The sequence below is a fragment of the Petrimonas sulfuriphila genome (assembly GCA_038561985.1).
GTDB classification, from domain to species: Bacteria; Bacteroidota; Bacteroidia; order Bacteroidales; family Dysgonomonadaceae; genus Petrimonas; species Petrimonas sulfuriphila.
In genome coordinates this window covers 2,595,214-2,652,884 of sequence record CP073276.1, presented here as the reverse complement: position 1 = coordinate 2,652,884, position 57,671 = coordinate 2,595,214, and the positions used below count along the sequence as shown (strand labels likewise).

The 57,671-nt window shown below is 43.2% G+C and carries 59 protein-coding genes (2 of these 59 only partly in view); 27 read left to right on the top strand and 32 right to left on the bottom strand.

Annotation, left to right across the window (positions count from 1 at the left end; all coding sequences use genetic code 11):
* On the top strand, positions 1 to 257 hold the final stretch of the coding sequence (locus KCV26_11160; GenBank protein WZX35857.1) for an inorganic phosphate transporter. It extends 775 nt beyond the left edge of the window; only the last 257 of its 1,032 coding nucleotides appear in the window; the start codon falls outside the window, past its left edge; its stop codon occupies positions 255 to 257.
* 4 nt (positions 258 to 261) lie between these two features.
* Here the strand turns inward: KCV26_11160 and KCV26_11155 are convergent, their stop codons facing one another.
* The 6 genes from KCV26_11155 to KCV26_11130 form a co-directional block, all read right to left on the bottom strand.
* Positions 262 to 1,212 carry a methylenetetrahydrofolate reductase gene (locus KCV26_11155; protein WZX35856.1) on the bottom strand — a complete coding sequence of 317 codons (951 nt, stop codon included), beginning with the start codon at positions 1,210 to 1,212 and terminating at the stop codon, positions 262 to 264.
* Positions 1,213 to 1,282: 70 nt separating this feature from the next.
* Entirely contained in the window at positions 1,283 to 2,605 is a 1,323-nt protein-coding gene (gene rseP / locus KCV26_11150; GenBank protein WZX35855.1) for an RIP metalloprotease RseP, read from the bottom strand.
* Between the two features lie 47 nt (positions 2,606 to 2,652).
* The gene (locus KCV26_11145) at positions 2,653 to 3,843 is read right to left on the bottom strand and encodes a 1-deoxy-D-xylulose-5-phosphate reductoisomerase (GenBank protein ID WZX35854.1); all 1,191 of its coding nucleotides are present in this window, start codon (positions 3,841 to 3,843) and stop codon (positions 2,653 to 2,655) included.
* A gap of 70 nt (positions 3,844 to 3,913) precedes the next feature.
* Entirely contained in the window at positions 3,914 to 4,447 is a 534-nt protein-coding gene (gene rimM / locus KCV26_11140; protein WZX35853.1) for a 16S rRNA processing protein RimM, read from the bottom strand.
* 3 nt (positions 4,448 to 4,450) lie between these two features.
* Positions 4,451 to 5,044 (bottom strand): DUF4290 domain-containing protein, encoded by a 594-nt coding sequence (locus KCV26_11135; GenBank protein WZX35852.1) that lies wholly within the window; start codon positions 5,042 to 5,044, stop codon positions 4,451 to 4,453.
* 87 nt (positions 5,045 to 5,131) lie between these two features.
* Positions 5,132 to 6,094: a glucosaminidase domain-containing protein gene (locus KCV26_11130; GenBank protein ID WZX35851.1), complete on the bottom strand. Its 963-nt coding sequence runs from the start codon at positions 6,092 to 6,094 to the stop codon at positions 5,132 to 5,134.
* A gap of 16 nt (positions 6,095 to 6,110) precedes the next feature.
* Between KCV26_11130 and cdd the strand changes: the two genes are divergently transcribed.
* Entirely contained in the window at positions 6,111 to 6,590 is a 480-nt protein-coding gene (cdd, locus tag KCV26_11125; GenBank protein ID WZX35850.1) for a cytidine deaminase, read from the top strand.
* Positions 6,591 to 6,608: 18 nt separating this feature from the next.
* Here the strand turns inward: cdd and KCV26_11120 are convergent, their stop codons facing one another.
* The 4 genes from KCV26_11120 to prmA all read right to left on the bottom strand — a co-directional run bounded on the left by KCV26_11120 (position 6,609) and on the right by prmA (position 12,630).
* The gene (locus tag KCV26_11120) at positions 6,609 to 7,079 is read right to left on the bottom strand and encodes a DUF4348 domain-containing protein (GenBank protein ID WZX35849.1); all 471 of its coding nucleotides are present in this window, start codon (positions 7,077 to 7,079) and stop codon (positions 6,609 to 6,611) included.
* A 77-nt stretch (positions 7,080 to 7,156) separates the two neighbouring features.
* A complete protein-coding gene (locus KCV26_11115; protein WZX35848.1) occupies positions 7,157 to 9,823 on the bottom strand; it encodes a 4-alpha-glucanotransferase in 2,667 nt (888 codons plus the stop codon).
* Between the two features lie 202 nt (positions 9,824 to 10,025).
* On the bottom strand, positions 10,026 to 11,696 hold the full coding sequence (locus KCV26_11110; GenBank protein WZX35847.1) for a putative transporter: 1,671 nt from the start codon (positions 11,694 to 11,696) through the stop codon (positions 10,026 to 10,028).
* Between the two features lie 97 nt (positions 11,697 to 11,793).
* Complete coding sequence (gene prmA / locus KCV26_11105; GenBank protein WZX35846.1) at positions 11,794 to 12,630, bottom strand: 50S ribosomal protein L11 methyltransferase; 837 nt, start codon at positions 12,628 to 12,630, stop codon at positions 11,794 to 11,796.
* Between the two features lie 336 nt (positions 12,631 to 12,966).
* Between prmA and KCV26_11100 the strand changes: the two genes are divergently transcribed.
* The 4 genes from KCV26_11100 to KCV26_11085 all read left to right on the top strand — a co-directional run bounded on the left by KCV26_11100 (position 12,967) and on the right by KCV26_11085 (position 15,604).
* Positions 12,967 to 14,055: a tetratricopeptide repeat protein gene (locus KCV26_11100; GenBank protein WZX35845.1), complete on the top strand. Its 1,089-nt coding sequence runs from the start codon at positions 12,967 to 12,969 to the stop codon at positions 14,053 to 14,055.
* A gap of 39 nt (positions 14,056 to 14,094) precedes the next feature.
* A complete protein-coding gene (locus KCV26_11095) occupies positions 14,095 to 14,646 on the top strand; it encodes a sigma-70 family RNA polymerase sigma factor (protein WZX35844.1) in 552 nt (183 codons plus the stop codon).
* Positions 14,647 to 14,701: 55 nt separating this feature from the next.
* The gene (locus tag KCV26_11090; protein ID WZX35843.1) at positions 14,702 to 15,085 is read left to right on the top strand and encodes a hypothetical protein; all 384 of its coding nucleotides are present in this window, start codon (positions 14,702 to 14,704) and stop codon (positions 15,083 to 15,085) included.
* Positions 15,086 to 15,157: 72 nt separating this feature from the next.
* Positions 15,158 to 15,604: a hypothetical protein gene (locus KCV26_11085; protein WZX35842.1), complete on the top strand. Its 447-nt coding sequence runs from the start codon at positions 15,158 to 15,160 to the stop codon at positions 15,602 to 15,604.
* A gap of 51 nt (positions 15,605 to 15,655) precedes the next feature.
* Here KCV26_11085 and KCV26_11080 read toward each other — a convergent pair whose 3' ends face one another.
* Entirely contained in the window at positions 15,656 to 15,793 is a 138-nt protein-coding gene (locus KCV26_11080; protein WZX35841.1) for a 5-keto-4-deoxyuronate isomerase, read from the bottom strand.
* 289 nt (positions 15,794 to 16,082) lie between these two features.
* Here KCV26_11080 and KCV26_11075 point away from each other — a divergent pair, with 289 nt between their 5' ends.
* Both KCV26_11075 and KCV26_11070 read left to right on the top strand, forming a co-directional pair.
* Positions 16,083 to 17,279 carry a pyridoxal phosphate-dependent aminotransferase gene (locus tag KCV26_11075; protein ID WZX35840.1) on the top strand — a complete coding sequence of 399 codons (1,197 nt, stop codon included), beginning with the start codon at positions 16,083 to 16,085 and terminating at the stop codon, positions 17,277 to 17,279.
* A 22-nt stretch (positions 17,280 to 17,301) separates the two neighbouring features.
* On the top strand, positions 17,302 to 18,549 hold the full coding sequence (locus KCV26_11070; GenBank protein ID WZX35839.1) for an ABC transporter permease: 1,248 nt from the start codon (positions 17,302 to 17,304) through the stop codon (positions 18,547 to 18,549).
* Positions 18,550 to 19,701: 1,152 nt separating this feature from the next.
* Here the strand turns inward: KCV26_11070 and KCV26_11065 are convergent.
* The 5 genes from KCV26_11065 to KCV26_11045 form a co-directional block, all read right to left on the bottom strand.
* Positions 19,702 to 20,295, bottom strand: a complete 594-nt coding sequence (locus KCV26_11065) for a sigma-70 family RNA polymerase sigma factor (protein ID WZX35838.1) — start codon at positions 20,293 to 20,295, stop codon at positions 19,702 to 19,704.
* Positions 20,296 to 20,492: 197 nt separating this feature from the next.
* A complete protein-coding gene (locus tag KCV26_11060; protein ID WZX35837.1) occupies positions 20,493 to 22,211 on the bottom strand; it encodes an acyl-CoA dehydrogenase family protein in 1,719 nt (572 codons plus the stop codon).
* 6 nt (positions 22,212 to 22,217) lie between these two features.
* Entirely contained in the window at positions 22,218 to 23,237 is a 1,020-nt protein-coding gene (locus KCV26_11055) for an electron transfer flavoprotein subunit alpha/FixB family protein (protein ID WZX35836.1), read from the bottom strand.
* A gap of 4 nt (positions 23,238 to 23,241) precedes the next feature.
* Entirely contained in the window at positions 23,242 to 24,114 is an 873-nt protein-coding gene (locus KCV26_11050; protein WZX35835.1) for an electron transfer flavoprotein subunit beta/FixA family protein, read from the bottom strand.
* Positions 24,115 to 24,154: 40 nt separating this feature from the next.
* A complete protein-coding gene (locus KCV26_11045; GenBank protein WZX35834.1) occupies positions 24,155 to 24,343 on the bottom strand; it encodes a hypothetical protein in 189 nt (62 codons plus the stop codon).
* A 206-nt stretch (positions 24,344 to 24,549) separates the two neighbouring features.
* On the opposite strand from KCV26_11045, the gene KCV26_11040 reads away from it, so the two are divergent.
* The 11 genes from KCV26_11040 to KCV26_10990 all read left to right on the top strand — a co-directional run bounded on the left by KCV26_11040 (position 24,550) and on the right by KCV26_10990 (position 37,150).
* Positions 24,550 to 25,599, top strand: coding sequence for a hypothetical protein (locus KCV26_11040; GenBank protein ID WZX35833.1), 1,050 nt, complete (start codon positions 24,550 to 24,552; stop codon positions 25,597 to 25,599).
* 277 nt (positions 25,600 to 25,876) lie between these two features.
* The gene (gene rho / locus KCV26_11035; GenBank protein ID WZX35832.1) at positions 25,877 to 27,853 is read left to right on the top strand and encodes a transcription termination factor Rho; all 1,977 of its coding nucleotides are present in this window, start codon (positions 25,877 to 25,879) and stop codon (positions 27,851 to 27,853) included.
* Between the two features lie 169 nt (positions 27,854 to 28,022).
* Positions 28,023 to 28,604 carry a DUF3267 domain-containing protein gene (locus tag KCV26_11030; protein ID WZX35831.1) on the top strand — a complete coding sequence of 194 codons (582 nt, stop codon included), beginning with the start codon at positions 28,023 to 28,025 and terminating at the stop codon, positions 28,602 to 28,604.
* A gap of 69 nt (positions 28,605 to 28,673) precedes the next feature.
* Positions 28,674 to 29,708 carry a hypothetical protein gene (locus KCV26_11025; protein ID WZX35830.1) on the top strand — a complete coding sequence of 345 codons (1,035 nt, stop codon included), beginning with the start codon at positions 28,674 to 28,676 and terminating at the stop codon, positions 29,706 to 29,708.
* A gap of 107 nt (positions 29,709 to 29,815) precedes the next feature.
* Positions 29,816 to 30,730 (top strand): glutaminase, encoded by a 915-nt coding sequence (locus KCV26_11020; GenBank protein WZX35829.1) that lies wholly within the window; start codon positions 29,816 to 29,818, stop codon positions 30,728 to 30,730.
* A gap of 232 nt (positions 30,731 to 30,962) precedes the next feature.
* A complete protein-coding gene (locus KCV26_11015; GenBank protein WZX35828.1) occupies positions 30,963 to 31,853 on the top strand; it encodes a hypothetical protein in 891 nt (296 codons plus the stop codon).
* Between the two features lie 257 nt (positions 31,854 to 32,110).
* Positions 32,111 to 32,611, top strand: a complete 501-nt coding sequence (locus KCV26_11010) for a hypothetical protein (GenBank protein WZX35827.1) — start codon at positions 32,111 to 32,113, stop codon at positions 32,609 to 32,611.
* A gap of 112 nt (positions 32,612 to 32,723) precedes the next feature.
* Positions 32,724 to 34,130, top strand: a complete 1,407-nt coding sequence (uxaC, locus tag KCV26_11005; GenBank protein ID WZX35826.1) for a glucuronate isomerase — start codon at positions 32,724 to 32,726, stop codon at positions 34,128 to 34,130.
* 23 nt (positions 34,131 to 34,153) lie between these two features.
* Positions 34,154 to 35,401, top strand: coding sequence for a hypothetical protein (locus KCV26_11000; GenBank protein ID WZX35825.1), 1,248 nt, complete (start codon positions 34,154 to 34,156; stop codon positions 35,399 to 35,401).
* A 65-nt stretch (positions 35,402 to 35,466) separates the two neighbouring features.
* Positions 35,467 to 35,661: a hypothetical protein gene (locus KCV26_10995; GenBank protein ID WZX35824.1), complete on the top strand. Its 195-nt coding sequence runs from the start codon at positions 35,467 to 35,469 to the stop codon at positions 35,659 to 35,661.
* Positions 35,662 to 35,692: 31 nt separating this feature from the next.
* Positions 35,693 to 37,150: an MFS transporter gene (locus KCV26_10990; protein ID WZX35823.1), complete on the top strand. Its 1,458-nt coding sequence runs from the start codon at positions 35,693 to 35,695 to the stop codon at positions 37,148 to 37,150.
* A gap of 9 nt (positions 37,151 to 37,159) precedes the next feature.
* Here KCV26_10990 and KCV26_10985 read toward each other — a convergent pair whose 3' ends face one another.
* The 3 genes from KCV26_10985 to KCV26_10975 all read right to left on the bottom strand — a co-directional run bounded on the left by KCV26_10985 (position 37,160) and on the right by KCV26_10975 (position 40,916).
* Positions 37,160 to 38,539, bottom strand: a complete 1,380-nt coding sequence (locus tag KCV26_10985; GenBank protein WZX35822.1) for an MFS transporter — start codon at positions 38,537 to 38,539, stop codon at positions 37,160 to 37,162.
* Between the two features lie 4 nt (positions 38,540 to 38,543).
* Positions 38,544 to 39,062: a gamma carbonic anhydrase family protein gene (locus KCV26_10980; GenBank protein WZX35821.1), complete on the bottom strand. Its 519-nt coding sequence runs from the start codon at positions 39,060 to 39,062 to the stop codon at positions 38,544 to 38,546.
* A gap of 63 nt (positions 39,063 to 39,125) precedes the next feature.
* Positions 39,126 to 40,916 (bottom strand): aminopeptidase P family protein, encoded by a 1,791-nt coding sequence (locus KCV26_10975; GenBank protein ID WZX35820.1) that lies wholly within the window; start codon positions 40,914 to 40,916, stop codon positions 39,126 to 39,128.
* Between the two features lie 82 nt (positions 40,917 to 40,998).
* Between KCV26_10975 and folB the strand changes: the two genes are divergently transcribed.
* The 4 genes from folB to def all read left to right on the top strand — a co-directional run bounded on the left by folB (position 40,999) and on the right by def (position 43,240).
* Positions 40,999 to 41,358, top strand: coding sequence for a dihydroneopterin aldolase (folB, locus tag KCV26_10970; protein WZX35819.1), 360 nt, complete (start codon positions 40,999 to 41,001; stop codon positions 41,356 to 41,358).
* Positions 41,359 to 41,446: 88 nt separating this feature from the next.
* Positions 41,447 to 42,235, top strand: a complete 789-nt coding sequence (lptB, locus tag KCV26_10965) for an LPS export ABC transporter ATP-binding protein (GenBank protein ID WZX35818.1) — start codon at positions 41,447 to 41,449, stop codon at positions 42,233 to 42,235.
* Complete coding sequence (gene ruvX, locus KCV26_10960; GenBank protein WZX35817.1) at positions 42,232 to 42,666, top strand: Holliday junction resolvase RuvX; 435 nt, start codon at positions 42,232 to 42,234, stop codon at positions 42,664 to 42,666. The genes lptB and ruvX overlap by 4 nt, the downstream gene beginning before the upstream one ends.
* A gap of 16 nt (positions 42,667 to 42,682) precedes the next feature.
* A complete protein-coding gene (def, locus tag KCV26_10955; protein WZX35816.1) occupies positions 42,683 to 43,240 on the top strand; it encodes a peptide deformylase in 558 nt (185 codons plus the stop codon).
* A gap of 5 nt (positions 43,241 to 43,245) precedes the next feature.
* On the opposite strand, the gene pgl is transcribed toward def, so the two are convergent.
* The 4 genes from pgl to KCV26_10935 all read right to left on the bottom strand — a co-directional run bounded on the left by pgl (position 43,246) and on the right by KCV26_10935 (position 47,000).
* Positions 43,246 to 43,965, bottom strand: coding sequence for a 6-phosphogluconolactonase (gene pgl, locus KCV26_10950; GenBank protein WZX35815.1), 720 nt, complete (start codon positions 43,963 to 43,965; stop codon positions 43,246 to 43,248).
* A gap of 29 nt (positions 43,966 to 43,994) precedes the next feature.
* Positions 43,995 to 45,512, bottom strand: coding sequence for a glucose-6-phosphate dehydrogenase (locus KCV26_10945; GenBank protein WZX38385.1), 1,518 nt, complete (start codon positions 45,510 to 45,512; stop codon positions 43,995 to 43,997).
* An 82-nt stretch (positions 45,513 to 45,594) separates the two neighbouring features.
* Positions 45,595 to 46,368 (bottom strand): prolyl oligopeptidase family serine peptidase, encoded by a 774-nt coding sequence (locus KCV26_10940; GenBank protein WZX35814.1) that lies wholly within the window; start codon positions 46,366 to 46,368, stop codon positions 45,595 to 45,597.
* A 17-nt stretch (positions 46,369 to 46,385) separates the two neighbouring features.
* On the bottom strand, positions 46,386 to 47,000 hold the full coding sequence (locus tag KCV26_10935; protein WZX35813.1) for a Crp/Fnr family transcriptional regulator: 615 nt from the start codon (positions 46,998 to 47,000) through the stop codon (positions 46,386 to 46,388).
* A 193-nt stretch (positions 47,001 to 47,193) separates the two neighbouring features.
* Between KCV26_10935 and nrfH the strand changes: the two genes are divergently transcribed.
* From nrfH to ccsA, 4 genes are read left to right on the top strand one after another with little or no spacing between them, the layout of a single operon-like run.
* Entirely contained in the window at positions 47,194 to 47,799 is a 606-nt protein-coding gene (gene nrfH / locus KCV26_10930; GenBank protein WZX35812.1) for a cytochrome c nitrite reductase small subunit, read from the top strand.
* Between the two features lie 26 nt (positions 47,800 to 47,825).
* Positions 47,826 to 49,322, top strand: a complete 1,497-nt coding sequence (nrfA, locus tag KCV26_10925; protein ID WZX35811.1) for an ammonia-forming cytochrome c nitrite reductase — start codon at positions 47,826 to 47,828, stop codon at positions 49,320 to 49,322.
* Between the two features lie 22 nt (positions 49,323 to 49,344).
* Positions 49,345 to 50,619, top strand: a complete 1,275-nt coding sequence (locus KCV26_10920; GenBank protein ID WZX35810.1) for a cytochrome c biogenesis protein ResB — start codon at positions 49,345 to 49,347, stop codon at positions 50,617 to 50,619.
* A 7-nt stretch (positions 50,620 to 50,626) separates the two neighbouring features.
* Positions 50,627 to 51,421: a cytochrome c biogenesis protein CcsA gene (gene ccsA, locus KCV26_10915; GenBank protein WZX35809.1), complete on the top strand. Its 795-nt coding sequence runs from the start codon at positions 50,627 to 50,629 to the stop codon at positions 51,419 to 51,421.
* Positions 51,422 to 51,428: 7 nt separating this feature from the next.
* Here the strand turns inward: ccsA and KCV26_10910 are convergent, their stop codons facing one another.
* The 9 genes from KCV26_10910 to KCV26_10870 all read right to left on the bottom strand — a co-directional run.
* Positions 51,429 to 52,034, bottom strand: a complete 606-nt coding sequence (locus KCV26_10910) for a rhodanese-related sulfurtransferase (protein WZX38384.1) — start codon at positions 52,032 to 52,034, stop codon at positions 51,429 to 51,431.
* 18 nt (positions 52,035 to 52,052) lie between these two features.
* Positions 52,053 to 52,628 (bottom strand): hypothetical protein, encoded by a 576-nt coding sequence (locus KCV26_10905; protein WZX38383.1) that lies wholly within the window; start codon positions 52,626 to 52,628, stop codon positions 52,053 to 52,055.
* Positions 52,629 to 52,658: 30 nt separating this feature from the next.
* Complete coding sequence (locus KCV26_10900) at positions 52,659 to 52,895, bottom strand: hypothetical protein (protein ID WZX38382.1); 237 nt, start codon at positions 52,893 to 52,895, stop codon at positions 52,659 to 52,661.
* A 198-nt stretch (positions 52,896 to 53,093) separates the two neighbouring features.
* The gene (locus tag KCV26_10895; protein WZX35808.1) at positions 53,094 to 53,507 is read right to left on the bottom strand and encodes a DUF4377 domain-containing protein; all 414 of its coding nucleotides are present in this window, start codon (positions 53,505 to 53,507) and stop codon (positions 53,094 to 53,096) included.
* A 173-nt stretch (positions 53,508 to 53,680) separates the two neighbouring features.
* Entirely contained in the window at positions 53,681 to 54,319 is a 639-nt protein-coding gene (locus KCV26_10890; GenBank protein ID WZX35807.1) for a hypothetical protein, read from the bottom strand.
* A gap of 17 nt (positions 54,320 to 54,336) precedes the next feature.
* Positions 54,337 to 55,659 (bottom strand): C10 family peptidase, encoded by a 1,323-nt coding sequence (locus KCV26_10885; GenBank protein WZX35806.1) that lies wholly within the window; start codon positions 55,657 to 55,659, stop codon positions 54,337 to 54,339.
* 108 nt (positions 55,660 to 55,767) lie between these two features.
* Positions 55,768 to 56,529 (bottom strand): tRNA pseudouridine(38-40) synthase TruA, encoded by a 762-nt coding sequence (gene truA / locus KCV26_10880; protein ID WZX35805.1) that lies wholly within the window; start codon positions 56,527 to 56,529, stop codon positions 55,768 to 55,770.
* Between the two features lies 1 nt (position 56,530).
* Positions 56,531 to 57,220, bottom strand: coding sequence for a hypothetical protein (locus KCV26_10875; GenBank protein WZX38381.1), 690 nt, complete (start codon positions 57,218 to 57,220; stop codon positions 56,531 to 56,533).
* Positions 57,221 to 57,233: 13 nt separating this feature from the next.
* Positions 57,234 to 57,671: the 3' portion of a 3'-5' exonuclease gene (locus KCV26_10870; protein WZX35804.1), read on the bottom strand. The gene runs 333 nt beyond the window's last position; 438 of the gene's 771 nt are visible here — the last part of the coding sequence; its start codon lies beyond the right edge, outside the window; its stop codon occupies positions 57,234 to 57,236.

Genomic DNA, 57,671 nt, shown 5'->3' with positions numbered 1-57,671 from the left:
TAACTCCTTTTGAAGGAGTTGTTGCGGAAACTGCCGGGGCATTCACACTGTACCTCACCGAGTTCCTAAAAATTCCCGTAAGTACTACCCACACCATCACAGGTGCAATCATTGGTGTTGGTTCGGTAAAACGCCTATCAGCTGTCCGCTGGGGGGTTACCCGGAAACTACTTGTTGCATGGATATTAACTATTCCCGTCAGCGCACTGATTGCCGCCACAGTTTATTTTACGGCAGGAAAGTTTCTCTATTTCTAGTACATCAATACACCTCCCGGGCTACCCGGTAAATACTTTCTGTTGCCCCCAAAGCATAAAAGTGGATTCCGGGCACACCCCGCTGCACCAACTCCCTGCTTTGCAAAAGGCACCATTCCACTCCTACCTCTACGGCATCGGCATCGGTCTTGCATTTGCGCAGTTCATGCTCCAGGTCTTCGGGAATTTCTGTCCTGAATATCTTGGGAAGGACATTCAGCTGATTTTTTAAATGAATGGGCTTTATACCCGGAACGATGGGAATAGTAATTCCTTCGGCGCGGCAACGATCGACAAAATCAAAGTACTTTTGATTATCGAAAAACATCTGCGTCACAAGATAGTCAGCGCCATTCTGAGCTTTCATTTTAGTATAATAGATCTCCGACTCCATGTTGGGTGACTCTTCGTGTTTCTCGGGATAACATGCCATCCCATAGGTAAACGGAGTTTCGGGCGCCGGGAACGTAGAGCCGTCCAAGGCAATCCCGTTGTTAAAATTATTCACCTGCTCCTGTAATCCTGTTGCGTAAGAGTGACAATCCATTTTTCGCTGGTCGGCATCCAATTTTTTGGTGTCACCGCGCAACAACAACAGGTCAGTAACGCCCAGGAATGAAAGGTCAATCAACGCATACTCCGTTTCTTCTTTTGAAAAGCCCTGTGAGATAATGTGCGGTACCGCCCGAATACCGTATTTATTCTGAATGGCCGCGGCAATGGCAACAGAGCCCGGACGCTTTCTTACATTCACTTTCCGGATAATGCCGTTTTCGTCTTCCTTGTAAGTATTTTCGCTGTGGTGAGTAGTTATGTTGATGTACTTCGGCCCAAACTCTTTCAACCGGTCAATCGTATTAAAAACCTGTTTGATGCTGTTTCCTTTCAACGGCGGGAGCAGTTCAAAAGAAAACACCGGTTTCGAAGTCTGATGTATAAGATCTGAAATTTTCATTTTTTCGGGTTATGAGTTACGGGTTACGGGTTAAAAAGCCCGAACAACTTCTCCCATTGTACGTTATAAATTATTTAAATATCGCCCTCACAATATCCATCCCGTTGGCATACAAGACCAGCCCTATAAGCAGGAACATACCGGCAATCTGTGCATACTCCAGGAATTTATCACTTGGTTTTCTTCCAGAAATAGCTTCAACGAGTAGAAAGAGGACGTGCCCTCCATCCAACCCGGGAATGGGAAGAATGTTCATAAACGCCAAAATTACCGAAAGAAAGGCCGTCATCATCCAAAACGAATACCAGTTCCATTTTGCAGGAAAAAGATTTCCGATAGTGCCGAAACCGCCCAGTGACGATGCTCCTTCTTTAGTGAATATATGCTTGAATTGGGAGACGTATCCCTTTAATGTGCGTATGCCATACTTCACCCCTGCCGGGAATGAAGCAAAAAAGGTATAGTGATCCGTTACCAGATAAGATGCAATATTAAATCCCAACACAGCTGTTGTATCCAACTGGGCCGAAGCGGTTTGAAGCACACCCTCGCGATAGAAATCAATTGAGATCCGGAGGCCTTTATTTTTTTGGAGTTCACTTCTGAAATCCTGAAAAGTAGGTGTTAATACACTGTTCACCCCCACCAAGCTGTCGCCTTTCATAAGCCCGATCTTTTCTGCCTCGGAACCTTTCTGCACCTTCTCCACTACGGTCGGCACATCATCTTTGTATCCTGCAAAACCTTTCTTGTCGCGCATAAGCTGTTGAACAAAATCAGCCGGCATCGGTATATTTATTTCCTGGCCGCTTCTCAGGACCGTGACGGTTTGGGCATCGATGACCTGAGCAGCAAAATTATCAACGATTCCTGCCCGGTCAATGATTTCCTTTCCGTCAGCATACAAAAGGACATCACCGTCTCTAAAGCCGGCTCTTTCGGCAGTTTCACTAAACTCCATTCCCGATTTAACCTTACTCATCGGGATGTATGAATCTCCCCACCTGAAAACGATCATCGAGTAAATGAAAAACGCCAGGATAATGTTGAACAAAACACCTCCAATCATCACCAAAAGCCTCTGCCAGGTTGATTTTGCACGAAATTCCCACGGTTGAACGGGTTGAGCCATTTGTTCTTTATCCATAGACTCGTCTATCATTCCCGAAATTTTCACATAGCCACCCAATGGCAACCATCCTACACCGTATTCCGTTTCGCTGTTTCTGGGTTTATACCTGAACAGGGCAAACCACGGATCAAAGAAAAGATAGAATTTCTCTACGCGAATTTTGAAAACTCGTGCAAAAATAAAATGTCCAAATTCGTGAATAACAACGAGAATAGACAAGCTCAGTATCAGTTGTAACGCTTTAATTAAAAAAGTCTCCATTAAATTATCTCAGCTAAAATATAGTTTATATTCTTGTAAATTAAAAATCAGAACCCGAAAATTTTGCCACCTAATAGTCTTTTAGCCGTTTCAAGCGCAATCTCCCGGGCCTCGGTATCGGTCTGTATGTAATCTTCCAACGAAGGATTCTGGATAAAAACAGTTTTTGTCAGTGTTTGTTCAATAAGCTCACTCATTTGCAGAAAACCAATTTTCTCCTGCAGAAACAATTCCACCGCTATCTCGTTTGCGGCATTCATGATGCAAGGCATATTGCCTCCCTTTTCAATAGATTCGTAAGCGAGGCCCAAGTTGCGGAATCTATTTGTATCGGGCTTTTCGAAAGTCAGCGTGGAAAGTTCAAAGAAATTAACCGGCTTTACGTCCGATGTAATTCTTTCGGGATAAGAGAAAGCATATTGGATAGGCATCCGCATATCGGGCAAACTGAGTTGTGCCATGATCGATCTGTCCTTGAACTGGACCATGGAATGGATGATGGATTGCGGGTGGACTATAATCTCTATCTGGGAAGGGTTTACATCAAAAAGCCACCTGGCTTCAATCATTTCCAACCCCTTGTTCATCAGCGTGGAGGAGTCGATAGTTACTTTTGCGCCCATGTTCCAGTTAGGATGATGAAGGGCCTGTTCTCTGGTCACCTGCTGCAGCTGACTCATCGAAAAGTTCCGGAAAGGGCCACCCGACGCTGTCAGCAAGATTTTTTCTATTTCGTTGCTTCCTTCTCCATTCAGGCATTGAAAGATAGCCGAATGTTCCGAATCGACGGGTAAAATGGCTGCTCTGTTTTCCAGAGCCAGTCTTGTTATCAGTTCACCGGCGATAACCAGTGTCTCCTTGTTTGCCAGTGCGATAGTTTTTCGTGCCTTTAGGGCAGAAATTGTGGGTTTCAACCCGGAGAAACCAACCATGGCCGTCAACACGATATCGATTTCAGTATTCTGAACCACTTGTTCAATTGCCTCGGCTCCGGCCCAGACTTTTACCGGCAGGTCGGAAAGCGCCTCCTTCAACGCGGCATACTTGCTTTCATTGGCAATTACCACCACTTCGGGCTTGAATCGTCGAACCTGTTCCAACAGGCGGTCTACCTGATTATTGGCTACCAACGCATAAGCTTCAAAACGGTCCGGATGCCGTGAAATAACATCCAACGCTTGAGTACCGATAGAGCCTGTGGAGCCTAAAACAGCTATTTTTCGCTTTTGATCATTCATTAAGTGCAGCAGTTGCAAAGAGACGTGCAAAGATAAAAAAAAACGGGGACCCTTACAATCAATTTGGAATTTACAGGTTACTCCCAGTATCTATCAATCCTTCGGGTAGATTCATACAAATTATCTTCTGTTCGTCATTTACCCGGGTGATAAAATCGTCTGTGGCGGGGATAAGGTATTCTTCTTTTGCTTGCTTCACAATAAAAAGAACATTCAAGGTTGCCATATCCACGCTTTCTATGGTGCCAAGATCACGGTTATGCTGGTCGATAACCCGGTAACCTATAAAAAAGTCCCAATCCGGATTCTCTTCGTCCAAATTTTCAGGTACCTGTTTGCGAAGTAAGAAAACGTATAGGTTTGCAAACCTGGCAGCCTCTGTTTCATCGTTCACGTCCTCAAATTTTACCCGGGCGCCTGTGTCGGTTATAAACGTGATTTCCTCGATAAGAAAAGGAACAAAAATACGGTCAATATCCAGGAAATAGAATTCGGTATCGATACCGGCGTACACTGGTTTATCAAAAACAAGTGAAATTTCACCTTTTATTCCGTAAGGTTTCTGCAGTTTCCCTATCTTGAGGACCTCATCCTTGGTTATCATCTGCTATTTACGCCGCTGCGACTTAATTGTTTTCAACCTGCGTTTGGAAGCCGTACTTTTTACATCTGCAATGGAGTAACTCTCGTTGTCCAGCTGAATTTTCCCACCCGAAAGTTCAAGCAGGTCAGCAATTATTTTCTCATCATCAACCTCTTTATTCCATTGGGAATAAGATTTTTTCATCTGTGTGGTCAACTGGGCAATAAGTAAATCCTTCTTCCCCCCATCTTCCATATCGGCAGCAATGGCAATCATCTTTTCCAATAACTTCCCGTAATGCCTGAACTTCATTGTAGGGCGGCTGTAGTTTAATTTGTCGGGGGCTGTATTCAGGTCCTCTCTTGTCACCACTTCATATGGATAGTCGATATCAAGCTTAAAGTCGGACATTATGGCCAGGTGGTCCCACAAAATATGCTTAAAATCATTCACATCACGCAAATGCGGGAACATACTTCCCATAATATCGACTACGGCATAAGCACATTTCCTCCGCTCATCCTTGTCCTTAAGCATTACGCAGTGATCCACCATATTCTGTATGTTTCTCCCGTATTCAGGCATAACCAGTTTTTTCTTCTGAGTATTGTATATCATATTTTTATTTATTTTTAGATTTCATCTGTTGTTTATAATTATAGGACCAAGACATTAGAGCCAAGATTTTTCACGTCGAATTTTACACTACCTGAGCCTAAGCACATCGCCTTCTTCGGGGACATATTCGTAACTTTTTTTGTTCAGCCTGTATAAGTTTCGAAGCTGGATGCCGTATTTCTGTGAAATGCTGTACATCGACTCTCCTATTTGCACCGTGTGTTCAAAATAGGGTTTGTCGGCTCTCGGTTTTTTCTTTTGGAAATAAACGATGTCGCCCTCACTCAACGGAAAACCTTCGGGTACTTCATTGAATTTGAGCAAATCGCTCTCCTTGAAACCGAATTCGTGAGCAATTCCGGCAAAGGAATCGCCATTCACAGCTATAACATAAACCAATCCGTGTGTTTTATAAGGCTGATGCGTCCAATTAGCCCGTGCCACTTCCTGCTCTAAGTTTTCTTCTCGCTGTCTCCGGGTGATCCCTTTGCGATAATTTTTGTTGTCGAATCGATATAATTCGTAATCTTCAATCAACTTAATAAGCTTGTTGGCATAAGCCCTGTCGGTTGCATATCCCGTTTTTTGCAATCCTCGCGCCCATCCTTTGTAATCGGTGGCCGATAATTCAAAAAGTTCCCGATAACGGCCTCCAACGGTAAGAAATTGCGCATGGTCTTCGTAAGAATCTTCCACTTTACGGTATTTTCTGAAACAGTCGTTGGGAGTGTCGTCTGCAGCATACACTGATTCTCCACGCCAACCGCGGTGACATTTAATACCAAAATGATTGTTTGACCGTCTCGCCAAGTCGCTCATACCCGCTCCCGACTCCAGCAGTCCCTGTGCCAGTGTGATGGAGGCCGGTATGTTATAATCGTTCATGTGACGTACGGCAATGTCGGAGTAACTATCAATATATTCTTCGTAAACCCTTAACCGGCTTTGTCCCCAAACCCAACCGGGAGCAAATAAACAAATCAAAAAGAGAGAAAGAACTGAAATATATCTATATTTGTAATGAAAACTCATTAAAAAAATAATTTTCATATTTCAATCAAACAGAATGAAAGAAATAAATTTAACCACAAAGATAAGCGTTTATCTTTTAGAAGAATGTACCGAAACGGAAAAAAAACTGATCGAAGCAGCAAAACAAGCCACAAAAAATGCATATGCACGTTATTCCAACTTCAAGGTCGGGGCGGCACTGCTACTTGAAAACGGAGAAGTCATAACGGGCAACAATCAGGAAAACGCGGCATACCCGTCGGGGACATGTGCCGAACGGACAGCTGTTTTCTTTGCCAACGCCAATTATCCCGATCAGACAATCATAGCCATAGCCGTTGCTGCACACCACAACGGAGGATTCACCAAAGATGTTGTAACTCCTTGCGGAGCCTGCAGGCAGGTGCTGCTGGAAGCAGAAACCCGGTACAAAGCGCCTATAAAAATATTGATGTACAGTGATGATGGGATTTATGTGGTCAACAGCATAAAGAGTTTGCTGCCGTTGAGTTTTGGGGATGAAATGTTGAAATAATTTTGAGTTTACGCTTTTTTACTCCACCAAGGTAACCAAAAACCACTCTCCGTCGATCAGCTTAAAATAATAATCAGCATATATGCCGTTGTCGATTCCGCGAAGAGCAACGTGAGCGGTATCTTTTCTAAAATTTACCGTTTGCGTGTATTTGTCAAAATCGCGGGTGGTATAGGTACTGTCGTAACTTAAGTCGAGCAGCTCCCAATCCCTTTTTTCAATCTTCTCCTCAGTAGGTTCTAACGCTATCCGATTAGCATCAGGAGCCAATACCGTTATAGGGAAAATAATTCTTTCCAGCTGAAAAATCCTTTTTGAATTAAATTTATCAAGAAATTGATAAAAATCCTCCTGTCTCGTTTGTTTCCGATTTTTCTGAGCAAATGCTGTGTCTTTACCTTCCTGTTCACGATTACCTTTGCCATTACCGGAACAGTTTACAAACAAGAAAACAAAAAAAAGAAAGACAACAACAGGGTTTATTTTCATCTTGAGCGGTAAATTATGCGTTTGATGGTGCAAAGGTACTATAATTATGGGTTTTACACCATTAATCCTGCATAATTTTATCTTTCCACCATCAATTTTATGGTTGCATTAAATTCACTTTTCTTCAACAAGTCATCCAACGAAATATGCATCCTGTACCGCCAGTAATGCTCGGGATTAGCTGGCACATTTATACGTTCTTCTGCAGGATCCTTCCGCGAAAGCTCTCCGGAAAGCGATATCCAGTCCTGCCAGGGTAAAATCACCCACATGGCCGACGAATTCAAGTGTTGTTGTATAATCTGCCGGCACAATTCGGGAGAACATTCGTCTGGAGCCTCCCCTTCGTGGTTAAGAATCTCGTTGTAATATTTTTGGGTAATCTCCTTGTTCTCCTTCCACCACAACCTTATCGGTGACATATCGTGGGTTGACGTTGTGGCAACCGAAAGATAAGGCAATGAATGGAGATCGGAAAACGATACGTTCGGGTCTTTCGGCATCCGTTGAATTTCCAGACTGAGTATTTGGAGTTCGTTCATTACCGAATGCACACTATCGGGCACCATCCCCAAGTCTTCTCCGCAAACCAACATAGGGGTTGAAGAAATGAGTTGTGGCAATTTCCTCATGGCCTGTTCGCGCCAGAAATAGTTGTGACGCCGGTAATAAAAATCATCGTAAAGCCGGTTAAAAGCACTTTTCACATTATCGTCGAGATACCTATAAGAATAACTATGTTGCGCCGTAATACGCGGGTGGAACAGGTTATGATTCATCCGGTCTCTTACAAACAATACTTCGTTGCACAATGCATACAACCCATCACGGATTTTCAGATTTTTAACGTCTGCCTTACCCCCAAAAAAGTGTTGAATTTTTCGTTGTGTATCGTATTCTTTTTTAAGGTTGAAGCGCTGCCATCCGGAAACCTCGAGGTACTCCGCCATCACTTCGGGAGTATATTCACCAAATATTTCAGGCAAAAATGCTTCGTGTATAAATGGCTTTGTCATCCGTTCTTCATCGAAAGGAATGCCTGCCAGATTCAACTCTTCGGGCCAATAAGGCAAGGCCGGACTAAAATACCCCAATAATCCCTGGACAGAGTGCATGGGAATCTCCCAAATGCGGAAAAAGCCCAAAATATGGTCGATGCGGTAAGCATCAAAATAATCTGCCATTTTACAGAACCGGTTTTTCCACCATGCATAACCTTCCTGTTCCATCGCGCACCAGTTGTAAGTAGGAAATCCCCAATTTTGCCCGAAAAAGGAAAAATCATCGGGCGGTGCTCCTGTTTGCGTATCCATATTGAAAAGATAGCCCGTTGTCCAGGCATCAATGCTATCGCGATTTATTCCAATAGGTATGTCTCCCTTTAAAGCGACCCCTTTCCCGTGAGCATACTCCTGAACTTCACCCAACTGTTTGTCCAGCAAATACTGAGTAAAAGCATAAAAATCGGTCACAATTTTTGCCTCGGGGTCCTCCTCGATAAGTTGTTGCAACTTTTGTTCATTATAAACTGCAAACTCTCCCCAATCGGTAAACCGCGCCGTGCCTAACTTATCCCTCAAATAGCAATATGCCGCGTACGAAAAAAGCCAGAACCGGTTTTTTTCATAAAACACTTGATACGCCGCGGATGATAAAATTTCATCCTTTTCCTGTTCAAAAAGGTGTTCTGTATATCTTTTCTTCAAACTCAACACCTTTTCATAATCAAGATCAGCCAATTTATTCAATTTCCGGGCTTCTTCCAGGAAAGCATTCATCTTTGACTGATCCTTTAGCGGGAAAGCCGAAAGTCCCAAATAAATGGGATGCAATGCATAACACGAAATAGCACTGTAAGGATAAGAGTCTCTCCACGTTTGGGTAGTGATAGTATCGTTAATGGGCAGCATCTGGATAAGTTGCTGATGGGTCAGCGCAGCCCAGTCGATCATTTTTTTCAGATCGAGAAAATCCCCAATTCCGAAACTACTTTCACTTCGAAGCGAAAATACAGGAATAGCCGTTCCCGTACCTTTAAACAAAAAGTAGTTGTAATGAAATTGCAACCCCATTTCAACCCATACACTGTTTTGGTTTTTTGCTTTTTGCGTTGACAAAATCCTGTTTCCGCCATCTTCCCAATGTATGGACTGGCGGGTATCCTCATCTACGATAACAAACTTATAATAAAACTCATTGGGAAGGCTTTTAGCGTTCAGGAGTATTTGCCATTCTCCGTTTCCGACATAATCAAGTGGTTTGGCTTTATTTAAAGCCCAGTTTCCCAATTGGTCAATTTCACCGGAAACAACCAACTTCTGCCCTTTTTTCACAAAAGGGCATATCACATTCAATAAAATACTGTTGGAAAAATAGGATAAAGTTGAGTTGGCTTTTTCGTGGAAAAAGATACTTTCAGTAAAAGCCGATGAATACAGGTAACCGTGATAGGGTTTATTTTTCCACAAATCTTGAACAAAAAACATCTTCGATTTCTCAACCTGTAATCTACGATGGCTCCCCCACTCTTTTCGAATAGTTTTACCCTGCTCTTTCAAGAAATAATAATATTCGATTTGTCCGGTTGTTTTACTCTCTGTTTCGGCAGACCACACCTCCCCTTCGCAGGTTAATTTTAATGCACCGGTCTCATCAAGGTTGCCCAACTCGGGAATTGAACCACAAACATAGATTTCTTGACCAAAATTTGTGTGATAACTTATTTGGAATTTTATAAGGCTCATTCTAACTTATTTTCTTTAAACGTAACCGACCTTATCGCCCCTGCCGATTGAAAACAAAACTACAACTATTTCAAACGGATAGATAACCAGAATAAGTTTTTTTTAAACATTATCACGTGCAAACGATTGCAGACATCACACTTAGCTGAAGACCCTGTTCCCTGTTCGTCTGTTCCTGTTCTAGAAATCGATCAGAAGGAGTTTATAGAAACAGCAGAATCATCAATTGCGCCGTAATAACCCGCAGGAACATGGTAAGCGGATAGACAGTCGCATAGCTTACTGCTGGGAAATCGTTTCCTGCAGTCGCATTAGCGTATGAAAGAGCCGGGGGATCGGTCATACTTCCCGCAATCAATCCCATCAGCGTAAAGTAATTGATTTTATAAACTTTTCTTCCGATAGTACCCACAATTAAAAGTGGAACAACCGTGATAATGGCTCCGTATGCGATCCATTTGTATCCGTCATTTACCACGGTTTCAACAAAGCCTTCTCCTGCGCTTAATCCTACGCATGCAAGGAATAACGCTATACCTATTTCCCGAAGCATCAGGTTTGCGCTCATCGTTGTGTAGGTTACCAATCCGTATTTAGGTCCGAATTTACTGATAAGAATTGCAACAATAAGAGGGCCACCCGCCAGTCCTAGTTTTACGGGTTGGGGGATTCCAGGAAACATAAAGGGGATGCTTCCGATTAAAACTCCCAGGGCGATCCCGATAAAAATAGATATAAGGTTGGGTTCACGCAGCCTTTTCAACGAGTTTCCAAGGAATTTTTCAACATTAGCGATGGATGCTTCGGAACCCACAACGGTTACCCGGTCACCCAGCTGCAACTGTAGTCTCGGATCAGCAACCAGATCAACGCCGGCGCGGTTAACCCGGGTAATATTTACTCCGTACAAATTTCTTAACCGCAATTGTCCGATAGATTTTCCATTAATTCCCGCCTTGGTTACATTTATTCTTCGCGAAATCAATTGATTGTCAAGCTTATTCCACTCGTTTCTATCCATATCGATTTTTTGACCGATCAAAGCTTCAATAAGTTCAATATTTTGTAGGTTTGTAACCACCAGTATTTTATCGTTCTCATTCAATACGGTGTGCGGCAGAGGCACCGTTAATATTCCGGAATCGTTGTGCAGGACTCTGGAAATGACAAATTCCTTATCCATGAGGCTTTTTATCTCGTGGATGGTTTTGCCAAAAACAGCCGGATTATGTACCTGAAGTGAAAACATTTGTGCTTCGGTCATTTTAGAAGCATTTGTTATACTGATTGCTTCGTTCTCCCTGGCAAAATTTATCCTGAACAGCGACTTAAAGAGTATAAGACTAAGAATAATACCTACAACACCAAGGGGATAGGCTACTGCATATCCCATGGCTATAGAAGGATCCTGGGAGCCGGTTACGTCAAAGTAAGTTTGTTGCGCCGCACCCAGTCCCGGGGTATTAGTTACCGCTCCAGATAATATTCCCACCATGGTAGAAATGGGTAATCCGGTTATAACATGAATTACGTAAGTGGTGATAACGCCCAGAAATACTACCGATGAGGCCAATAAATTCAGGGTGATCCCGCCTTGCTTGAAGGAAGAAAAAAAACTGGGACCTACTTGCATCCCAATAGAATAGATAAAAAGGATGAGCCCAAATTCTTTTATAAAATGAAGAATATGTTCATCAATCCCTAAACCCAGATGACCCAAAAATATACCTACAAACAGAATCCACGTTATTCCGAGAGAAACACCGAAGACTTTAATTTTTCCCAGCAGGATTCCGGAAGAAATTACCAGCGCAAGTACAAAAATGGCGTGCGCAACACCCGATCCGAAGATCAAATCATTAATCCATTCCATAAAAAAAATAACCTAAACAAAAAATGTGAATACACGAAATAAGGTGCAAAGTTACAACTTATTTGGGGGTAAAACAAAAGATAATTCGCAGGAAAGCTCATTTTTCACATACAACAGCCACCCAGTTTTCCATTTCAGAGAAATCACGATACGTTAATCCATACTGCACACATTTTTCATGAATCACCGGAATATCTTCCCTGTAAAAACCACTCATGACAAGCTTTCCACCAGGATTTAGAACTTTCGTGTAAGCCGGAATGTCCTGCAACAAAATATTCCGGTTAATGTTGGCGAAAATCACATCAAACATATCGTTTCCTAACAGTCCGGAATCACCGCATAACACGCTGATATTATTAATACGGTTTAAGTGAACGTTTTCCAAAGCATTTTGGTATGCCCATTCATCAATATCAATTGCAATGATGGGATCAGCACCACACATTGAAGCCAGAATGGCAAGAATAGCTGTTCCGCAACCCATATCCAAAACAGATTTGTTTTGCAGGTCCATCGATAAAATTTCTTTCAATATCAACCCTGTGGTTTGATGATGGCCCGTTCCAAATGCCATTTTAGGATCGATAAGGATACGATAATTATAATCCCCGCCGGGTCGATGGAATGAACTGTGAATAATGCATTTGTTTTCAAATACAATGGGTTGAAAATAATGCTTTTCCCACTCCTCGTTCCAGTTTCTATCTTCAATCGTTTTAAACGAATAGCCAATCTCTGCATCTAAGAAGAAATTCTGGAGCAAGGTGTCAATCTTCTCTGTGGAGAACGTTGGCTCGGGAACATAGGCCAGCAGCCCCGTATTTGATTTAACAAAACTCTCAAAACCTATATCGGAGAGTTGAGCTGCCAACACATCGGTAATTATCTCAGAATCGGGATTACAAATTAAATTTACCTCAACGTATTTCATATGATTAAAACTAGTTATTTTAAAAGTGCCGTACTGAATTGAATGAAGCGAGATCGCCAACTTCCAGTGAGAACACCAACAAGTGGCAGTAGACTCCCATCCGGTTGTCGAACGTCGTTTCGCCTTTAACCCTGTTCTTGTTTGAAAACAGCTATCATGCTCGTTTAACAGGAATTTCAGGATACAAACATACAACATTATTCGACACACTGACTTCTAAAAAAATATTTAAATACAAGACAAATTGTTTACGATTGTTAGAATAAACCGCTTTTTTTAATGAAAAATTTAAATATCTCTTTTTTTGTCTTACATTTACCCCACAAAAAGTAATTTATGAAGAAAATTCTCATCATACTCTTTTTAATTTCCATCGTAATTTTAAATACAAACGGGCAAGGCAATAATGTGCAAACCCTTATTCATGAAGGAGTTGCGCTACACGATTCAGCAGAATACAAGAAGGCCATCGAAAAGTTTGAACAGGCATTGAAAATAAATCCAAAATCGACATTGGCGTTATACGAAATTTCACTTTCGTACCTTGAACTGAAAGATTATGAAAACGCTTCAAAATACAGCACACGTGTTATTAATTCAAACGATAAAAACCTTTCCGTTGGAGCTTATGCTGTTAAAAGTGAAGCAATGGCCGAGATGAAACAAATCGATAACGCAATTGCGATTCTGCAGGAGGGTTTGATAAAGAATGGCGATTCCTATTTATTGCATTTCAATATGGCATTGAATTATTACAAAAAAGGGGATATAGATAAGACCCTTGAACACGTAAGCCGTGCCATCGAGTTGGATAAAACCAACAGCGGTGCCTTTCTTTTGAATGCTTATGCACAAAGAGACAAGGGGCTTTGGGTAAGAAGCATTTATTCCTTTCAGTTGTTTTTATTATTGGAACCCGACAGTAAAAGGTCCAAGAATGCTTTCGAAGAGATGCTCCAGACAATGCTTGTGAAACCGGTGACGGAAAAACCGGTAGAGCGGTCATTTATTCAGCAACAATTGTTACGAAACATGCCTGAGAACAGTGTTCAGCAAGAAATGCCTCCTCTCTCAACCGAAGAAGGATTGAATCGAAAAATTATTTACAACGCCATAAAATTTTCGATGGACTCCCTAAAAGCAGCAAAAAAGGACACAGATGTCTATTTTGTTTTTACAGAAGTAAACAAAGCCATCCTCAGCGCACTCGAAAAAGAATCGGGAGCTCTAAAAAGCGAGAGTTTCTGGACCTTCCATTATCCCTTTTTTAAAAGCATCCTCAACTCCAATCATTACGATACTTTTTGCCGTTACATAAGCGTTTCTTACTTTCCGGAATCACTGGAATGGTGGGAAAACAACAAAACCGATGCTGAAAATTTCATCAACTGGTTCGAAAATGGAGAGGACAACGGGAAAAATTGAAAAAAAACGTTACCTTTGTGACTCAGCTTCAACCCTTTTATGGACAAATATAGCGAAGAACAGTTATTAGAAAAGTTACGCGACCCCAGAACCCAACGACAGGGCTTCGCCATACTTGTTTCAGAATACAGCGAAAGATTATACTGGCAAATTCGAAAAATGGTATTGTCGCACGAAGATACCAACGATATTCTACAAGACGTTTTCATTAAGGCCTGGATCAATATTGATAATTTTCGTGGAGAATCAAAATTAACGACGTGGCTTTACCGGATTGCCATTAACGAAAGCATCACATTTCTGAATAAAAAAAGGAACCAGAACAACGTATCGGTCGATGATGAGAATTCCTTCCTGTTAAACACACTCGAGGGAGATAAGTATTTTGATGGGGATGAAGCACAAAAGCTGCTTCAACAAGCTATTTTAACTTTACCGGATAAGCAACGGCTAGTGTTTCAAATGAAGTATTTCGATGAGATGAAATACGAAGATATGTCAGAGATACTTGGCACATCGGTGGGTGCACTAAAAGCATCGTATCATCATGCCGTTAAAAAGATAGAAAATTTTTTAACAGATTCCAATTAAACCTTTATATAGAGAGAAAGTCTACTCAACGTAGTACAGCGCAAAGAAAAATGGTATGGAAACAAAAATAAATAAATTGAGCGAGATCGAAAAAAGAAATCCATTTACTGTACCCGAGGATTATTTTTCGAGGTTTAACGAACACATAATGGCTCGTTTACCCGAGAAAGAGATAGTAGAACCAAAAAAGGTTTCCATGTGGGACAAAGCCAAACCCTGGGTTTATATGGCTGCTATGTTTATGGGTATCTTTTTTACTATCCAATTGCTAACAAGAAACACCACAAATCAGGTCGCTACAATATCATCTACGCAGTTTACCGATGATTACTGGTCGACCGTGCAGATAACAGAAGAGGAATTTTATCAATATTTAGAAGAACAATTGGTGAATGACGGTTACTACGATTATATGTACAACCAGGTTTATATGAACTAAGCAATGAGAGCGGGCAATTTCGCTTCGCTCAATTGCCATACGGCTACAAAGAAAAAAATAAATAACAATTGTATGAGAAAGAGCATCACACTTCTTTGTTTCACCCTCATAGTCAGCGCCTTCACGTTCGCATCCTTTGCCCAGGTCCGTAAAATGAATATGGCCGATTACGAAAAAAGGAAAATGGAATACATTCAGAAAGAAGCGGGATTAACCAAAGAGGAAGCTAACCGATATTTTCCGCTGTATAACGATTTGTCCAAGAAAAAATTCGAACTTCACAAACAACACCGGGATAAAGTGGAGAAGATGAAACAACGCAATAAAAACATGTCTAACGAAGAATACCGGCAGCTTCTGGAAAACGATGTAGATGTAAAACTAAAAGAAGCCGAGCTGGACAAGCAATATTCCGAAAAACTGGAAAAAATCCTCTCTCCCGAAAAACTCTATCGGGCACAACAAGCCGAGCGGAAATTTATGCAAAGGGAAGTGATGAAATTTAGAGGAAGCGAGTAAAAATTCAACGAGATTAATAACACCTGCAATGATGAAGCCACTTAAGCTCCATTACTTAGGCATATAGGCTTTGGTAACTCTCCCATTAAAAATTTTACCATTTAAAAAATCGCTTCTGATCCTTTTCATCGTGTAATGTTTTGCAACTTCCGGATACAATGCATAACGCAGTTCCTGGTGCGTTTTCATTTCTTCCTCTTCTTTGGTTAACAAACGATAAATACACCTATTTCCCAGGGATTGTACAGGCACACATCGACTGGACTATCCGTACCTGTAGGGGTTTCCCCGTAAAGCACTTGAACGAATTTTGTTGACACCGTATTAGAAAATTAGGACTGATGAGTCATAACATAGTTAATTTGTAAAAAAAACGGGATTAACCGTTACAAAATAAAAGGAATCCATCCAATTTTATTAACTTTGCACCTTGTTTAGCGGAAATCATTAGATTTTTTCCGTAATTAGTTGTAAGAATATGCCTCAGATTTCAGAGCGGGGCTTACAGATGCCCGCCTCTCCCATTAGAAAATTAGCTCCACTATCGGATGCAGCAAAAGCTCGCGGAGTAAAAGTATATCACCTGAATATCGGTCAGCCCGATTTGCCATCGCCTCAGGTAGCCCTGGACGCTATTCGAAGTATCGACAGGACCACGTTGGAATATAGTCCCAGTGACGGATTTCGTTTTTTTCGCGAAAATCTGGTGAACTATTATGCAAAATTCAACATCCATCTTTTACCTGAAGAAATTATCGTTACCGCAGGTGGTTCGGAAGCCGTGCTGTATGCCTTTATGGCTTGTCTAAATCCGGGCGATGAAATCATTGTCCCTGAGCCGGCATATGCCAATTACATGGCTTTTGCCGTATCTGCAGGTGCTATTATCAAAACCATTCCAACGAGTATCGATACCGGATTTAAGCTCCCGGAAATAGAAAAATTCGAAGCGCTCATCCATTCGAAAACTAAGGGTATCCTTATCTGCAACCCGAACAATCCCACCGGATATGTTTATACAGCAGAGGAGATGGAGCAAATCAGGCTGTTGGTAAAAAAACACAACCTTTACCTGTTTTCCGACGAAGTATACCGAGAGTTTATTTATAGCGACGCGCCTTACATCTCGGCTTGCCACTTGAAGGATATTGAAGAGAATGTCGTTCTTGTCGATTCTGTATCGAAACGATACAGTGAGTGTGGAATTCGTATAGGATGCTTGATTACCAAAAATAAAAAACTGCACGACACGGTGATGAAGTTCTGTCAGGCACGGTTGAGCCCTCCGTTGATTGGACAAATTGCCGCAAATGCTTCGTTACAGGAAAACGGAGCGTACATGCAGCAAAATTTTGATGAATACAAAAGTCGCCGTGATTTCCTGATCGAACGGCTCAACAAAATTCCCGGTGTTTATTCGCCTCAGCCCGAAGGCGCCTTCTATACATTAGCGAGCCTTCCCGTGGACGATACGGATGCATTTTGCGCATGGTGCCTTTCGGATTTCCGATACGAAAACCAAACCATCTTTATGGCTCCGGCATCGGGATTCTACGTCACTCCCGGATTAGGGAAAAACGAAGTCCGCATAGCTTATGTACTCAACAAAGAAGATTTAAACAACGCGTTGATTGTGTTGGAAAAAGCATTGGAAGCCTATAATAACAAACAGTAGTGCTCAACGCTCAAAACAAAAAATGAACACAGAGCTTTTTATCGCCAAACGGATCTACAGAGGTGACAAGAAAAACGAGAAACGTGTTTCATCGCCTGCTATAAAAATTGCTATCTCCGGCATAGCGTTAGGCTTAGCAATAATGTTAGCAGCTGTGTGCATTATTATTGGTTTTAAAAAGGAAATTCGTGAAAAGGTGATCGGTTTTGGTTCTCATATCCAGATTACCAGTTTTGACAGCAACAGTTCTTACGAACATCATCCTATCTCTTTTTCCGATACATTAAAAAACAGACTGTTAAGCAATCCAAAAATTGCCCGGGTACAAAAGTTCATAACTAAACCCGGTATTATCAAAACCGATGAAGATTTTTTAGGTATCGTGCTGAAAGGGATATCCGATGATTACGATTGGCAATTTTTTAAAAAAAACCTGATCGAAGGAGCCATTATAAACCCAAACGACACATCGGGTATCAACCGGGCCATAATTTCTCAAAACATTGCCAACAAACTTCACCTTAAATTAGGCGATCATTTTACTACTTACTTTGTTCAAGAGCCTGTTCGTGCCAGACGATTTACCGTTACGGGGATTTACGAAACCAATTTCGAGGACTACGACAAACTGTACGTCCTGACCGAAGCAAAAATCCTGTCCGGATTAAACGACTGGGAAGACGACATGGTAAGCGGTGTGGAAGTATTGGTAAAAGAGTATAACCAACTTGATCAAACGGCTCAGGATCTGTTTTTCGAAATGTCAAACTACCAAGACCGGTTTGGCAACAGGCTTTACACTCGCTCCATAAAAGACATCAATCCCATGATCTTTAATTGGTTGAACCTTCTGGATATGAATGTTTGGGTAATCCTGATATTGATGATTCTGGTGTCTGGTTTTACGATGATCTCGGGACTTCTCATCATCATCCTGGAGCGGACAAATATGATCGGCATGCTCAAATCGATGGGGGCACGTGATTTCAGTATCCGGAAAGTATTTCTTTACCTTTCGGCTTTTCTCATCGGACAAGGAATGCTCTGGGGTAACGTTATGGGACTAACCTTCTGTATTTTACAAAAAGAATTCAATATCCTAAGACTCGATCCTGCCACTTACTATCTCTCTGCCGTACCCATCGATCTGAACCCTTGGTATGTGATCTTGCTAAATGTGGGGACACTGATTGTTTCCTTGATAATGATGATTGCTCCCTCCTATCTTGTGGCAAAAATTACGCCCGCAAAATCAATCCGGTTCGAATAAATAACCTTACTGGCTGATTATAAACAATCAAACTACTGTTAACAACTTGTTGAAAACCTGTTTAGAAGTTGTTTATAATTATGAAGAAAAAAATTTGCACCGTATTTATGTAATATTGTATATTTGCGATACTCAACATTCAGGAAAATTTTAGTACGAAAATCGTACAAAAAAATATGAGGAGTTCTTTGGCATTTTGTACACAATAAAAAGATTAGGATCGGCAGGATGTGTAGCACCACAATTCGACGCAACTTGTAACATTTCCTTGATAAAGGCCTTCCAAAAGAATGCTTTTGCAACGAAATCCGGTCGTAATTCTCGTATTCCAACCCATTTACCGGGCTTTCTGCAGAGCATCCCGAAAGATTCACATCGAATCTGGACAGAATGTAAAGTAGAGCACAAGCGCGATAAATGATTTTGTAGAATTTTACGGACGATGCTCGGGATGAACTTCCCGGGTTTGCAATGTCAAGACGAGAAATGAACGTGTTTAACGAATCGGGAAAAATGATTTGAAAGAAATTTTGAAAAATTTGTTCCGGATTGGATGAGCATATTCTGTGGGTTTTTACCCATTCAACCGTTAAGTGTCTCCCACAAGATGGTTGTTAAAGAATTGAAGCATTCAGGCTACAACACAGGTTTGGAAACAAACCACTTCACCCTCGTTTGTTCCCGTTTCAAACCTTATGGATATTTACTTCCGTGAGGCAGAAAACAGAAAAAGTTGCACACAGGCATCGACGTGTTTTTCAGATCTTTCGGAATTACCGTTTTGAAAAAGACGGATCAAGAGATCGGTTTTTTGGTAATACCATTCCAAACTGACCGGTTTTCTTTTTGTGCTTCGAAGTTTGAAGACGCTATTTGTTGACTTTTGATACAACAATTTCAAAAAGAGGCTAATCAACAACTTAGGGTTGCATTTATGGTTTCACACTGTTTCTGACGCTTTAGGTTGTATTCATGTTTTGAAGTATAATCTACATTCCGAAATTAAACTTCCCGTTTGGACAGTCTGAAGACAGATTCTACAGGATAAGTTGAAGTACAGTTGTGTATAGGATACTTAGAACTCCTTCCTAAACAAAAAAGGCCGGCTTAAATACCGGTCTTTTTTTGTTTGTATACGTTTGTCCTGAAGACCTAGCTCATCGATAATATCATTCGGTTATCGTCTGCTATTTTACGCATATTCAAAATAGCATATCGCATTCTCCCCAATGCGGTGTTGATGCTCACACCGGTTTTATCGGCAATCTCTTTAAAACTCAGTTCCTGATAATAACGCATATTCAATACTTCACGTTGCGTGTCCGGCAGGTATTCAACCAGCCTCCTCACATCATCAAACACCTGCGCTTTTACCATAGTTACCTCAATGTTATCCTCACAGAGCCTGAAATTGTTGAACAGGTCAAACTCGTATTCATCGTTTGAGACCGTATTCTCGTTCCGTTCCTGACGAAAACAATCGACAATCAAGTTGTGTGCAATGCGTGTTATCCAGGCACGAAATTTACCGTTCTCGGTATACCTGCCCTGCTTTATCGTGAGAATAGCCTTGATGAACGTGTCCTGAAAAATATCGTCAGCCAGATCACGATTGCGAACCCTATAGAGGATGTAACTGAAAAGGGATTGTTTGTGACGGGAGAGAAGAATCTCAAATGCACAATTGTTACCTTCGGCGTAAGAAACGACCAACTCCTCGTCGGTCATCGACAAAAGAACCTCCATTACTAAAACTATTAAACGATTTATTTTTAAATTAGTTGAGTAATGTCACTCCGATAGGCAGATAATTTTAAAAAAAGAATTTGTTAATATGAGTTGAACAAAGAAAATTACAATTTTCATAATAAACAAAAATTGAATGTTAAAAAAAACGGAAAGGTTCAATTCTTTCCGTTTCGCAATTACCTGAAAAGTAACTTTTATTCGCTTAAAGCCGGTTTATAATAACCCAGGTCTTCGATTCGAGATTTGGTAACAAAGTTATAGTTCTTCACTACTTCAATTTGTCCGTAATGGATATAAACCTCGGCACTGCGACGGAACATTTCGGGTTCTTTGTTGGCATCCTGCAAGAGGAGGTGTCCCATAATCACGTGTCCGGCACTTTCAACCAAACGGCGCGCATGAAAATCGAGGTATTCTTCGTCCTTGGGAGCGGTAACAATTTCAACCAATTTTTCGTACATCTGCGCCATTTTCGATAATGTACGCTTTAACGGCTCCAATTCCGGCAATACGAGCATAGCCTCATATTCCCTGATCCGGTTCAGGTAAGTTCCTGTGGTGACGTGTCGAATGGCGGCAACGACCTGCAATTGCGTAGTACCCTCGTAAATATTGGTAATACGGGCATCACGATATAGCCGTTCACACTTATAGTCTTTCATGTACCCGGATCCACCGTGTATCTGAATGGCATCATAGGCATTCTGGTTCGCATATTCACTGGTCATTCCTTTTCCAAGCGGCGTGAAAGCATCCGCCAGCCGCGAATAGTACTTCATTTCGTCACGTTCTTCAGGAGTAAGTTTGCGCTCTCTGGAAATATCTTCCAATATCTTATACATATCCACAAAACGACAGGTTTCGTAAAGTATGGTACGTGACGCATCGGTTTTAGCGCGCATGTTGGCTAGCATCTCGAAAACAGGTGGCATCTCGATAATGGCTTTCCCAAACTGACGGCGTTCCAGTGCGTAGTTGTACGCTTCGCGACAAGCAGCTTCGGATATTCCTACCGATTGAGCCATGATACCCAGGCGGGCACCGTTCATCAACGACATGACGTACTTGATCAGTCCCATCCGGCGCGAACCCACTAACTCGGCTTTGGCATTTTTAAAAACCAGCTCGCAGGTTGGCGCCCCTTTTATACCCATTTTATTTTCAATACGGCGTACGGTTACGCCTCCGCTGTTTTTGTCGTAAACATACATCGATAAACCGCGTGCATCTTTTGTTCCCTCTTCCGAACGGGCCAGCACCAGATGAATATCGGCATCCCCGTTGGTAATAAATCGTTTCACTCCGTTCAGGTACCACTGTCCTTCCTTTTCGTTATACGATGCTTTCAGCATCACGGCTTGCAAATCCGAACCGGCATCGGGTTCGGTCAGGTCCATCGACATGGTCTCCCCTTTGGCAACCCTCGGCAGGTATTCGTTTTTTTGCTCGTCCGAAGCAAACTCGTAAATTGTTTCGCCACAGTCTTGCAACATCCAGATATTTTGGAAACTGGCATCCGCCCTGCTCACGATATCGGCTGAAATCATGTAAGGCACCATAGGAAAATTCAATCCTCCAAAACGTCTTGGAAAAGCCATCCCCATCAGTTCGGCCTTGTTCAGGGCCTCCAGGTTCTCTTGGGTAGGTGTAGCATACGTTACTCGTCCGTCGGCCACTGTTGGTCCGCTGTGGTCTACCGTTTCGGCATTCGGTTCGATAATATCACCGCAAATCTCGCCCACTACTTCCAGAATTTTGTCGTAGCTGTCCATAGCGTCTTCAAAATCCATCGGAGCGTAATCGTAAGTATATTTATCTGCGTAATTTCTTTCTTTGAGTTCCACAATTCGTTTCATCAGTGGATGGTTCAGATAGTGTCTGAATTGCGGCGTGTCGGTATAAAAGTTTGCCATTTCTTCTTATTTTGAATTTTTCTTATAATACTTGATCAATTTCGGAATTACCTTTTCGATATCGCCGGTAATGACGTAATCAGCAATAGCATTAATGGGGGCACTAGGGTCGTTATTGATGGAAATGATCAGCGAACTCTCTTGCATTCCGGCAATGTGTTGAATCTGTCCCGAAATACCGCAAGCGATATACAGTTTAGGGCGTACGGTAACACCGGTCTGTCCGATTTGACGTTCGTGTTCGGCATATCCGGCATCAACGGCGGCACGTGATGCCCCTACTTCAGCTCCCAAAACATTTGCCAAATCATACAACAACTGAAAATTTTCTTTCGAACCTACACCGTATCCCCCGGATATAATGATGGGCGAATTTTTGATATTGACTTTCGATTTTTCCACGTGACGGTCGATGATGGAAACCACAAAATCATCCGGAGAAACATAGTCTTTCACATCGTGCTCTACCACCGTCCCTTTGTAATTCGGATCGGCAATTTCCTTTTTCATCACACCTTCGCGAACAGTCGCCATTTGCGGACGATGGTCGGGATTGATGATCCACGCTACAATATTTCCACCGAAAGCTGGACGAATCTGATAAAGCAGGTTTTCGTAAACTTTGCCCACTTTTTTCTCTTCGTGATCGCCAATTTCAAGCGATGTGCAATCGGCCGTTAAGCCGCTTCCTAATGCCGATGATACGCGCGGGCCCAAATCACGCCCGATGATGGTAGCCCCCATCAGGCAAATTTGCGGTTTTTCTTTTTTGAACAGATTCACCAGGATGGATGTGTGCGGCAAGGTAGTATATGGCGACAAGCGTTTGTCTTTAAAAATATGGAGAACATCTGCACCGTATGGAAAAACCTGTTTCTCAATGGTGTCGAGCTTGTCTCCTGCGGCAATAGCTTCGAGTCTGCAACCCAGCTGGCTGGCCAGAGTGCGTCCCTTGGTAAGTAGTTCCAGGCTCACTTCTGCAACCGTGCCGTCTTCTATTTCGAGGTATACGAATACGTTATTCATTGTTTTAACCAATTGTGTGATTAGCTATTAATTCTTTTATCAAGTCTTCCAGTTCGGTATCGTCATCGGTCAGTCGTTTGCTTTCCTTTGCCTGAAATACAACGTTCTCTATTTTCTTTACTTTGGTTGGAGAACCCGATAATCCGCATTGAACCGGATCAGCATTTACATCAGCGACACTCCATTCCGTTAAATTGAGGTATGGGCGTGCATTGTACAAATCGATATAATCGATATTTTCAGTTTGACGTTCGGTAACGGTTTTAGCGTGTTTGTATTTTTGCAGAAATTTTGCGTTACGCGGACGGCAAATCCTGGCCGATCCGTTTACAGTGACCAATAACGGCAGGGGGGCTTCCACTACCTCTACCCCATTTTCGAGACGACGTTTCACGCGGATTTTCTTCTTATCGATGCTCTCGATTGCCTCAGCATACGTAATTTGAGGAATGCCCAGCTTTTCTGCCACCTGTGGCCCAACCTGCGCAGTATCGCCATCTATAGCTTGCCGGCCGGAGATAATCATATCAAAATTACCCATCTGCTTAACGGCCATCGACAAGGCATAAGATGTAGCCAAAGTGTCAGCGCCGGCAAAAGCACGATCCGTTAGAAGCACACCGTCGTCAGCACCTCTGAATAATCCTTCCCGAAGGATTTCTGCAGCGCGGGCAGGCCCCATGGTTAGTACGGTAATCTTTGTCCCGGGATATTGATCTTTGATTCCAAGAGCTTGCTCCAACGCATTCAAATCTTCCGGATTAAAAATAGCCGGCAGCGCTCCTCTGTTAACTGTTCCGTCGGCTTTCATCGCATCTTTCCCAACGTTGCGCGTATCGGGAACCTGCTTTGCCAACACAATAATGTTAAATGCCATTTCCTATATGTTTATTTATGTTCTTTTGGAGACGGCAAATTTACAGAAAGAATTCAGCTTCACCAACAAAATTTGAAACAACTATCGAAAAAATTGCACAAAAAAGTGTTTTTTGTGTAAAAATTAAATCCAATACAAACATCATTAAACCTATTTCTTTCTTTTGTATCCAATAATCGCAGCCGTTGAATTCTTGAATCGGTTTAAAATAAGCTATTTGATCTTTCATGTCATTTTTTTAATGGTGTTTAATTTTTATTTCGCATCGTAATGGAAAGTGGTTTAAAAAAAATGAAAGTTCAGCGGTATAAAAAAGTAAAAAACAACATAAAAGAATAAAACAAAATCATATCATTCGTAAAATACAAAACAATTTCTAAATAAATTTGTAATTTTGACTCATAAAATCTCAACCTATTCAGACCAAATTTGTCTATGAAACATTTAGTTTTCTCTGGTATATTGTTTTTTTCCATCCTGTTTTTCAGTAATTGTGCCGGTATTCAGTACATGTCTATCGAGACGCGCGAACCGGCGCAGGTTACTCTTCCAACGGAAGTGAAGTCGGTATTGGTGGTAAACAACGTGGTTCAGCAGCCTGATGAAATTGGACATAACATCAAAAGACTGGGAAAAAAGCAATCCGACAGAATAAAAGTATCTGCGGACAGTGTGGCTATTTTTTATACGGAAGCATTGTCTCAATTTTTGGGTGAAGAAGAGTATTTTAATGCTGTTAAATATTACCAGAAACCGCTGAGAAGTGATAATGATTTCTGGCAGGAAGTTCCCATAACGCCCGAAACGATGCATGAACTGCGGAATGCAACTACCACTGACGCAATCATATCGCTGGACAAACTGATTTTACAAACCGACAGAACCGACTTTTTCCGACAGGAAGGGTACAATTATGCTGGTTTAACCGGGAGAATACAATCGGTAATTCGTGTGTATCTCCCATCGATGGAAGGTAAAATCCCGGTGGTTCAGTTTACCGACAGCATGAAATGGGAAGGATATGATATTCATGACGGCCGTGCTTACGCCGACTTGATTGTCCCTTCACAAGAAGAAGCAATGAAACAGCTTGCCGTGTTTGCAGCGGAAAAAATGACGAAAGTATTTTCGCCGCACTGGGAGAATCAAGACCGCTGGTACTACACACAAATGAGTTCCAGGATGCGTGAAGGAGAAGTCTTTGCCAAGAATAATCAGTGGTTCAATGCCATTGAAAAATGGAACGAATTTTACACAAAGGAAAAAAACAAGCTAAACCAGGCAAAAGCTGCACACAATATAGCACTGGGTTACGAAATGCTTGATGATATGGACAGCGCGTATAAGTGGGCCGTCTTAGCAGTCGACCTCTTTCTGCAATCAACCACAAGCGGTTCGTTGGAAAGACGGCGGTCGCTCCTGTTTAAAAATGAAATAGAACGTCGAAGAAACACATCCAATAAGTTGAACATGCAGATAAAATGAAAAAAATTCCTGTTGGCGAACTGCTTAATGGGAATTTTTAGTAAAAATATATCTTCCTTTTTCCTTTGTTTTCAAAAAAAACATTACCTTTGCACCAGAATCTTCAAAGATAAGTGAATATATTCTACGGATATTCACTCAACAATTCAAAATAAAACCATATTGAGTTTTTTAATCATTGTTCGGAATAGCCTTGTTTCCTTCAAACATTATATATAAAAACTCAGTTTCAATCATTAAAATATAAAACCTAAACGTTTTTTTAACAAATAATTAAATGGCTTATAACATTATTGAGCTTAACGAAAAGCTAACCACAGAATTACGAGCTCTTGCCAAAGAAATGGGTATACGAAGACCCGATGCGTATAAAAAAGAAGAGTTAATCTACAAAATCCTTGATGAGCAAGCTATCGCCGGAACAAAAAATCTGAGCCCAGCCCCGCATCCCAGACCAAATAACGGGAGAAAAACAATTGAGAACAAAAACAACACGCAGAAGCAAGAAGTCAAAGCAGAGACAGGCCGCCCAGCAGAGAAAGATAGAAAGCCTGTAACAGAAGTAGAAGTAAAGGAAAAGGAAAAGGAAAAGGAGAAGGAGAAGGAGAAGGAGAAGGAACAAGAAAAGCCAAAACCGGAGGTAAAAACTCTAACCCGGGTTCCAAAAGAAAACCCTGTCCAAAACAACAAGCAAGTTCAAAGTACAAACAAACCGCATGAAGTTAAAAAACAGGAACCAAAACAGCACGCTGTCGTAGTTTCCGCACATCCTGCAATCATTCCGGATGCGGTTGTAACGGATAGTGCTCCGGTGGATCAGCCAAAAGCTGAAGCGACACCTACTCCTCCCGTAAAACCGACACAGCTTGTCTTTCGTTCATCCAAACACCGTGAAAGAGAACGAATCTCACAGGTTCCACCGGTAACTTTACCACCGGTCGTTCCTGAGGAACCCATAGAAGATGCTCTCAAAACAGAAGTGATGGAAAAACCGGTTGTTATTGAAAAGAAAGCATCTCTTTTGCAAGAACTTATTACTCCAGCACCTATCCAGCCCCGCCAGCAGCAACCGCAACAAAGCAAGAATATAAATCAGCAACAAACCGTTGTACAGCAAAAGGAACCTGCTTACGAATTCGAAGGAATTTTGAATGCATCGGGTGTATTGGAGATCATGAGTGACGGCTATGGCTTCTTGCGTTCTTCGGACTATAACTACATGTCTTCACCGGACGACATTTATGTTTCCCAATCTCAGATCCGCCTGTTTGGCCTGAAGACAGGGGATGTGGTAGAGGGTCCGATCCGTCCGCCAAAAGAAGGAGAAAAATTCTTTCCTCTGGTAAAAGTAGACAAGATAAACGGAAGAAAGCCTGAGGAAGTACGCGACCGTGTACCTTTCGACCACCTGAAACCGTTGTTTCCGGATCAGAAATTCAACCTCACCAAGGGGTATAATGATAATCTGTCGTGCAGGGTAGTCGACATGTTTTCGCCCATCGGCAAGGGACAACGAGGCCTGATTGTCGCTCAGCCCAAAACGGGTAAGACCATGTTGCTCAAGGATATTGCCAATGCTATTGCAGCCAATCATCCCGAAGTATATATGATTATTCTGCTCATTGACGAGCGCCCCGAAGAAGTTACCGATATGGAGCGCAGCGTTAACGCAGAAGTAATTGCGTCTACATTTGATGAACCGGCAGAACGACATGTAAAAATTGCCGACATTGTTCTCAACAAAGCACGCCGCTTAGTAGAATGCGGACACGATGTTGTTATTCTGCTCGATTCCATCACACGCCTCGCACGGGCATATAACACGGTTCAGCCGGCATCAGGGAAAGTGTTGTCGGGAGGAGTGGATGCCAACGCATTACAAAAGCCCAAACGTTTTTTTGGAGCGGCAAGAAACATTGAGAATGGCGGATCACTGACCATCATCGCTACTGCTCTTACCGAAACCGGTTCAAAAATGGACGATGTTATTTTTGAGGAATTTAAGGGTACGGGCAATATGGAACTCCAACTCGATAGAAAACTATCCAACAAACGAGTTTTCCCGGCGGTGGACATCATTGCATCCAGCACCCGTCGTGACGACCTGTTACTTTCCGAAGAAACGCTTAACCGGATGTGGGTATTGCGCAATTTCTTGTCGGACATGAACTCGACAGAAGCAATGGAATTCCTGCTCAACCGGCTGAAAAGAACATCAAACAACGAAGAATTCCTGATTTCGATGAACGATTAATACAAGAAATAAACCAATCTCAAGAGGGTGTATCACAATGTGGTTTCACCCTCTTTCTATTCGGATACCTATCTGGGAACAAATTCAGATATTCATTTCTTGGGAGATTGATGTTTATTTTGAGACGATCTCTTTGTTTTATGGGTTAAATTTGCAAAAAAAGGATTACGTGACATTCACTGAAAAAGATTACGAAAAAGTTCTGAGAACCATCAGCATTGAAAAAGCCAATAAATTGGGAATTATAGTCCTGATTCCCGTTTTTGTTGTCTTCACAGGCATTCATTCTTTTTTTTGGGGAAACCATTTGCTGGATTATTTCCGTACGGATTTTTCTCCGATAAAAATTCTACGGGACGGATCCCTGTTTTTCATCGCTTGCCTTATTGGAATAGTCCTTCACGAACTCATCCACGGCATTTCGTTCGCTCTGTTTGCCAAGCGGGGATTTCGCGCCATCCGTTTCGGCATAATGGCGCCATTTCTTACCCCCTATTGCCATTGCACAGAGCCGCTTAAAATAAGGCACTACCTTTTCGGAGCGCTCACTCCCGCTGTTATTCTTGGATTGGGCCCTGCCATCACAGGCTTATTTATTGGTAAATATTTAGTAACATTTTTGGGCATTGTTTTTATCGTATCTGCTATTGGTGATCTTATGATTGCCCACCTGCTGTGGGAAGAAAAGCCTACCGATTATGCCCAAGACCATCCGTCAGAAGCAGGATGTTTCGTTTTCAGAAAAAGATAATACCCTACAAAAAAATCAATTTACGATTGAATTTTGAATATATAAACCTATGCATTAAATTATTACTGAATGAGAAAATTAATCTTCCCTCTTGTATTAATCCTATTATTTGGTTTTATTGCCTGCAAAGGCAGATCGGATTCATCCGCTAAAAGTGCTGATACCCCTCCGTTTTCTACTTTGGAAAACATCGAAAAAGAAGATATAAAAAATCAAAAGCCGGTGGATCAAGCCGAATACAATGATTTACTTAACTACATCGCCAACGGCGACACAACCGGCTTATGGCCTGTACAAAACCAACCGTTGCCTCTTGAAGGAGCTGTTTTACCTTATCACCGGGTAGTGGCTTACTACGGAAACCTCTATTCGAAAAATATGGGTGTTTTGGGAGAATATCCTCCTGAAGAAATGTGGAGTCGACTGCTTAAGGAAACGGAAGCATGGGAACAAGCTGATCCGAAAACACCTGTCGTACCTGCCATTCATTACATTGCCGTAGTTGCACAAGGAACGCCCTGGAGTGACGGAAAATACCGTTACCGGATGCCGCAACAGCAGATCGATTCTGCGCTCGCTATTGCCAAAATGCACGATGCGCTGGTTTTTCTCGATGTCCAGGTGGGATTAAGCACGGTGGAGCTGGAAATTCCGCAATTGGAAAAGTATCTGCTGATGCCGCACGTGCATTTGGGAATTGATCCCGAATTTTCGATGAAAGACGGCACGCCTCCCGGCAAAAAAATTGGCACTTTAGATGCCGAAGACATTAATTTTTGCTCTGCATACCTGGCTGAACTTGTGCAGGACTACAACCTTCCACCCAAAATATTGATCGTCCATCGCTTCACGAAAGGGATGGTAACCCATTACAAAAACATCAAGCTTAGTCCCGAAGTACAGATCGTAATCAATATGGACGGGTTCGGCCGCCCCGAACTTAAATACAGTACGTATAACCGGTTTATCCACCCTGAACCTATACAGTTCACCGGTTTTAAACTTTTCTATAAAAACGACACCAAAGAATCACCGAATCACCTGCTAACACCGGAGGAATTGATGAAGTTACAACCAAGGCCGGTATATCTCCAGTTTCAGTAAAGTGATTTACGACATGTATGTTTCATGTCCTGTTGAACAACCTCTTGTTGCTATTGTCAAACGCAATAATGAACATTGAACGTTAAACCCTAAAATTAACCGTTAATATGAATTACTCAAAAACATTCCAGGAAATCTACAACGAACTTCAACGTGTTGAAGACATTGGCCAGGTGGCTAATTACATTCCCGAACTGGCTCACGTTAACCCAAATCAATTTGGTGTACACCTGATTACGGTCAATGGTGAATATTTCGCTTTCGGTGATGCCGATGTCAAGTTTTCCATTCAGAGCATTGCCAAAGTATTCTCATTCGTACTTGCCTACTCCCGGGTGAAAAGCAATATCTGGGAACGGATGGACCTGGAACCTGCAGGAACACCTTTCAACTCACTCGTACAACTGGAATACGACAAAGGAATTCCGCGAAACCCGTTCATTAATGCAGGAGCCATTGTGGTGTGTGATATTTTAGTCGACGAGCTTGCTTCTCCTCGGGAGAATGTGCTTTCATTTATCCGTAGCCTAACAAAAAGCAGCACCATCGATTACAACCCCCTTGTTGCACATTCCGAAAAAAAATCCGGATTTCGCAACTACGCACTCGTTAACCTGATGAAAGCTTTTGGAAACATCAAAAACGACATAGAAAAAGTGATGGATCTCTATTTCAGCATCTGCTCCCTCGAAATGAACTGTAAAGAGTTATCGGAATCTTTTCTGTTTCTTGCCAATAATGGCATTGTGCCGCACACGGGAGAAAAAATTTTGTCGCCCAGTCGTACCAAACGTACCAATGCACTCATGCAAACCTGCGGCTTCTACGACGAAGCCGGCCAGTTTACTTTCAAAGTAGGACTGCCCGGAAAAAGCGGCGTTGGAGGTGGCATCGTAGCCGTGCATCCCGAAAAATATGCAATCGCCGTTTGGAGTCCGCGCCTCAACAAAAAAGGAAACTCCTACAAAGGAATGCTTTTTCTGGAAGAATTTACAACAAAAACTAAACTGTCAATTTTTTAATAACACAAAGAAGCCTAAAGGGCAACAGCCAACAATAAATCTTAAATTTATAAAAATCATCTTTTAACAATTGTCTTTTTATATGAAAAACCTTATTTTTGTGCACAAATACAGAATTTTCATTTTTTTATGAAGCAAGCATGTAAATTGAACATCTCCCGTATAAATGGATCCACGCTTATCGGGATGCGAGGCACACACGACTTTCATGAAAAAATAAAAGAACAAGTGCATGAAAATAGATTTTAAAGAACGTACCCCGCAATTAATTGCCATCATCGGGGTCTTATCACTGATATTAGCCATTGCCGTTATCTACATTGTCAGTAAAAACAGGCAGATAAATACAATGGAACAACAATTCACCGTTGACAAACAGGAACTTGAAGATGAGTACGAAGCTATTTCCATGCAATACGAAGGATTCAAGTTCAGTGTTCAAAACGATTCACTGCTTTACAAGCTGGAAAACGAACAGGCTAAAGTACAACGGCTACAGGAACAACTGCGCATGACCGATGCAGCCAACAAAGCCGAGATAAAACGACTGAAAGACGAACTGGCAACCTTGCGCAAAGTGCTCAAGTCCTATGTCCAGCAAATTGATTCACTACACAGGTTAAATACTGAACTGCAGGCCAAAAACGAACAAATCACAAAACAATATCAGCAAACCAGCCGCACCTTGAATCAAGTGTCGCAAGAAAAAGAACAATTAAGTGAAAAAGTCACCCTCGCTTCCAAGCTCGATGCTACGGGAGTAAGCGTAAAAGCAGTGAATGACCGCGGCAGGGAGCAAAAACGGTTGAGCCGCAGCTCGCAGTTCGTTGTTTCGTTTCTTATTACCAAAAATATTACTGCCGAGCCCGGCGAAAGGATCATCTATGTTCGCATAATGTCGCCCGATGGCGGTGTGTTGACAAAAAACCCGGGCAGTACCTTCCCTTACGAAAACGGCAACCTCCAGTACTCCATGAAACGGATCGTGGAATATGGCGGTGAAGAGATTCCCGTTTCCATGTATTGGGATATCGAAGAGTTCCTCATGCCCGGAACTTACAAAGCCGATATCTTTGCTGACGGTAGCCTCATCGGTTCCCGGAGCTTTTCTATGGAGAAATAATTACAACAGAAAAGTCCTGAGGAACAGGAGGATAAGCAAGACAACGGATCAGAACTTTGTGAAACTTAACTTTTTACGGCAAATATTTAACAATCTTTTGTGCAGCGTTTTTCGCTAAAATGCGTCTTACTGTTGTGTAGAACCGTAATTAACGCTTTAGCATCGGGCAAACGACAAAAATAACGTTCCTCTTTTCTTTGTGCATTATTGCCGCGACAGCAGCATCAAAACTCAACGCGCAGGAATTTAACGACGAAATGAAGAAAAAACTTCGTCAATCGCTAACTGTGCCCGAACAGAAACCGATACAATATCAACCCAAACGCGCGAACATTCAGGTATTGCCGCAAGATAACCAGGAAGTACTAAAAGTTTCTCCTGCCACAAAATTACCCACCCAATACGATAAGATTCAAGTACTGCATCCGCCGGAAGAATACGAAGTTCATCTCAACTTGAATGTTACAAACATCGGTACCCGTCAATTAAACCGTGCAAAAATTGATTATTCCAATGGGAAATTCAATGCCGTTCCAGATACGCGCAGCATTACGCAATGGGTACAATATACCCGTGGAGATTACGGTACCGGAATTTCTATCGGCGAAGGTTCTGCCGAATGGCTGTATAAACTCAGAAAAATCATTCCTCCCTACTCCGGGTTCGATGCTGATCCCATACGCACCATCCAGAACTATAAAGCCCGCAAGCGAAAAGAGAAAGTGGACAGAATAAAGAAAGCGTACGGGCAGGAATGATCCATTTTTTATTATCCTCCTCCTTGCCACCTTAAAATAAATGATTAATTTTGGAAAATTAAATCTCTTTTATGAGATTGACTGTGTACGTAAACAAATAATATATCGCCGTATGAAAAGATTTATCCATAAAAATTTTCTCCTGCAAACGGATACCGCCAGGGAATTGTACCACGAACACGCAAAAAAACAACCGATCATCGATTATCACTGTCACCTGGATCCCGCGCATATTGCCGCTGACCGGAAATTCGACAACCTAGGGCAAATCTGGCTTGAGGGCGATCATTATAAATGGCGTGCCATGAGGACCAACGGAATTGACGAACGCTATTGTACAGGTAAAGACACGTCGGATTGGGAAAAATTTGAAAAATGGGCTGAAACCGTACCCTACACCATGCGCAACCCACTCTATCACTGGACCCACTTGGAGTTGAAAACGGCTTTTGGTGTGGAAGAATTACTTAACCCGGAATCGGCCAGAAGAATCTACGATACGTGTACGGAAAAACTCAGAACCCCTGAATTCTCTGCTCGAGGGCTAATGAAAAGATACGACGTCGAGGTGGTTTGCACAACCGATGACCCCGCCGATACGCTGGAACATCACATAGCTTTAAAGAACGAGGGTTTTGAAATTAAGGTCCTGCCTACCTGGCGACCGGACAAAGCCATGGCCGTAGAAAAGCCGACTGAATACAGGGCTTATGTTGAAAAATTATCCGAAATATCGGGGATCAACATTATCAATTTCAACGACTTAATTGAAGCACTAAGAAATCGTCACGATTTCTTTGCTTCTGCCGGCTGTAAGTTATCCGACCACGGAGTAGAGGAGTTTTATGCCGAGCCTTACACGACGGCAGAAATAGAAAACATTTTCGATAAAGTGTATGGAGGAAGTGAATTATCAAAGGAAGAAGTTCTTAAATTCAAATCGGCTATGCTCTACGAAGGGGCTGTTATGGATTGGGAAAAAGGCTGGACACAGCAGTTCCATTATGGAGCTATCCGCAACAATAACACCCGATTATTTAATCAATTAGGACCTGACACAGGATTCGACTCCATTGGTGATTTCAATGTAGCAAAAGCCATGAGTCGCTTTTTTGACCAGCTGGATAAAAACAATAAATTGGCCAAAACCATTATTTACAATCTCAACCCGAAGGATAACGACATGCTGGCGACCATGATAGGGAATTTTCAGGACGGCTCCGTGGCAGGAAAGATGCAGTTTGGCTCAGGGTGGTGGTTCCTGGACCAAAAAACGGGCATGGAAGCACAAATAAATTCATTATCCAACTTGGGGCTGTTAAGCAGGTTTGTAGGGATGCTTACCGATTCGCGCAGTTTCCTCTCCTATCCCCGGCACGAATATTTCCGCCGTATATTGTGCAACCTTATCGGAAATGACATCGAAAACGGTTTATTGCCCAGATCAGAAATGGATCTTTTTGGACAAATGGTAGAAAACATCTCTTATTACAACGCAAAAAAATTCTTTGACTTTTAATAAAAACATGAACATATAACCGCATGAAACTAGAAAAATTCAGTATCGGAACCGGTGACCGGTTTTCTCATCAGGGAGAAGCACAGTTGAGAGCCATAATAAAGGCAAACAGCAAAGGAGTTAACATTAGTCCCGTATGGAATAAATCGAACAGGGAGCACATTTACGTACATTCAAAGCCGGAAGACGTTAGAAAAGAAGCCGATTCCGCCGCGCAAAACCTTAATTTTACAGGTAAATACTTTGTCGATGCCGATCATATTAACCTCAACACAGTAGGGCCTTTTGTTGCATCTGCTGATTTTTTCACACTGGATGTCGCATCGTTTATCGGTAAACAAAGTTCTGAAGAAGAAGTGAACCGATTTTTATCTTCCTGCAAAAAATACCTGGGGAAATTAAGCATACCGGGTATGAGTATGCCCCTTCAGATAACCGAAGATTTACTGAGAAATATTGCCTGTAAATTTTTAGCTGCCACTCAGCAGGCAGCCGACATTTACACTTTCCTGAAAAACGAAAAGGGTGCAAACAATTTTATCACGGAAGTATCGATGGATGAAGTGGAATCGCCACAAACCCCTGTCGAAATGCTTTTTATTCTTAAGATGCTGGCAGACAAGGGTGTTCCTGCTCAGACCATTGCGCCAAAATTTACCGGACGTTTCAATAAAGGTGTTGATTATGTGGGAGATTTGACTCAATTTGAAAAGGAATTCGAAGAAGATGTGCTGGTAATTGATTTTGCAGTAAAAGAATTCGGGCTTCCCGAAGAACTGAAATTGAGCGTTCACTCCGGCAGTGATAAATTCTCCATTTATCCGATAATGGCAAAAATAATACGCAAGTACGATAAGGGATTACACCTGAAGACGGCCGGGACCACGTGGCTCGAAGAAGTCATAGGCCTGGCAGTGGCTGGAGGTGAAGCATTGGCGCTGGCCAAAAAGATTTATGCCGGTTCATACAACCGGAAAGACGAACTGTGTGCGCCTTACGCTGATGTCATTGATATAGACTCCACTAAACTTCCTTCTGTGGAGGAAGTTAACCGATGGTCGAGTGAAAAATTCGCGAACACATTGCGCCATATCCCTGGACATCCCGACTACAATTCCAACTTCCGACAACTCATTCACGTAGCTTATAAAGTAGCTGCAGAATTGGAAAATGAATACACCGATGCACTTAAACAATATGCAGACATAATCGGATCCTGCGTGGAAGAAAACATTTATGACAGGCACCTGAAAAGGCTTTTCAATTTATAAACGTAATTAACGTCACATAAATACTTAAAATTTCATGCAAAAAGTCGTAACCTCCAGGGAAGATCATGTTGCGGTTAGCCACCCCCGGATACCGGCGATTTATTCAATCGAATAACCTCATCGTCTGGTCCAAGGCCAGTGTCACCGCCGTGGAAATGGGTTCCAACCTCTTCCCGGAAGAAGTGATCGAAGCAGGCGAGTGGGGAAAAATCTCCGTATTATGCCGCCAGGGACTGGCCATCATTCGGAACAACAGATAATCATTCATTAACTTAATAACAGAAATAAATCATGAGTAATCTACAAACAGGAAAGATGACCAATCACCGGTGGACCATCGTTGTGATGCTGTTTATGGCCACCACAGTGAACTACCTCGACAGGCAGGTACTGTCACTGACTTGGGCCGACTTTATCGCACCGGAGTTCCACTGGACCAACAGTGACTACGGTACCATCACGGGGCTCTTCTCCATTTTTTATGCCGTATCGATGCTCTTCGCCGGTAAATTTATCGACTGGATGGATACCAAGAAGGGTTTTCTCTGGGCCATCGGTGTATGGTCGTTCGGTGCGGTGATGCACGCTTTCTGCGGCCTCTTGACTGCCGGTATTACTGCAGGCGAGTGGACCATGAGCTTCCACGGTGCACGTCAGGCTATCGGCACAGTAGGAGACGTATCGCTGGTGGTTTCCGTGAGTGTCACCCTCTTCGTGTTTGCGCGACTGGTACTGGCCATCGGCGAGGCAGGCAACTTCCCCGCCGCCATCAAGGCCACCGCCGAGTACTTCCCCAAGAAAGACAGGGCTTATGCCACCAGTATCTTCAACTCGGGTGCACAGATAGGTGCTCTGTTGGCCCCCCTCACCATTCCTTTCATTGCAAAAGCATGGGGCTGGGAAATGGCCTTCATCGTGATCGGTGCCCTTGGCTTCATATGGATGGGCTTCTGGGTATTTATTTACCACAAACCGGAAAAGAGTAAAAAAGTGAATACCCTCGAGTTGGCCTATATCAACCAGGATGATGCGACCGACGCTACAGAAGGAAGGGTGAAGGCCGATGAGAATGCCGGCAAGAAAGTCTCCTTCAACAAAGCATTCAAATACAAACAAACCTGGTCGTTCGCTGTGGGTAAATTCCTTACTGATGGAGTATGGTGGTTCCTGCTGTTCTGGATACCGGCATACCTCAGTTCAGTTTACGGTCTTGACTCCACTCAGAGCGCACCCCACGTATTTGTGGTGTATGCCATCTCCATGATATCGGTTTTTGCAGCCGGCTATTTCCCGGCCTATTTCATGGAAAAGAAAAAGCTGGACCCTTATCAGGGGCGCATGCGTGCCATGTTGCTCTTCGCCTTTTTCCCCCTGCTGATCCTGCTGGCACAGCCACTGGGAGGTTTCTCGGTCTGGCTGCCGGTAATCATTATCGGTATCGCTGCTGCCGCACACCAGTCCTGGTCGGCCAACATCTTCACCACCGTGAGTGACATGTTTCCGAAACATGCGGTGGGAACCATCACCGGTATCGGTGGTATGGCAGGAGGTGTGGGTTCCTTCTTCATCAACAAGAGCTCCGGCGTACTGTTCGATCATGCAGCCAACACCAACTTGAAATTCTTGGGTTATGAAGGAATTGAATCGGGATATTTCATCATCTTCATCTTCTGTGCCGTAGCCTATCTCTTAGGATGGACCATCATGAAGTCATTGGTTCCGAAGTATCAACTGATCACAGATATGTAACAAAAGGGGTTATTGTCTCTCCACATTGCCTCGTGTAAATGAAAAATAAATTCCCACCAGGCTGATCAGAGTAAAGGTTATGAAACCCCATTTCATGGCAGTAAGAAAAACAGTGTCGGTAACCTCTGTCACGGTGTTGCTTCCAAAATAGAAAGCAAAAAAGAACGTGACGATAGTCATTCCTGCAATTTGTCCAAAAATACGCATCGAAGATGCTGTCCCTGATGCCTGACCGTAACGGCTCTTATCCACTGAACTCATAATGGTATTCATATTGGGCGATGAGAAAAAGGCAAAGCCAAGCCCTTCCCAAATCAATATCGAAACAATTAACCATAACGGAGTTGCAGCAGTGAAAAAAGACATGGCGAATAATCCAGCCGAACACATTGCCATCCCTAGCGTTGCAAAGTAACGCGGCTGGATTTTGTCGGAAAGGCGGCCCACTACGGGCGAGAACAGTGCCATCATAACCGGTTGGGCTATAATGACCGCACCCGCATCACGGGGTGACAGCCCCTGGATTTTTTGCAGATAGAGGCTCAGGAAAAACACAATGGCAGAGGTAGCCGTATAATTGATTAGAGCCGCCAGGTTAGAAAAGCCAAAAAGCTTATTGTGCGTAAAAAGACGTGTCTCAAACATAGGGTAAACCACCCGGCTCTCAATTATCCAGAACAGGGCCAACAGGATGATACCAAAAGCCATAAGAGCCCAACCGGAACTGGAGGGGATATGCGATGAACCGTAAACTAACGCTATTAAACCCGGCATAAACACAAACGTCCCCCGTAAATCAATTTTCTTTTCGCCTCCATGAACAGCCACATCTTTTTCCAGAAAAGAAAAAGCTATGGCCGTAGACAATATTCCCAGAACAGCTGCCACATAGAACAACGAATGCCAGCCCAAGGCCTGTGTTAAAAATCCTCCGATAAACGGACCTGTTGCCAACCCGGTGTAAACCGACGCCACTGAAATACCTATCACCTGTCCACGGTTACGAGCAGGGAAATTAGCTACCAGGATAGCCTGTCCGGTGGTACTGGTAAAAGCCGACCCTACACCTTGTACAAAACGGGCAGCGATAAGCCAGATGCCTGAAGGCGAAATTGCGCATAACATCGACGCAAGCGTAAAAACGATCAGTCCCAACTTAAAGAGTCGTACATTGCCCGAAATATCGCCCAGCTTACCTACTGGCAGAAGAAACATACCGGTGGCCACTAAAAAGCCGGTAATGATCCAGCTGAGTGAAACGGCATTAAGCGCGAAACTTTTTTCAATAGCAGGCAAGGCAATATTAATGGATGATATCAGAAACGTTCCCATGAACGAGGTAATGGAAACGGTAATCAACGTGGACAATTGTTTTTTTGACCAGGACATGTGTTTATAACTCTTTATACCACCCCGAATACATCAAGTAATTAGCTGCTATTTTTTGATTCATCTCTTTCGATTGTCCGGGATCTACTTTCTTTACAAATTTTGCCGGGACACCCGCATAAATGCTTCCGGGCTCCACTTGCGTGCCGCTCAAGACAAGTGCGCCGGCTGCTATAATGGCACCCTCACCCACCACGGCATGATCAAGGATAATAGCTCCCATCCCGATTAGTGCACCGTTTTCGATTGTTGCGCCGTGAATGATAGCGTTATGTCCAACCGACACATCGCTGCCAAGGATAGAAACCGATTTTTCATAAAGCGTATGAATAACCGCTCCATCCTGTACATTCACACGATCCCCCAGGCGAATGGAATTGACATCGCCCCGTAACACGGCTCCGTACCAGATACTACAATCCTTGCCCATCACAACGTCACCGATAACAACCGCCGTTTCTGCTAAAAAAGTATTATCGCCAATTTCCGGGGTGAGTCCGCGAACTGATTTTATTATTGCCATATTAAATGTATGGGTTATTAACTTTCAACTTCCGATCTTAACTTTCAAACCACCAACCCCAATTTAAATAGGCCGTGTCTTTTCCTTCAACCACTCTTTTTCTGTTTTATTCAAGTGTTTCTTTAACTTACTGTATACCATTTCGTGGTATGAGTTGAGCCACTTGATCTCTTTTTTTGTCAGTAATTTCTTCACTATGGGTTTGGTGTCAATCGGGCAAAGCGTGATGGTTTCAAAATTATAGAATGTACCGAAATCTTCTGTTTTATTATATTCTTGTGTAACAATAAGGTTCTCGATCCGGATCCCGTATTCGTTGGTGCGATAAATGCCCGGTTCATTGGAGGTGACCATACCCACCTTCAAAACCGTTGGGTTTTCCTCGAGACGAATGTTCTGGGGCCCTTCGTGCACATTGAGAAAATGTCCGATGCCATGTCCTGTTCCGTGCCAGTAGGTCTGGCAATTATCCCACAACGCTTTACGAGCGAGAACGTCGAGTTGCGAACCCCGCGTTCCTTCGGGGTAAACTACCGTTGCAATACCGATATGTCCTTTCAGTACGTTGGTGTAATCCTCCCTCATTTGTTTAGTAAGTTTACCCACGGCTACCGTACGGGTGATATCGGTGGTACCGTCCTTGTATTGGCCACCGGAATCGATCAGCAACAAACCTTTTGGCTCTATTTTAAGGCAAGTGTCGGGTTGGGCGCGATAATGGATAACGGCTCCGTTCCGGGCATATCCCGCTATGGTTGAAAAGCTCTCACCCACAAACAATTCCTGTTGTGAACGAAATTCACGTAACTTTTCATCTACCGTAATTTCCGTTACGCTTCCTTCGGGCACCGCTTTTTCGAGCCACATAAAGAACTTCACCAAAGCCACCCCGTCTTTAACCATGGCATGGCGGAATCCGTTGAGTTCAGTTTCATTCTTAACGGCTTTCATCAAGTCCACCGGCGAGGGAACGTCGATGATCCTGCACGTTGCCGAAAGGGTCTGGTACAACTTGTAATTGATTTTATGGCCAGTAAGGCAAACGGCAGTGTTTTCGGGTAAATTGGCGACATAGCTGAAAACCCGGTCGTAATCGTCAATTTTCACTCCTTGTTTCAAGAGAGTATTTTTGGTAAGGTCGTCCAGTTTTTCTTCATCTACAAAAAGTACGCTTTCTTTTTTTGATACGTAGCCATAGGCAACAGCCACCGGATTAAAATCAACATCGCTGCCGCGCATATTAAAAATCCAGGCTACGGCATCCAGGGTAACAGCAATTAACCCGTCGGCACCCAATCTGTCGAGTTCGTCATGGATTCTCTCGATCTTGCTTTTAGTGGATTCTCCGGTGATCTCTTCAGACAAAAGAAAAACCTTGTTCCCGGGAATTTCCGGACGGTCTTTCCACACTTCAGCGAACGGGTCGAGTGTGGTCTCCAGCCGTATATCTTTAGCTTCCAACGCGGATCTCAATGCTTTGGCATCGGATGCGGCATAAACAAGCCCATCGATTCCTACTGTTCCACCCTTACCTACCTGTTCAACGATCCATGCGGTCATTTCAGGTGTGCCGGGTTGTCCCATTTTAAACAAGTCAAAACCCGTCCCCTCCAACTCGTCAGCTGCCTGAAGAAAATACCTCGAATCTGTCCAGACACCGGCTCTTTTCTTGGTCACAACAGCTGTTCCGGCAGAACCGGTAAATCCGCTTATCCACTTGCGTGACTCCCACCTTTTCGGCGGGTACTCGCTCAAATGCGCATCGGTACTGGGAATTATAAATGCATCCAGCTTGGCTGCTTCCATAAAATTTCTTATGGCGATTAATCGTTCAGAAATGGTTGATGTACTCATGTTGGGTATTTTTTTCATTTTATAAACCACAAATTTAACAAATTGTTCTTACATTTGGCGCTATTAACAAGATGAATCATTTATGCAAACCTCCTTCAACCTAAAAAACATGCGGTTTTACGCCTACCATGGCGTACTCCCGCAAGAGAAAATTATCGGGAATAATTTTGTGGTTAACGTAACGTTCACTGCCGAGGTTTCCAGGTCTTTTGAGACCGATAACGTGGCTGATACGGTCAATTATGCGGCGGTTTATGATCTGGTGAAAGCAGAAATGGCTGTGCCCAGTAAATTGCTGGAACATGTTGCTGGACGAATATTCTCGGAAATAAAAAGATCATTTCCCCGAATTAACTCCCTCGAAGTACGCCTGGCCAAACTAAATCCGCCCGTAAGCGGAGAGATGGAAGCTTCGGAAATAATTATCACGGACAACGAATAGGCTATAGATGTAAAAAAGGCATAAATCCCCCATCCGAAATTCCAAATCGTAAATGATTTATTATCTTTGCATAAATTTACGATAAGTAATGAACGACGAGACGAGACAAGCCGAAGTACCTGACGGGCAGTTAGTGCTACGTACCGAAAACCTGGTAAAAAAATATGGTAAAAGGACAGTAGTAAGCCACGTTTCCATCCATTTGAAACAAGGCGAAATTGTCGGCTTGCTGGGTCCTAACGGGGCCGGAAAAACCACCACGTTTTACATGACTGTGGGACTGATTGTTCCTAACGAAGGAAGCATATACCTGGGCGATCAGAACATTACCAAATATCCGGTTTACAAACGGGCACAGTACGGGATAGGTTACCTGGCCCAGGAAGCCTCTATTTTCAGGAAAATGACGGTGGAAGACAACATCAAGTCGGTGTTGGAATTTACCAACAAAACCCCTGAAGAAAGAAAGAAAAAACTGGAAGAGTTGATTACCGAATTCGGATTGGAAAAAGTACGGAAAAACCTGGGCGACCGTTTGTCGGGAGGAGAACGCCGTCGTTCTGAAATTGCCCGGTGCCTGGCTATTGATCCCAAGTTCATTATGCTCGACGAACCTTTTGCAGGGGTCGATCCAATTGCCGTTCAAGACATTCAGTCGATTGTGGCACAACTTAAATACAGAAACATCGGCATCCTGATCACCGACCACAACGTCGATGAAACGCTGAGCATAACCGACCGGGCTTACCTGCTTTTCGAGGGCAGGGTGTTGTTTCAGGGGACGGCGGAAGAACTGGCGGAGAACCCGGTCGTAAGGGAGAAATACCTGGGTCGGGATTTTGAATTGCGCCGCAAAAATTTTGAAATGTTGCCATGAGCAGGCTCCTCGCTATCGATTACGGGAAAAAAAGAACAGGTATTGCGGTCAGTGACCCGTTACAACTCATAGCCAACGGACTGACAACGGTGGATACCGCCGGGATTTTCGACTTTCTGCGGTCTTATTTTGAAAAAGAGAAAGTTGAAAAAGTAATTATTGGATTACCCAGGCAAATGAACTACGAAGCGTCGGAAAACCTGCCGAAAATAGAGCAGTTTGCCGATCAGCTCAGAAAATTATACCCTCATCTGGATGTTGTCTGTTTTGATGAACGGTTTACATCGAAAATGGCTCAACAAACAATGATTGACGGCGGTTTAAAGAAAAAAGACAGAAGAAACAAAGCTTTGATCGATGAAATCAGTGCCACCATAATCCTGCAGGGATATATGGAAAGCTTGATTTATAAAAAAGAAAGAAGGCAATAACTCATAAACTCAAACAATGATTTTACCCATATACGTGTACGGACACCCCCTTTTAAGAAAAACAGCCAAAGAGATTGATGCGGCAACGTATCCCAACCTGAAGGAGTTGATTGACAATATGTATGAAACAATGTACAGTGCCGACGGCGTTGGGCTTGCCGCCCCCCAGGTAGGCTTGGAAGACCGTATTTTTGTCGTTGACCTGGAGCCGCTGGCAGATAATGAACATCCTGAATTCAAAAGTTTCAAGAAGGTGTTTATCAATGCAGAGATAACCGAAAAAACCGGTGAGTTGGAATGGGTGGAAGAAGGATGCCTGAGCATTCCGGGTATCCATGAAAAAGTGCCGCGTGAAGAAAGAATCCGCATTCAATATCTCGATGAAGATCTGCAGCCGCACGATGAAGAATACACCGGTTATATGGCTCGTGTTATCCAGCACGAATACGATCATCTCGACGGAATCATGTTTACCGACCGTATTTCCCCGTTGCGCAAACGAATGATAAAAAGCAAGTTATCAAACATGGAGAAAGGAAAGGTAAGCTGCCACTACCGAGTAAAAACGGTGTAATAACGTTACTTTCCCAATAACCTTGCCGCTTCTTTGTCCAAAAACCATACCAGGTTGTTGGTCAGGGGTTTTACCTTGGCAGCCGGATAAGCTGCGGCTACTTCTTTTCCCGATTCAATGATCTGTTTCACTTTTTCAGCTTTGCCATCTCCCGTAACTAAAAACGCCACTCGCTGAGCATGATTAATTACTTTTCCCGACAAACTTATCCGTTTTTGTCCGCTGTCGGGATGTGTTCCCACCACACATAAATCTGCACTTTCCCATAAGTCGATTTCGTGCGGAAAAATGGAGGCCGTGTGTCCATCATCGCCTAACCCCAGAATAACCAGGTCAAACGAAGGAACGGTATCCACCGTTTCTACTTCCATTTGCAGTAAGGTAGAATATCTTTGTGCTTCGGCAGCAGGGTCATTTTCCCCCTTGATACGAAAAATATTTCTTTCCGGGATGGCCACATGATCGAGTAAATGATCCCGGGTCATCCTGTAATTGCTTTGCTCATCGGTGGGCGGCACGCAACGTTCGTCTCCCCAAAACAGGAAAACACTTTTCCAGTCGATATCGGTTGCATGGCGTTGAGCCCAGTAATCAAACAGTGATTTCGGAGTGGAGCCTCCCGATAATGCTACTGTAACCCTTTCCCGGTCTTTTAGTATCTCCTTCAGGTAATCCGTAAACGCACGGTTCAGTTCTTCTTTTGTATTGAATATTTTTGTTTGCATATATTTGACGATTGAAGTGGAATTACGATTTACAATTCACAATAAACCCCATCATCCGCCAGGTTTTTACACGGATAGCGCCAGGTCTGCGCACCTTCGATCAGCTTATCCGCGCTATCCGGACCCCAAGACCCAGAAGGATAACCGTACAAAGGTGCATCCGGATCACTTTCCCAATAATCGAGAATGGGTTGCACAAATCTCCACGTCAATTCGGCCCCTTCCCCCGACATATACAGGGTGTTGTCACCCGTCATGCAATCCAGGATCAACCGTTCGTATGCTTCAGGGATATAATGGTCTTTCAGGTCGGAATAATGAAAATCCACATTTACCGATTTCACCTCGTAACCGTTTCCCGGGACCTTCATACCTGTTTTTAATAAAATTCCCTCATCGGGCTGAATACGCAGGATCAGCTGGTTGCCTGCTTCAATAGCTCCGTCAACCGATTTAAAAAGTTGTGTGGGCGACGGTTTGAAATGGATTACAATTTCTGAAACTCTTGTAGGTAAACGCTTTCCCGACCGGATATAAAACGGCACCCCGCTCCAGCGCCAGTTATCGATAAAAAACTTCATCGCAAAATAAGTTTCCGTCCGCGAATTTTTATCTACACCTTCTTCGTCGCGGTATCCGGTAAGGTATTTTCCTTTCACATGCGACTCGGTATATTGTCCCCGGATTACATTGTTTCGCAAATCCTCTTCGTTCAACGGACGCAACGAACGGAAAACTTTTAGTTTCTCGTGCCGGATCTCTTCAGAAGTCACTTTTGCCGGCGGCTCCATGGCTACCAGTGATGCCACCTGAAGCAAGTGATTCTGAACCATATCACGCATAGCGCCAGCAGTTTCGTAATATCCACCGCGCCCCTCCACTCCGATGCTTTCGGAAGCCGTAATTTCCACGTGCTGCACATAGTTTCTGTTCCACAACGGTTCAAAAATCCCGTTTGAAAAACGAGTAACCAGCAGGTTTTGAACGGTTTCCTTTCCCAGATAATGATCAATACGATAAATTTGTTCCTCGCTGAAAAAATCGGTCAGCGACTTATTCAACTCCATAGCTGACTTTAAATCGTGTCCGAAAGGTTTTTCAATAATAATCCGTCGGAATCCCTTTTGTTGTAACGTAAGCCCTTGCCCGTAAAGATATTTTGGAATAACCGGATAAAGTTGCGGAGGTGTGGAAAGGTAAAAAATATAGTTGTGGCGGAGATCCAATTTCTTATTCAACTCCCTCAGTTTACTTTTCACCAGTTCATAATCTTCACTCTTTTGTGTGTCGATGCTGATGTAAAAAACTTTCTTTAAAAAGTGGTTTATCTTCTCCGCACCTGCATTTTTGAAGTGTGAAAACTCCTTGATCCCCTCCTTCATTTTTTTTCGAAACTCGGAATCGGTAAATTTTGAGCGACTAACGCCCAAAACGGCATAACCATCTGGAAGTGAATTATTCATATACAGATCGAAAACCGAAGGCATCAGTTTCCGATAGGTAAGATCGCCGGAGGCACCAAAAATAACCAGTGCCTGATTGTCCATCTTTTTCATTGTTAAATACTATTTTCTACAGAGTGTAAACAAACGACCGGCGGAAAAGTTGCTTTTTCAAAAGAGTCAATCTTCACTTTCTTTTACTGAAAAGCCATGCCATGAAATCATCTTCGTTGAATGCAGGAGTCCAACTGTCATGATTTACACCCGGATATTCAATATATTCAACGCTAGCCCTGTTTTGCTTGAGAGTCTTATATGCCTCACGGGAATAGGTAACCGGGACAACTGTATCGGCATCACCGTGAAAAATTCGAATATTTGTTTTGGTTTTAATTTTCCTCAGCCTTTCGGTGCTTACTCCCCCGCAGATAGGGATTGCGGCAGCAAAAAGATCAGGGTATCGGCACAACATATCAAATGTTCCCATCCCTCCCATCGAAAGTCCGGCTACGTAAATTCTGTTTCTATCCACAGGATATTTCTCAATCGCTTCATCCAGAATTTTTTTTACCAGGCTCAACGCCTTAGACACAGGAGGATTCTGATTAAAAGGGTTTTCTCCTGCGGCCGCCGAACGGTTTCTTGGTGCCCAAAAGTCTTCTTGGGGACATTGAGGAAAGATCACAAAAGCGGGATATTTTTCCCGATTCACCGGATTTGTAAACATATTTCCACCGTGACGCAGTTGTGCTTCGTTATCGTTTCCACGTTCTCCCGCACCATGAAGAAAAATCACCAAAGGATAGCTTTGGTTCAGTATCAATTTTTCAGGCACTAACTCCCTGTAGAGCAACGTATCGTTTTCGGAAGAAACATACGTCTTCTTCTGATACTCTTCTTGCTGCGCAAAAGCAGCGGAAGAGACCAATGTGAATACGAGAATAATAAGTAATTGTTTCATATTGACATTTAAATAATTTAAAACAAGCGCTGCAAGGCTATCCTGTCTTTTATCAGGATTTTTCGTCTATCCACGCCGATGAGCCCTTCATCCGCCATCTGCATCATAACATTTACCAATGCCGGCCGTGAAACACCCAACAAGCGCGACAACTCTTCTTTCGACATCTTCAATTGAAACTCCTGTTCACCCCTCGATTCTTTCAAAAGGTAATACCCCAGCTTGGCACGTATAGTCCGCAACGATGCAAGCCTTAACTTTTCCGATAAAAAAGCTACCTTGTTCGAAATATACGCTAAAAACGCTTTCATAAAATCCCGGTACTTGCTCATCAAAAGAAACACATTATCTTTGGGAATAAGAATTACCACACAATCGGTTTTCGCCAATGCTGTAACCGGTGAAATATTGTCGGTAGCAAACAAAAAACCGGTTACCAGGGGATTGGGGGCCCTGATCAGTTCCATTTTTACGAACTCCCCTTTCTCATCAGACATCTCTGTGACGACTTCACCTTTTACAACGATGTAAAGCATCTCATAAACTGATCCTTGCGCTACCAGCATATCTCCTTTCCCGTATCGTTTTATGCTATAACGTACGTCGCGTAAAAAGTCGGCTCTTTCTTCCACAGGAATAGAATTGCACAGCGGGCATTGAAAAATAGTTTGAAAAAACTCTGAATGTTGAGGGTTCATAGGATTAATTGTAATTAGCGAATATAACTATTTTTTCTCAATTCGTAATAAATATTACATTCTTTTACAGTTAAATTCGCTTTTTTTGTATTGAAGTGGAGAAACTCTAGTTTCAAGCTAAATTATCATGGGAAAACTAACGCACATTTGGAACGAGATAAAACCCAGAGGAGGCTGGAAATACCCGGCAATCATCATCGTGGGAGCGTTTGCAGGGTTGTTTATCTATACTTTTTTCACCTCTCGCGCCTACAGTTATTTATCCGACAACCCCAGAACCTGTGTTAACTGCCACGTGATGAGTCCTTATTACGCCACTTGGACCCACAGTTCACACGCCCGGAACACCACCTGTAACGACTGCCATGTTCCGCACAACAATATCGTGAATAAGTATTTTTTTAAAGCCAAGGATGGGCTTCGTCACTCCGCCGTTTTTACACTGAGAGGCGAGAAGACAGCCCTGCAAACCATAGAAGCCAGTTCTGAGGTCATCATGGACAATTGCATCCGTTGTCACACACAGCTTAATCAGGAGTTTGTAAATACCGGAAGAATGGGCTATAAAGAGATGAAGGAAATGGGAGGAAATGCCTGCTGGGATTGCCACAGGGATGTTCCTCACACGAGAAGCCGCTCGGAAGTGTCCACTCCCCATTCACATGTACCGATGCCAGACACCCATGTGCCAGACTGGCTAAGTACAGCCATGAAAAGAAATCAGATAAAATAAAATAAATAACCCGCAAATTTATCCCTATGAGTAGTAATGATAACAGAAAGATGAAACCCTGGGTAGCCTGGCTTTTATTCTTCGTTACGGTTGGAATAGTCTTTTTATTGGGAATGCTTGCCGCATCCATCACTCAACGCAGGGCTGAAGTGGTAAGTATCCTAAACAACAAAAAAGTGAATATCACCGGCATTGAGTCGAGAAACGAAATTTTCGCAGAAAACTACCCGCGTGAATACGAATCCTGGATAAAAACCGCTGACACCACCTTTCAAAGTGAATTTAACGGAAGCAGCGTGGTGGACGTACTGGCGCAACGTCCCGAAATGGTGATTCTTTGGGCGGGGTATGCTTTCTCGAAAGATTATGGAACTCCCAGGGGACACATGCATGCGGTAGAAGATATCCACCACACGTTACGGACAGGTGCACCCATGTCTTCCGATGAAGGTCCGCAGCCGGCAACCTGCTGGACTTGTAAAAGTCCCGATGTTCCCCGCCTGATGGATTCGCTAGGAATTGCCGAATATTACAAAGGCACGTGGGCCTCGTTGGGACAAGAAGTGGTAAACCCCATCGGTTGTGCCGATTGTCACGAGGCTGAAACCATGAACCTTAAAATCAGCCGTCCGGGACTGATCGAAGGATTCAGAAACAGTGGCCAGGACATCCACAAGGTTTCGCAACAGGAAATGCGTTCGCTGGCTTGCGCCCAATGCCACGTGGAGTATTATTTCTCTCCCGAAGGGAAATACCTTATTTTCCCCTGGCACAATGGGTTGACCGTGGAAGGTGGTGAACAATATTACGACAGCATCCGGTTTGCCGACTATACCCATAAGCTCAGCCGCGCCCCCATCATTAAAGCACAACATCCCGATTACGAAATATACAAAACCGGCATTCATGCCCAACGGGGTGTTTCGTGTGCCGATTGCCACATGCCTTACGTATCGGAAGGCGGCGTTAAATACACCAGTCACCACGTAAGAAGTCCGTTGGCAAGCATCAACAACACTTGCCAGGTTTGCCACCGTGAAAGCGAAGAGACCTTACGTACCGCAGTCTTCGAGCGTCAGCGCAGCGCTAACGAAATCCGAAACCGGGTTGAAAAGGAACTGGCAACCGCCCACATCGAAGCAAAATTTGCCTGGGAGAAAGGGGCTACAGAAGCACAAATGGAAGAGGTGCTGCAACTTCTTCGTCAATCGCAATGGCGTTGGGATTATGCCGTAGCCTCGCATGGCGGTTCTTTTCACTCTCCGGTTGAATTCCAGCGGATTCTCTCCATGAGTCTCGACCGTGCCCACAAAGCCCGTTTCGTCCTCTCTAAAGTATTGGCACAACTCGGCTACATCGGCGATGTCCCCATGCCCGACATCTCCACCAAAGAAAAAGCACAAGCTTATATCGGTCTGGACATGCGGCAGGAAAGAGAAGCAAAAAAGCAATTCATGGAAACGGTTGTCCCCAAATGGCTGGAAACAGCTAAAGCCAATAACCGGTTGGTGAGCAGAAGATAAAACGGCATCGTCACGGGTAATTATGAACAAAGACGCTCGAAGAATATGGGAGAAACCGTGGAGCTACACCGAAGGATTTATAGTTGCCGGAGGCATTGCACTGACAGGACTCCTGCTGCAGCTCCTGCTCGGCAATATTCGCCCCGCTGATTTCCGTTCCCCTGTAAATACCACCGTCGGGGCCCTGCTGGTTGCAGGGCTTCTTTGTTGCCACTTTCTGCTGAGAGACAATCACGTTGTCCGCTGGTTGTCGGGCGCAAGGTCAACCGTTCCGGCTATGCTTGTGGTGCTGTTGTCTATCGTCATTCTGGGGCTGACACCTCAGTTCACTATACACGAACCGCAGGAACATCTGCCGAACAACATTTTCAGCCGGATGGGATGGTACCGGATGACAACTTCATGGGCATTCGTGCTTCTCTGTTTTTACATCCTGGTAATTCTAGGACTCACAGTGCTGAGAAAAACCCGCAAATCTCAATCGTGGAGGCTGATCGGATTCTACCTCAACCACCTAGGATTGTTTTTTGCTCTGGGGGGCGGCCTGTTGGGAAGCGGCGACATGCAACGGTACACCATGACGGTTGTGGAAGGGAACACAGAATGGCGTGCACACGATGCTCTGGGTAACCTCAAGGAGCTTCCTGTAGCTATTGAACTGGATACGTTTATAATAGAAGAATATCCACCAAAACTGGTTGTCATTGATAATCGCACGGGAAAAATCCTGCCCGTAAACCGTCCCGGATCGTACATGTTTGAAGGGTTGGGCAAACCAACTCAACTAAACGGAAATACTATCGAAGTGCTCGAATATATTCCGCAAGCGGCTGTAGTAAGGGACTCTGTCTTTACAAGTGTTGTACCCATGCTTATGGACGGAGCAGCCACTGCCTTGAAAGTACGGGTAACCAACCCGTCTTTAAAAGCACCTGTTGAAGGCTGGGTAAGCAACGGAAGTTATTTGTTTCCCTATCAGGTATTGTACATCGATGAAACCTCCAGTGTAGCAATGCCTGTGCAGGAAGTGAAGAAATACACTTCACAAGTCACTGTTTTCACGGAAGCCGGACACAGGAAAAAAGCGAATATCGAAGTGAACAAACCTTTGTCAATAGAAGACTGGATTATCTACCAGTACAGTTACGACGAAAAAATGGGCAAATATTCCAAAACCAGTGTTTTCGAACTCGTTCGAGACCCCTGGTTACCGGTAGTTTACACCGGTATTTTCATGTTGCTGGCCGGAGCACTGTTCCTGTTTATTGCAGGGCCTAAAAAAAATCGTAAATCATAAATTGAACATGACCTGGGACCATTTTATCTTTTTTGCCATACCATCAGTTTTGCTTTGGACAGTAGCGTCGGCATGGGCACTAAGAAGACCTAAAAAAACGCTACCGACTTTGTTTACGGTTTTAGGCCAGGGAGTGTTCTTCTCGTTTATCCTCGGTATGTGGATATCCCTGGAACGGCCGCCGTTGCGCACGATGGGTGAAACCCGGTTGTGGTATTCCTTTTTTCTGCCGGTTGCCGGACTGATAACTTACCAGCGTTGGGGATACAAATGGATATTATCGTTCAGCACCATCCTTTCGGCGGTTTTTATCGTTGTGAACATCGCTAAACCCGATATCCACAATAAGGTGTTGATGCCTGCCCTGCAAAGTCCGTGGTTTGCCCCACACGTTATTATCTATATGTTTTCTTACGCCATTCTGGGAGCGGTAACATTGGTAGCCCTGTACTACCTGTTCCGGGAGGAAAAACTCCAGGACAAAGAACGTATCATGGATATGACCGACAACCTGGTGTATGTGGGTATTGCTTTTGTTACGATGGGCATGCTAATGGGGGCGATCTGGGCAAAAGAAGCCTGGGGACATTACTGGAGCTGGGATCCGAAAGAGACGTGGGCAGCCGCTACGTGGCTCGGATACCTGGTCTACATCCATTACCGGCTCCTGAAAACATCGAAAAACAAGACATCGATGACTATTCTCCTTTTGGCCTTTATGCTGCTTCAGGTATGCTGGTACGGAGTCAATTACCTGCCATCTGCCCGGGGGAGAAGCGTGCATACCTACTCTGTAAGATAAGTGGGAGTTAATTGACTCTTCCTGCACGACGTGCCCGTTGTTGTTCTTCTTCGGGCAAATGAAACTCTTCCTTACATTCATCACTGCAACAGCCGTCGTACTTGTTTTTACACTCATCGCACTGAATAAACAACAGGTGGCATCCGTCGTTGTTACAATTGGTATGGTTGTCGCAAGGCTTACCACATTGATGGCATTGAGCGATAATATCATCGGTAATCCGCTCTCCCAAACGCTCATCAAACACGAAGTTTTTTCCGATAAATTTCAACGGCAAACATTGTTCCCTGGCTTTACGGGCATATTCTATCACACCGCCTTCTACGTGAAATACGTGGGGAAAGCCTTTGTAACGCAGGTAAGCGCTGGCTTTCTCACACCGTATGCCTCCGGTACAGTACATCACGATATTTTTATCCTTGTTCTCTTTCAACATTTCCACAGCCATCGGCAATTGTTCGCGAAAAGTATTGGAAGGGACTTTACACCGTAACACCCAGAATGATTTACCGTCATCGTCAATAGCAATGTTCAAACGAAGGCCATCAAGCTCAGGCGAAAGCTGATAAAGGGTTTCCCTAAAGGCGTTAAAATTACTTTCAGGCACACTTATTTATTATCACCCTCACATTTATTTTAAAACATAATATATAGTTCTATCAATTACATTAGGATTACTCATTATATAGTGTTCAATATTGCGAACAGTGCCCAGATTATATGAAGTTGCACCGGCGGGTACTAATATATTTCTATATGTTCTGGATACATTTATATCATCCCCGTATCTATTGCATGTGTGTCTTTCTTCAATATAAGTTATATTCCGAGGATATACTAATGATGACCGTTGCACGCAATTTATGTCGTTATAAAAATAAATTGTGTAATCTACATCGTATTCGCTGTAGTCATCCAAGCCTGATACATATTCATTAATTACAGTAACTGTCTCTTTTTCATTATGAAAAGGAGGTCCATATGCTGACTTTACCCCCTCCACATCCCCTGCTGATAGAAATGCCCGTTGTCCGATAAAGAAAAAACCATCTGTTGTTGTCATTGTTGGATTTCCGTTTTCAGAAAAAGCATCAGAAGAGTATAGCATTACAGAAGAAAAATCAAAGGGTCCTATATCTCTGATTGCTCCGGCAGGATATAAATTAAACTGACTAGTATACTTAGGATCAATATTTTGCCATAATATAGTAACAAAATCATCCCTGTCATTTTTGCACTATTCATGAATAAGTCCAACAGCGTGACCAATTTCATGTATAGCTGTCCCTGTGTTAGAGCCTGTTTCTGAAAGGCTTATTACTTGTTTTCCATCTTTCCGTCCTATTGAATTTGAATAATTTCCATCACCATGAAAAAATTCAATATAATCACCATATCCCGTGCCTTCAATAAATCTTAAACTAGTTTTTGTCTCCCATTCCTGAATAGCATCATATACATTTTGTTTAAGAATAAATCCTGAAGCAAAAGTATAATATACTCAATGGCTATGCCAATACTTTACAGAACTTGTAGAGATACCGGAACGTGTATCAGAACTACTGTTGAATAAAGTATTAACCTGTTCTTCATTCAGGACTATATCTCCCTGATAAATATAAAAAGAATCTACCTTTTCAAATTGCGTCCCGTCTGGTAAAGTCACAACTTCTCAGATGGCATTCGGGAAAGCAGTCTCATTCCGACTTTTAAGATCAGCGAAATCTGTTGTAAAAAGGGGAACTTCTGAATCCTTCTTCTCTTTTGATATGATTTTTATAAGCGTATACTTGTGACTTGATTGATCTGGTCCTGGATCCTTAATTTTTTTTACGCTCACTTCAACTACATATTCGTACCCTCTTTCATGGTTGAAATTTGCAATCTGTGTATGCATCATTTTCCATGTGTCACTTCCATTTACTTTTACCCAATATGCAATTCCCTCATTTGTTTTAACTGTTTCAGATGCAATCACCAGTACTTCCTTGAAAGGTTCGTATTCACTATCTGTACAAGACGTGAGGAAAGCATATGCTACACATACACTTAAAAAAATTTCTAATAATAATTTAGTTGTTTTCATCGTTCAATGGTTTTAATTCATAACTTGGTTTCATTATGTGTTTAAAATACCAAAAAACTCAAATATACCTTATCAATCCCAATGAATATTGCATAACCTATGAAATGTGCCATAATTTCTTATCCCTTTTATAAGAAACTTCATGCTCCCGCATGACTACATCATAAATGTATTTACAAAGCAATATCAACAGGAATTATGACAAGAATGAATCCCTCTACTTCATGTGCTACCAAATTCCCGCTATACAGCATTTCCGTCAACCTACGGGCATGCTTTTCTTTATCAAAAACTTGCTGGGGGTTATGATAATCCGGGAAAATTTCCTCCATGGTATAAACGCGAATATCTTTCCCATTATACCGGCAGTTGTGCCACCCGCAGGGAAATCCGTGGTTTTCTTTGAGCGTGACCCTTAATTCTTCCACTGAATCTCCGGTAATAAGCGGAATTTTGTATTTAACGACATAACCGTATTCGCTTTTTCGCCCATCATTCATGCGAAATCTGAACAAATGACCTACCTGGTAATCTAATTTATATTCCACGGGGATACCCCTTTCATTCGTAAAGGATATGATCTCCATCGGGCAGGTCGTCAAAAAGTCTTCCTCGTTCAATTTCCGCGAAAAATAGTCAACCTTGTCAAAACAGGAGATATTCCCGTCCTTATCGAAATATAAAATATTCCCCTGTTTATCAACATATTGAATTTCTATTTCTTTTGAATAGGCATACACGCCTTCATTCTTGTCGCATCCGGACAGGAAAGGGAGCAGTCCGGCCAAAAATAAAATATGAATCCGTTTCATTGTCTCATTCTTTTAAGTTATCGGGATAGCACGGCATATTGCTTTTTATACCTATAATTATACGGTTCGGTTCCCGGGTCATCGTCGATCGGGTCTAAGAATGCGGGAGGCGCTTGCGTGTTAAAACTGCCGCTCACAAAGTATCCGTCGCATTTGCCGCCCCATCCCCAGTTGCAATGCACGTAGTCCGTCGACCCTATTATTCTTATTCCATCAATGATCCAGGCATGCCCGTCTTTGTACGTATATATCATACCTAAGAATTTATTCGTTCTATTGCCATTACCTCTTGCCCAGACAAGAGAGTTTGGATTATGTTGGAGTGCGACGCGAACGCCATCAGCATTATAGTCTCTTAAAGAGGTTGAAGATGAAAGGCCGCACCAATTTTTTAAATGTTTTATGGCATCACCTGAATCTGCGCTTGTGCTAGGGCCTTCTTTCTTATTCCCCTTGTTGTAAGTAGCTTTAAGGGTTACACCCAGATAGCGCATCAGGTGAGAAACCTGGTCTGCTGATTGAGCATGTTCTAGAGCTGTACGATGAAGCCTTCCATACCCTCCGAGATAATCCTCGCTGTCGGCAATAATTTGACTCCAATTCAATGGACTTGCACCGTATGTGTTCTGATATTGCCATTGGACATGCCCTATTGTTTGAAAATAGCTTAACGCCTGTGCCGCGGCTGTTATTACACACCCGGTAACACCATTAGGAGCAAATTTATTATAAGGTGCGCCCTGGCTCCATTTTGTTTGTAATCGCGGCGACACATCACCCGGAGTAGCCCTGGTCTCCGGAGAAACGGGTAAAGGACGGGCTCCTGTCTGCGAGTCATATTCGGCTATTTCATTCAATTGCATCACCACAACTTGATCCAAAAACATCAGAAATCCCGGATTATCAACTCTCGAAAGAGTATCCAAAGACAATCCTCCTTCATCGATAATAGCAAGGACAGGCGTGGTCCGTTTATCTCCGGACACAATCCCGAATCCCTGGTTATCATTGAAATTAATCAGGTATAACAGTGTCTCCAGATCTTCAGGCAATTCATAGCCATCATCGGATGAAGCCCTTGTCATTGGATTGACATTGAAAGCCTGGATATCCTTGATTGTCCTTTGGGATGTGCTCCGAGCCCCGCCTGAAGAACTTGTATCAAACCTGTCCAAAAAAGACATTAACGTTTCCCTGGCTTCGTTTTCCGAAACTTTGAACGTGTTTACGACAGTGCCATCTTCTGTGAAGACACTCATTTCATCAACTGCATCATGGCTACACGCAATAAAGTGAGCAATAAAAAGGAGGATGCATAGCTTGTTGAATAGATTTTTCATACGTATCTTTTTTAAAGCGTTTACTATATAGATGCAATGAATGCCGCTTCCGTTGCATCAATACGCTTTAAATAACGTCAATTTATTATAAATACTGTAAATCATCGGTTACCTGACAACCACCCAGACCTCCTCGGGATAGGTCACTTCGTGAAGGAACAACGCATGTCCGGGAGCAGAATCACCGGCAACCTGACGGTTCCTGGCTTCTATAATCCGCTGAAACCCACGCTCGTCCAGTTTTCCCCGGCCGGCTTCGAGCAATGTTCCCACGATGGCGCGGACCATATTGCGCAGGAATCGGTCGGCGGTGATGGTAAAAGTAAAACGGGTGGTATCTTCCTGTTCCCAGTAAGCTTCGCTTATACGGCAGTTGTTGGTTTTCACATCGCTATGCAGCCGGCTGAAGCTGGTAAAGTCTTCGTATCCTTTCAACACCTCACACAAGGCATTCATGGTGTCTATATCGGGTTGGAAAAACACCCGGTAAGTAAGATCGTACAGAAACGGGTTCTTTTCCGTCGTGAGGTAATATTTATACGTCCGGGATATGGCTGAAAAGCGGGCATGTGCGTCGGGGCTCACTTCCCGGATTTCGCGAATGGATATATCGTGGGGCAGAAAGCTGTTGAGGTTTTTCACCAACCTCATTGAATCGAAACGCTCATCCGAAAAATCAACATGCGCCACCATCTTCCGGGCATGCACACCCGCATCGGTTCTGCCCGCTCCCACCACTTCCACCGGTTCACGTAAAACGGTAGAAAGGGCATCCTGTAGCACCTGCTGCACACTGACTCCGTTGGGTTGTATTTGCCAGCCCACATAGTTTTTCCCGTTATACGAAAGTGTAATAAAAAAGCGCTTCATCTTACTTTCCCCTTGCCGTTATATGGAAACAAGCCTGCTTCCGCTCGTGTTTCACGTAACACCGTTGTTGATTTTTTAAGTCGAAAAGTACCTGCGCCAACACAAGCTTCAACCGTTCCGGCGGGACCTGGCGAATGGAATCGGGTATCACCGGGTCGAAACGTTTCCACGATATGTCGAAGGTAGTTCCGTAACGATGTGTGGAGTTTTCACTGGCGTTGATATTCCTTTTTGTCAATATTGAAAGGTCTTCATCGGTGCGGAGGATACTGGTCAGGTAAAGCCGGTAAAGAGGTAGATCTTTGCTGTAAAGCGAATCCCTGAAATTCCGCGTAATATCAACAAACAACTGCGCTGCTGAAGGAACCAGAAACGGAATAGAATGGGTTAAATCGTACATTTTGTAAAGTTCCAGTTCATCCGGCAATCGGACAAGCTCATCTTTCAGCTTCAACGTATCGTTGCGTAAAGCCATCGGTGAAATACCCAAGGCAGTAGCAGCCGACAAGTGAGCATCCTGTAAATCGTTGAACTCCTTGTTGTAATTCCCCGAAAACCGTTGTTTCCGCTCCAACGGAATCCCACGTGCCGTCTTGACGGTTTCGGCAGTTTCGGTGGTCTCCGCTTTACCTTTTCCACAGCACAAGATCAGAAAAGGAAGTGAAACTAAGAGCATCCATCGGAAATAAATCATAACAGCCGTTTTAACCGTTCATTTCCCGAAGCCTTATTTTCGTAAGCACCTGCTTGGTGTTTAATGGAAAGTCGCCATCCATCATCCACGAGTAATAACTGGGCTCGTTGCGTAAGACCTGTGCCACCGGCTTACCCTTGTGTTTACCGAAATTAAATACCTCAACTCCTTTATCATCGAAAATAATCCGTCCGGCAAAATCCACGTTATTGTTAAAGCTGGAATACTCTTTGGATAAGAATGCAACATCGTTTTCCAAGTCGGGATAACGGTCGAGTTGTGATTTCAATACCTCGTAAGTAGCAATGGTGTCTGCCTCTGCGGAGTGTGCGTTTTGCAACTCTTTGTCGCAATAAAATTTATAAGCTGCCTCCAGCGTTCGTTGTTCCTTTTTGTGGAAGATAATCTGAACATCCACAAACTTCCGTTTGCTCATGTCGAAATCCAC

Coding starts and splice junctions, on each gene's coding strand:
- lptB (WZX35818.1), top strand. CDS start 41,447: ATGAACGACGAGACGAGACAAGCCGAAGTACCTGACGGGCAGTTAGTG.
- KCV26_11025 (WZX35830.1), top strand. CDS start 28,674: ATGAGAAAATTAATCTTCCCTCTTGTATTAATCCTATTATTTGGTTTT.
- KCV26_11110 (WZX35847.1), bottom strand. CDS start 11,696: ATGGAATGGATTAATGATTTGATCTTCGGATCGGGTGTTGCGCACGCC.
- KCV26_10985 (WZX35822.1), bottom strand. CDS start 38,539: ATGTCCTGGTCAAAAAAACAATTGTCCACGTTGATTACCGTTTCCATT.
- nrfA (WZX35811.1), top strand. CDS start 47,826: ATGAGTAGTAATGATAACAGAAAGATGAAACCCTGGGTAGCCTGGCTT.
- folB (WZX35819.1), top strand. CDS start 40,999: ATGCAAACCTCCTTCAACCTAAAAAACATGCGGTTTTACGCCTACCAT.
- def (WZX35816.1), top strand. CDS start 42,683: ATGATTTTACCCATATACGTGTACGGACACCCCCTTTTAAGAAAAACA.
- nrfH (WZX35812.1), top strand. CDS start 47,194: ATGGGAAAACTAACGCACATTTGGAACGAGATAAAACCCAGAGGAGGC.
- KCV26_11060 (WZX35837.1), bottom strand. CDS start 22,211: ATGGCAAACTTTTATACCGACACGCCGCAATTCAGACACTATCTGAAC.
- KCV26_10885 (WZX35806.1), bottom strand. CDS start 55,659: ATGAAAAATCTATTCAACAAGCTATGCATCCTCCTTTTTATTGCTCAC.
- KCV26_11000 (WZX35825.1), top strand. CDS start 34,154: ATGAAACTAGAAAAATTCAGTATCGGAACCGGTGACCGGTTTTCTCAT.
- KCV26_10995 (WZX35824.1), top strand. CDS start 35,467: ATGTTGCGGTTAGCCACCCCCGGATACCGGCGATTTATTCAATCGAAT.
- KCV26_11145 (WZX35854.1), bottom strand. CDS start 3,843: ATGAATGATCAAAAGCGAAAAATAGCTGTTTTAGGCTCCACAGGCTCT.
- KCV26_10980 (WZX35821.1), bottom strand. CDS start 39,062: ATGGCAATAATAAAATCAGTTCGCGGACTCACCCCGGAAATTGGCGAT.
- KCV26_11080 (WZX35841.1), bottom strand. CDS start 15,793: ATGAAAACGCACCAGGAACTGCGTTATGCATTGTATCCGGAAGTTGCA.
- KCV26_11135 (WZX35852.1), bottom strand. CDS start 5,044: ATGATATACAATACTCAGAAGAAAAAACTGGTTATGCCTGAATACGGG.
- KCV26_11055 (WZX35836.1), bottom strand. CDS start 23,237: ATGAATAACGTATTCGTATACCTCGAAATAGAAGACGGCACGGTTGCA.
- KCV26_11040 (WZX35833.1), top strand. CDS start 24,550: ATGAAACATTTAGTTTTCTCTGGTATATTGTTTTTTTCCATCCTGTTT.
- KCV26_11075 (WZX35840.1), top strand. CDS start 16,083: ATGCCTCAGATTTCAGAGCGGGGCTTACAGATGCCCGCCTCTCCCATT.
- KCV26_11085 (WZX35842.1), top strand. CDS start 15,158: ATGAGAAAGAGCATCACACTTCTTTGTTTCACCCTCATAGTCAGCGCC.
- KCV26_10990 (WZX35823.1), top strand. CDS start 35,693: ATGAGTAATCTACAAACAGGAAAGATGACCAATCACCGGTGGACCATC.
- rimM (WZX35853.1), bottom strand. CDS start 4,447: ATGATAACCAAGGATGAGGTCCTCAAGATAGGGAAACTGCAGAAACCT.
- KCV26_11050 (WZX35835.1), bottom strand. CDS start 24,114: ATGGCATTTAACATTATTGTGTTGGCAAAGCAGGTTCCCGATACGCGC.
- rseP (WZX35855.1), bottom strand. CDS start 2,605: ATGGAGACTTTTTTAATTAAAGCGTTACAACTGATACTGAGCTTGTCT.
- pgl (WZX35815.1), bottom strand. CDS start 43,965: ATGCAAACAAAAATATTCAATACAAAAGAAGAACTGAACCGTGCGTTT.
- KCV26_11155 (WZX35856.1), bottom strand. CDS start 1,212: ATGAAAATTTCAGATCTTATACATCAGACTTCGAAACCGGTGTTTTCT.
- ccsA (WZX35809.1), top strand. CDS start 50,627: ATGACCTGGGACCATTTTATCTTTTTTGCCATACCATCAGTTTTGCTT.
- KCV26_11130 (WZX35851.1), bottom strand. CDS start 6,094: ATGAAAATTATTTTTTTAATGAGTTTTCATTACAAATATAGATATATT.
- KCV26_10975 (WZX35820.1), bottom strand. CDS start 40,916: ATGAGTACATCAACCATTTCTGAACGATTAATCGCCATAAGAAATTTT.
- KCV26_11100 (WZX35845.1), top strand. CDS start 12,967: ATGAAGAAAATTCTCATCATACTCTTTTTAATTTCCATCGTAATTTTA.
- rho (WZX35832.1), top strand. CDS start 25,877: ATGGCTTATAACATTATTGAGCTTAACGAAAAGCTAACCACAGAATTA.
- KCV26_10895 (WZX35808.1), bottom strand. CDS start 53,507: ATGAAAACAACTAAATTATTATTAGAAATTTTTTTAAGTGTATGTGTA.
- prmA (WZX35846.1), bottom strand. CDS start 12,630: ATGAAATACGTTGAGGTAAATTTAATTTGTAATCCCGATTCTGAGATA.
- KCV26_11120 (WZX35849.1), bottom strand. CDS start 7,079: ATGAAAATAAACCCTGTTGTTGTCTTTCTTTTTTTTGTTTTCTTGTTT.
- KCV26_11045 (WZX35834.1), bottom strand. CDS start 24,343: ATGAAAGATCAAATAGCTTATTTTAAACCGATTCAAGAATTCAACGGC.
- KCV26_11015 (WZX35828.1), top strand. CDS start 30,963: ATGAAAATAGATTTTAAAGAACGTACCCCGCAATTAATTGCCATCATC.
- KCV26_11090 (WZX35843.1), top strand. CDS start 14,702: ATGGAAACAAAAATAAATAAATTGAGCGAGATCGAAAAAAGAAATCCA.
- KCV26_10945 (WZX38385.1), bottom strand. CDS start 45,512: ATGGACAATCAGGCACTGGTTATTTTTGGTGCCTCCGGCGATCTTACC.
- KCV26_11020 (WZX35829.1), top strand. CDS start 29,816: ATGAATTACTCAAAAACATTCCAGGAAATCTACAACGAACTTCAACGT.
- KCV26_11070 (WZX35839.1), top strand. CDS start 17,302: ATGAACACAGAGCTTTTTATCGCCAAACGGATCTACAGAGGTGACAAG.
- KCV26_11095 (WZX35844.1), top strand. CDS start 14,095: ATGGACAAATATAGCGAAGAACAGTTATTAGAAAAGTTACGCGACCCC.
- cdd (WZX35850.1), top strand. CDS start 6,111: ATGAAAGAAATAAATTTAACCACAAAGATAAGCGTTTATCTTTTAGAA.
- KCV26_10940 (WZX35814.1), bottom strand. CDS start 46,368: ATGAAACAATTACTTATTATTCTCGTATTCACATTGGTCTCTTCCGCT.
- KCV26_10890 (WZX35807.1), bottom strand. CDS start 54,319: ATGAAACGGATTCATATTTTATTTTTGGCCGGACTGCTCCCTTTCCTG.
- KCV26_11115 (WZX35848.1), bottom strand. CDS start 9,823: ATGAGCCTTATAAAATTCCAAATAAGTTATCACACAAATTTTGGTCAA.
- KCV26_11065 (WZX35838.1), bottom strand. CDS start 20,295: ATGGAGGTTCTTTTGTCGATGACCGACGAGGAGTTGGTCGTTTCTTAC.
- KCV26_10920 (WZX35810.1), top strand. CDS start 49,345: ATGAACAAAGACGCTCGAAGAATATGGGAGAAACCGTGGAGCTACACC.
- truA (WZX35805.1), bottom strand. CDS start 56,529: ATGAAGCGCTTTTTTATTACACTTTCGTATAACGGGAAAAACTATGTG.
- ruvX (WZX35817.1), top strand. CDS start 42,232: ATGAGCAGGCTCCTCGCTATCGATTACGGGAAAAAAAGAACAGGTATT.
- KCV26_11010 (WZX35827.1), top strand. CDS start 32,111: ATGAAGAAAAAACTTCGTCAATCGCTAACTGTGCCCGAACAGAAACCG.
- uxaC (WZX35826.1), top strand. CDS start 32,724: ATGAAAAGATTTATCCATAAAAATTTTCTCCTGCAAACGGATACCGCC.